General features: G+C 66.6%; 38 protein-coding genes (2 of these 38 only partly in view). 16 read left to right on the top strand and 22 right to left on the bottom strand.

Features of this window, described 5'->3' with window-relative positions; genetic code table 11:
• The 5 genes from GLA29479_RS13345 to GLA29479_RS13330 form a co-directional block, all read right to left on the bottom strand.
• Positions 1-3,124, bottom strand: the beginning of a protein-coding gene (locus tag GLA29479_RS13345) for an autotransporter-associated beta strand repeat-containing protein (protein ID WP_057971884.1). It extends 9,068 nt beyond the left edge of the window; the window shows 3,124 of its 12,192 coding nt (coding positions 1-3,124); the start codon lies at positions 3,122-3,124; the stop codon falls past the left edge of the window.
• Positions 3,125-3,838: 714 nt separating this feature from the next.
• Positions 3,839-4,000, bottom strand: a complete 162-nt coding sequence (locus GLA29479_RS25310) for a hypothetical protein (RefSeq protein WP_169795661.1) — start codon at positions 3,998-4,000, stop codon at positions 3,839-3,841.
• 191 nt (positions 4,001-4,191) lie between these two features.
• Positions 4,192-4,671 (bottom strand): hypothetical protein, encoded by a 480-nt coding sequence (locus GLA29479_RS13340; protein ID WP_144436514.1) that lies wholly within the window; start codon positions 4,669-4,671, stop codon positions 4,192-4,194.
• Between the two features lie 153 nt (positions 4,672-4,824).
• A complete protein-coding gene (locus GLA29479_RS13335) occupies positions 4,825-5,469 on the bottom strand; it encodes a response regulator (protein ID WP_057917981.1) in 645 nt (214 codons plus the stop codon).
• The gene (locus GLA29479_RS13330) at positions 5,466-5,828 is read right to left on the bottom strand and encodes an Hpt domain-containing protein (RefSeq protein ID WP_057917982.1); all 363 of its coding nucleotides are present in this window, start codon (positions 5,826-5,828) and stop codon (positions 5,466-5,468) included. Before GLA29479_RS13330 ends, GLA29479_RS13335 begins: the two co-directional genes overlap by 4 nt.
• 135 nt (positions 5,829-5,963) lie before the next feature.
• On the opposite strand from GLA29479_RS13330, the gene GLA29479_RS13325 reads away from it, so the two are divergent.
• Positions 5,964-7,181, top strand: coding sequence for an EAL domain-containing response regulator (locus GLA29479_RS13325; protein ID WP_057917983.1), 1,218 nt, complete (start codon positions 5,964-5,966; stop codon positions 7,179-7,181).
• Between the two features lie 402 nt (positions 7,182-7,583).
• On the opposite strand, the gene GLA29479_RS13320 is transcribed toward GLA29479_RS13325, so the two are convergent.
• Positions 7,584-8,543, bottom strand: a complete 960-nt coding sequence (locus tag GLA29479_RS13320; RefSeq protein ID WP_057917984.1) for a LysR family transcriptional regulator — start codon at positions 8,541-8,543, stop codon at positions 7,584-7,586.
• A 551-nt stretch (positions 8,544-9,094) separates the two neighbouring features.
• On the opposite strand from GLA29479_RS13320, the gene GLA29479_RS13315 reads away from it, so the two are divergent.
• Positions 9,095-10,942: a S8 family peptidase gene (locus tag GLA29479_RS13315; RefSeq protein WP_057971881.1), complete on the top strand. Its 1,848-nt coding sequence runs from the start codon at positions 9,095-9,097 to the stop codon at positions 10,940-10,942.
• A 123-nt stretch (positions 10,943-11,065) separates the two neighbouring features.
• Here the strand turns inward: GLA29479_RS13315 and GLA29479_RS13310 are convergent, their stop codons facing one another.
• Positions 11,066-14,851 (bottom strand): response regulator, encoded by a 3,786-nt coding sequence (locus tag GLA29479_RS13310; protein ID WP_082638645.1) that lies wholly within the window; start codon positions 14,849-14,851, stop codon positions 11,066-11,068.
• Positions 14,852-15,186: 335 nt separating this feature from the next.
• On the opposite strand from GLA29479_RS13310, the gene GLA29479_RS13305 reads away from it, so the two are divergent.
• The 3 genes from GLA29479_RS13305 (at position 15,187) to GLA29479_RS13295 (ending at position 18,315) form a co-directional block, all read left to right on the top strand.
• Positions 15,187-15,867, top strand: coding sequence for a response regulator (locus tag GLA29479_RS13305; protein ID WP_057917987.1), 681 nt, complete (start codon positions 15,187-15,189; stop codon positions 15,865-15,867).
• A complete protein-coding gene (locus tag GLA29479_RS13300) occupies positions 15,848-17,080 on the top strand; it encodes a sensor histidine kinase (RefSeq protein WP_057917988.1) in 1,233 nt (410 codons plus the stop codon). Before GLA29479_RS13305 ends, GLA29479_RS13300 begins: the two co-directional genes overlap by 20 nt.
• Before the next feature lie 143 nt (positions 17,081-17,223).
• Positions 17,224-18,315, top strand: a complete 1,092-nt coding sequence (locus tag GLA29479_RS13295) for an agmatine deiminase family protein (RefSeq protein ID WP_211264985.1) — start codon at positions 17,224-17,226, stop codon at positions 18,313-18,315.
• Between the two features lie 358 nt (positions 18,316-18,673).
• Here the strand turns inward: GLA29479_RS13295 and GLA29479_RS13290 are convergent, their stop codons facing one another.
• From GLA29479_RS13290 to GLA29479_RS13250, 9 genes are all read right to left on the bottom strand, one after another.
• Entirely contained in the window at positions 18,674-19,759 is a 1,086-nt protein-coding gene (locus tag GLA29479_RS13290; protein ID WP_082638210.1) for an IS30 family transposase, read from the bottom strand.
• Positions 19,760-20,043: 284 nt separating this feature from the next.
• Positions 20,044-20,967: an alpha/beta fold hydrolase gene (locus GLA29479_RS13285; protein ID WP_057971879.1), complete on the bottom strand. Its 924-nt coding sequence runs from the start codon at positions 20,965-20,967 to the stop codon at positions 20,044-20,046.
• A 226-nt stretch (positions 20,968-21,193) separates the two neighbouring features.
• A complete protein-coding gene (locus GLA29479_RS13280) occupies positions 21,194-23,572 on the bottom strand; it encodes a penicillin acylase family protein (RefSeq protein ID WP_248842733.1) in 2,379 nt (792 codons plus the stop codon).
• 138 nt (positions 23,573-23,710) lie between these two features.
• Entirely contained in the window at positions 23,711-24,562 is an 852-nt protein-coding gene (locus tag GLA29479_RS13275) for a helix-turn-helix domain-containing protein (RefSeq protein WP_057971877.1), read from the bottom strand.
• A 212-nt stretch (positions 24,563-24,774) separates the two neighbouring features.
• Entirely contained in the window at positions 24,775-24,987 is a 213-nt protein-coding gene (locus tag GLA29479_RS13270) for a DUF6289 family protein (RefSeq protein ID WP_057971876.1), read from the bottom strand.
• A 272-nt stretch (positions 24,988-25,259) separates the two neighbouring features.
• Entirely contained in the window at positions 25,260-25,562 is a 303-nt protein-coding gene (locus GLA29479_RS13265) for a DUF6958 family protein (protein ID WP_057917993.1), read from the bottom strand.
• Complete coding sequence (locus GLA29479_RS13260; protein WP_057971875.1) at positions 25,555-26,115, bottom strand: GFA family protein; 561 nt, start codon at positions 26,113-26,115, stop codon at positions 25,555-25,557. The genes GLA29479_RS13265 and GLA29479_RS13260 overlap by 8 nt, the downstream gene beginning before the upstream one ends.
• Complete coding sequence (locus GLA29479_RS13255; protein ID WP_211264984.1) at positions 26,112-26,816, bottom strand: TetR/AcrR family transcriptional regulator; 705 nt, start codon at positions 26,814-26,816, stop codon at positions 26,112-26,114. The genes GLA29479_RS13260 and GLA29479_RS13255 overlap by 4 nt, the downstream gene beginning before the upstream one ends.
• A 27-nt stretch (positions 26,817-26,843) precedes the next feature.
• Positions 26,844-27,860 carry a sugar kinase gene (locus GLA29479_RS13250; protein ID WP_057971873.1) on the bottom strand — a complete coding sequence of 339 codons (1,017 nt, stop codon included), beginning with the start codon at positions 27,858-27,860 and terminating at the stop codon, positions 26,844-26,846.
• A gap of 202 nt (positions 27,861-28,062) precedes the next feature.
• On the opposite strand from GLA29479_RS13250, the gene GLA29479_RS13245 reads away from it, so the two are divergent.
• Together GLA29479_RS13245 and GLA29479_RS13240 are read left to right on the top strand one after the other, a co-directional pair.
• Positions 28,063-30,888: a TonB-dependent receptor gene (locus tag GLA29479_RS13245; protein ID WP_057971872.1), complete on the top strand. Its 2,826-nt coding sequence runs from the start codon at positions 28,063-28,065 to the stop codon at positions 30,886-30,888.
• 116 nt (positions 30,889-31,004) lie between these two features.
• A complete protein-coding gene (locus GLA29479_RS13240; RefSeq protein ID WP_211264983.1) occupies positions 31,005-31,829 on the top strand; it encodes a rhamnogalacturonan acetylesterase in 825 nt (274 codons plus the stop codon).
• Here the strand turns inward: GLA29479_RS13240 and GLA29479_RS13235 are convergent.
• Complete coding sequence (locus tag GLA29479_RS13235; protein WP_057971871.1) at positions 31,826-33,451, bottom strand: carboxylesterase/lipase family protein; 1,626 nt, start codon at positions 33,449-33,451, stop codon at positions 31,826-31,828. The two genes, GLA29479_RS13240 and GLA29479_RS13235, sit on opposite strands and share 4 nt — an antisense overlap.
• Positions 33,452-33,458: 7 nt before the next feature.
• The gene (locus tag GLA29479_RS13230; RefSeq protein WP_057973194.1) at positions 33,459-34,793 is read right to left on the bottom strand and encodes a pectate lyase family protein; all 1,335 of its coding nucleotides are present in this window, start codon (positions 34,791-34,793) and stop codon (positions 33,459-33,461) included.
• Positions 34,794-34,976: 183 nt separating this feature from the next.
• Here GLA29479_RS13230 and GLA29479_RS13225 point away from each other — a divergent pair, with 183 nt between their 5' ends.
• From GLA29479_RS13225 to GLA29479_RS13190, 8 genes are all read left to right on the top strand, one after another.
• Complete coding sequence (locus tag GLA29479_RS13225) at positions 34,977-35,813, top strand: 2-keto-4-pentenoate hydratase (protein WP_057917999.1); 837 nt, start codon at positions 34,977-34,979, stop codon at positions 35,811-35,813.
• The gene (locus GLA29479_RS13220) at positions 35,810-36,802 is read left to right on the top strand and encodes a TRAP transporter substrate-binding protein (protein ID WP_057971870.1); all 993 of its coding nucleotides are present in this window, start codon (positions 35,810-35,812) and stop codon (positions 36,800-36,802) included. The genes GLA29479_RS13225 and GLA29479_RS13220 overlap by 4 nt, the downstream gene beginning before the upstream one ends.
• 64 nt (positions 36,803-36,866) lie before the next feature.
• Positions 36,867-37,343, top strand: a complete 477-nt coding sequence (locus tag GLA29479_RS13215) for a TRAP transporter small permease (RefSeq protein ID WP_057971869.1) — start codon at positions 36,867-36,869, stop codon at positions 37,341-37,343.
• The gene (locus GLA29479_RS13210; protein ID WP_057918002.1) at positions 37,343-38,626 is read left to right on the top strand and encodes a TRAP transporter large permease; all 1,284 of its coding nucleotides are present in this window, start codon (positions 37,343-37,345) and stop codon (positions 38,624-38,626) included. The genes GLA29479_RS13215 and GLA29479_RS13210 overlap by 1 nt, the downstream gene beginning before the upstream one ends.
• A gap of 98 nt (positions 38,627-38,724) precedes the next feature.
• Positions 38,725-39,801 carry a LacI family DNA-binding transcriptional regulator gene (locus GLA29479_RS13205; RefSeq protein ID WP_057918003.1) on the top strand — a complete coding sequence of 359 codons (1,077 nt, stop codon included), beginning with the start codon at positions 38,725-38,727 and terminating at the stop codon, positions 39,799-39,801.
• Between the two features lie 938 nt (positions 39,802-40,739).
• On the top strand, positions 40,740-41,585 hold the full coding sequence (gene kduI, locus GLA29479_RS13200) for a 5-dehydro-4-deoxy-D-glucuronate isomerase (RefSeq protein WP_057918004.1): 846 nt from the start codon (positions 40,740-40,742) through the stop codon (positions 41,583-41,585).
• 10 nt (positions 41,586-41,595) lie between these two features.
• Positions 41,596-42,369: a 2-dehydro-3-deoxy-D-gluconate 5-dehydrogenase KduD gene (kduD, locus tag GLA29479_RS13195; protein ID WP_057971868.1), complete on the top strand. Its 774-nt coding sequence runs from the start codon at positions 41,596-41,598 to the stop codon at positions 42,367-42,369.
• A 24-nt stretch (positions 42,370-42,393) separates the two neighbouring features.
• Positions 42,394-42,846, top strand: coding sequence for a cupin domain-containing protein (locus GLA29479_RS13190; RefSeq protein WP_057971867.1), 453 nt, complete (start codon positions 42,394-42,396; stop codon positions 42,844-42,846).
• A gap of 12 nt (positions 42,847-42,858) precedes the next feature.
• Here the strand turns inward: GLA29479_RS13190 and GLA29479_RS13185 are convergent, their stop codons facing one another.
• The 3 genes from GLA29479_RS13185 to GLA29479_RS13175 all read right to left on the bottom strand — a co-directional run bounded on the left by GLA29479_RS13185 (position 42,859) and on the right by GLA29479_RS13175 (position 55,624).
• Positions 42,859-44,631, bottom strand: coding sequence for a ShlB/FhaC/HecB family hemolysin secretion/activation protein (locus GLA29479_RS13185; protein ID WP_211264982.1), 1,773 nt, complete (start codon positions 44,629-44,631; stop codon positions 42,859-42,861).
• A 79-nt stretch (positions 44,632-44,710) separates the two neighbouring features.
• Positions 44,711-45,181, bottom strand: coding sequence for a hypothetical protein (locus GLA29479_RS13180; RefSeq protein WP_057971866.1), 471 nt, complete (start codon positions 45,179-45,181; stop codon positions 44,711-44,713).
• Between the two features lie 3 nt (positions 45,182-45,184).
• A complete protein-coding gene (locus GLA29479_RS13175; protein ID WP_057971865.1) occupies positions 45,185-55,624 on the bottom strand; it encodes a hemagglutinin repeat-containing protein in 10,440 nt (3,479 codons plus the stop codon).
• Between the two features lie 365 nt (positions 55,625-55,989).
• On the opposite strand from GLA29479_RS13175, the gene GLA29479_RS13170 reads away from it, so the two are divergent.
• Positions 55,990-56,922, top strand: a complete 933-nt coding sequence (locus GLA29479_RS13170; RefSeq protein WP_057971864.1) for a sulfite exporter TauE/SafE family protein — start codon at positions 55,990-55,992, stop codon at positions 56,920-56,922.
• A 21-nt stretch (positions 56,923-56,943) separates the two neighbouring features.
• Here GLA29479_RS13170 and GLA29479_RS13165 read toward each other — a convergent pair whose 3' ends face one another.
• On the bottom strand, positions 56,944-57,671 hold the 3' portion of the coding sequence (locus GLA29479_RS13165) for a LysR family transcriptional regulator (RefSeq protein ID WP_057971863.1). Its footprint extends 193 nt past the window's final position; the window shows 728 of its 921 coding nt (coding positions 194-921); its start codon lies beyond the right edge, outside the window; it ends in the stop codon at positions 56,944-56,946.

The raw sequence follows: 57,671 nt of genomic DNA, 5'->3' as shown, positions 1-57,671 counted from the left end.
CGCCGTTGGCCAAGGTGGTAACCGACAAGGTGCCGCCGTCGACGCGGGTAATGCCGGTGTAATCGTTGCCGGCGTTGGTCAGCGTCAGCGTACCGGGCCCGGTCTTGGTCAGGTTGGCGCCGTCGGTACTGGTGACCAGGCCGCTGAAGCTCAAATTGGCGGCAGCGTTGGTGACGTCGATGCTGCTGCCCAGGATCGCGCCGGATTTGGCGATGGTGAAGCCGCGATCGCTGCTGGTGGTAGCGCCGGTGTAGCGCAACGTGCTGCCTTCCAACACCAGGTTGGACGAAGCGGCGGACGAAGCGCCGATACTGCTCGCCGCGCCGCCGTTGGCGATGCTGGCGACCGACAATATTCCCTGAGAGACGTTGGTGCCGCCGGTATAGCTATTGGCGGCGTTGCTCAGCGTGACCAAGCCGGTACCGGCCTTGGTGAAGCCGATGCTGCCGCCGTTGTCGACGATCTGCGAGGCGATGGTGAAGTTGCCGGTGCCGTTCTGCTGGATACCGAGCGTACCGCCGCCTACCATGCCGGTGAGCGAGCCGCCGGTGATCGTCTGGTTGTTGGCGCCGACCGACGGCGCGACGATGATGGTCCCATCGATGCCCAGCGTCTGGCCGCCGGCGACGGTGACGGTGGTGGTCGCGTCCGGCGTAGTGAACTGCAGGCCGCCGAGCTGGGTATTGCTGCCGACCGTACCGAAAAAGCTGTCGGCATCGGCATCGCTGTCGGAGATGAATTCGCCGGTCAACCAAGTCGACGCGTCGTCCTTGTCGGTGTAGTCGGCGTCGGTGAAGGCGAGGATGTTGCCGCCGACCACCTTGGCGTAGTCGGTGCCGTTGACCGTGGCCCAGCCGCCCAGGAGGGTGTTGGTCGTGGTGATGTTGCCGCTGCCCGGCAGATTGAAGTTGATCAGTCCGCCGGTGCGGGTGATGGCGCCGAGGTTGACGGTCATGCTGCCGCCGGCACCCGAGGTCGCACCGATCGTGTTGTTGCCGGCGACGACGTTCAAGCCGTTGAAGGTCTGGGTATTGGCCTCGCCGGCGGCGCCGACCGCATTGAGGGTGCCGCCGCCCATGGTCAGGGTCGAGGCGCTGGAGATGATGTCGCTGGCGGGCCCGCCTGCGCCGGCGAAATCCAGCCGCAGCGTGCCGCCGTTGACCGTAGTCGCTCCGGTGTAGGTGTTGCTGCCGGTGAGGACCTGGGTGCTGGCCCCGTTCTTGGTCAGGCCGCCGGTGCCGGTGATATTGCCCGCATAGCTGGTGTTGACGGCTGCGAGCGCATCCAGGGTCAGCGTGCCCGATCCAAGGTCGACGATGCCGCCGCTACCGGCCAACGAGGGCAACGTGATGGCCAGATCGTTGAGGTCCAGGGTTCCGCCATTGACCACCGCGCCGCTGCTCGCTCCGAATGCCGTCGTGGTGCCTGCGCGTAAGGTCCCGCTATTGACGGTGGTGGCGCCGGTGTAGGTATTGATGCCATTGACCACCCAGGTGGACGCCCCGCTCTTGGCCAAGCCGCCCGTACCGGAAATGACGCCGGAGAAGACGTTGTCGGCGCCGACGAAGCTGCCGCCGAGCGTACCGGTGTTGCTAAGGCCCAAGGTGCCGCTGAGCGCCAGCGCCCCGGTGCCGTCGCTGTTGATCGTACCGTTGTTGAGCCCCCAGGCGCGGTTGCTGGCGGCACCGGCGCCGGTGTAGTTCAGCACGGCATTGGTGATGCCGATGGCGCCACTTGTACCCAGCGAACTGGCGATACCGGTGTTGGCAAGCGTGCTCGCCATCACCGTCACGTTGCTGATGCTGGTGGTGTTGCTGGTGGTGTAGGTATTGGCTCCGCCGAGCGTGATCGTGCGATTCGTGCCGCCGCCCGTCAACGTGAAAAGGGGTTGGTTGCCGCTGATGATGCCCGATAACACCAAGTCCGCGCTCTGCGCGCTGAAGAAAGTGCCGCGCTGGGCGAAGGCGCCATTCGCGTAATTGCCCACGATGTTGCCGGTCAACGTCAGAGTGCCGGTGCCCGCATTGGTGATACCGGAATTGCCGAAGAAGCGCGAGGTAATGCTCCAGTTGCGGTCGGAGGTGGAGCCGCCGCCGGTGTAGATCGCGGTGGTTCCCGAGTCCCCGGGATTCAACGTTATCGTGCCAGCGGCCACCGTGGTCGGCGCGCCGAGTGCGCTGGGCCCGCCGTTGACATTGGCGATGGAGCTGAAGGAAAAAGAACCGTTGGCGGTCAGCGCCGTTGGCCCGGTGTAGTCATTGGCATTGTTGGTCAGCGCAATGCCGTTGCCCACGTTGAGGCCGCCGGCTCCGGTGAAGCGCGCCGAACCGGCGCCCCCGCCGATGAACCCGGTACCGCTGGTCAGCGTGACTACGCGGCTGGCATTCAACGCGCCGGTGCTCGACAAGCCAGTGCCATTGGCCAGCGTGATGCCGTTGCCTGCCGCACCGAGCGCGGCGTCGCCGTTGACGAACAACCAATTGCTGCCGATAACGTTGACGTTACCGCTGAAGGTATTGACGCCGTTGAGGGTCAAGTTCCCGGAACCGGCCCTGGTCAGACCCGCAGTTCCGGCAATGACCGAATTGATGGTGGCGTTGACGCCGCCATTGACCGTGATGGTGGGCGTGACTCCCCCCAAGGTCAGAGTGCTGCCGTTGAGCGTGTAACCGGTGGTCTCGAAGGTGAGGTTGTGCGCGGTGATCGGCACGCCTAAGGTCACGGTGCCGGCGGTGCCGCCGAAGAACGCATCGTCCAGCGCGGCGTTGTTCCAGGCGCTGTAGGGGCCGCTCACGCCATCGCCGTTCGGGCTCCAGAACGCGCTGCTCGTGTTCCAGGTGCCGGTGCCGCCTCGGCCGATGGCCGTGCCGTTGACGTCCCAGAACCGGTTCGCGGCCTGTACCGGCGCGAACAGAGACAACAAGGCCGCGAACACGCCCAACTGCAAGGGCCAGTTGCGCGCAGGCGGCGAGCCTTCGACTTGATCGCGATCGAGCACCAACTCGTATGCCCGGCCGCGCTTGTCGGCCCCTCCCCTGCTCTTGCCGCGGCTGGTGGCGAGCTCGGAAACGACCACCCACGCGTTCAGCGCCTGCGACCAGAGGATGCGGAAAATGCGGTTCATAGATTTCTCCGTGGGACTCGCGTGCGCAGGACGGACGAGGGGCCGTCGACTACGGCGACTACATCGATAACAGTCGTCAGATACGAACTGGGTCGAAGTGCTGGATGGATCGGCAGGGTTTCGTACAAGAAGGCAGCGAAGTACGGCCAAGTTCGGCGATACGCTGAGCGGAAACCTTCGCGAAACGAACAACGCGGGCGGCTTGGAATCGGAACCAGCGGCGAGCGGCGACACAATGCGGAGCACTGCGATGACGCCGACCTCCCCTGTTCGGACAAGCGCTATCGGCTGATGTCGAAGAGACTTCTACACCCGAAAATAGCGACCCCGCAAGCGGATTCGGGGCATCGCGCTGCACTTAGCCAACAAGGAGCGGAGAAGCGCCGCTGCTCGTCACGCGCCTTCCACGCGAAGCCGTCGTCGCAGTGAGAAAAGGTTAGTTTGAGTGAGCATCGGATAGTGAAGCGGCCGACGCCGCAAGCTGATGGCGCTGACAGTTCTTTTCATGCAGCCCCTTTCATCCGTCTCCATGCCCGATGGAGACGCGATCTTGTTTCAATGCTCGAAATCTTCGCTGTGGCTCAACATCTCGGCGATGACCGGCCGATGCCGGGCATAGGCGGCAGCGAAGCGTTCGCCCGCGACTTGGCGCAACTCCGCCGCAACGCTGGCGCCATCGTGTTCGGACAACTGCAGACAGACGCTGTGGATGCGCTACGACAACTCGCTGACGAGCTGCCATTCGTTAGCCGCAGCGGCGCCCTCCAGCCGCTGCAGATCCGCGGCGACGCCGCGGTAGAACACCCGCGCCACGTGCCGGACCTTGTCCGGGTCGTGTTCGAGCAGTTCGCAGAACTCGGCCATCTGTGCGGACATCGCCACCTCCTACACGATAAAATTCGTGTCATTGGTCACATTTTAGGCAGGCTGTCGGCGCCGTCGGAATAGGGAAAAGTCTTAGAGCCGGGGCCTAGGAGGTGTCGGCAAAACACTGGCGCGCATCGTCGATGAAAACCCGCTGCATTGGGCTTGCTCCACATCGCCGTGGACGGCACCGGCGGACGCGATCAGTGCCTGACGCTGCCGACGCCGACCGAATCGGGCGGCGACTTCCGCTCGGCGATGCCGCGTCCGACGAATTCCTCTGCGCGATCCAGGGTCTGCACGATCCGCGGTCGCCACTGGCGAAAGGCATCGGCGAAGCACTCGCCCGCAGCGCGGCTCAGACCGGCCGCCGCTTCCGCCGCCTCGTGCTCGCCTACCTGCAGGCAGCTGACCTGAATCCGCCATGCCAGTGCGCGAACGGTGGGCCACTCGTTCGCGGCGGCAGCCTGCTCCAGGCGATGCAGATCCTTGATCGCCGAACGATAGAACTCCCAGACCACCCGCCGCACTTTGTGCTGGTCGTTCTTCAGCAATCGGGCGAGCTCGGGAAAATGGACAGTCATCGCCTGCTCCTGAGGGACATGAGTGGGCCTGCGTTCGCTGCCGTAGAGCCTGGTGGCCCAGACGAGTCCGTCGTCCGGCCGGCCAGGCGCGCGAAGCATGATGAATGCAGGGCCCGGTGGCGGGAATTAGGAAAAATCTTAGTGCTCGGCCAAGCCGGCAGGAAGCGCGCGGTCTTCAGCGCCCCAGCTTGGCCACGCGGCTACGACGCCATCGGCGCGGCGTGCACGCATTCGGGCCCACCGCGGCGAGCTCTATAACAGGTAGTCGAGCCCGTGCTGCTCAAGATAGTGGCCGAGCTCGTCCTTCGATCTCAAACCCAGTTTGCGCAACGCGTTGTATTTATGCGTCGTCACGGTTTTGTAGCTGCGATTGCTGTCGATGGCGATGGCCTGCAGGTTCTCGCCCCGCGCCAGGGCGATCATCACCGTCCGCTCGCCCGAGGTGAGCTGGTGCCACGGATGCTTTCGCGCGGCATCGAGATCGACCAGCGGGTCGACGTAACTGTTCCCAGCCACGACCGCGCCGATGGCGTCGATCGCCACTTGCGGGCCGCTGGCCTTGGAAACGAAGGCGCGGGCACCCAGATCCAGCAACGCCTGGGCCAGACAGGGATGCTCTTCTCCGGTGTAGATCACCACTTGCAGCGAGGGTTGCGCGGCCAGGATCGCCTGCAGCAGCGGAGCGCTGTTCAATCGACCGGGCATGCGCAGGTCCAGGATCAGATACTCCCAGGATTCGGCCCGTAAGCGGGAAAGCAGGCTGTCGCTGTCGGTAACCGAATCGACCAGAACGCGGCTTTGGCCGAGCGCGGTTTTCAGCATTTCCGCAAGCGCGACGATGATGATCGGGTGATCGTCCGCAATCAGTATTCTTGCCGGCAACGCATTCGCATTCATGCTTCACCCGCCTCATCCGGATACGCCAGGTAGGCGATGACGCGCATCATCACCCCATCCAGTTCGTCTCGCGTGGTTGCGAATATTCGCCCGAGGGTATCGTCCGCAGAACCGGCGGACACCTCCCGTTCGATGGACGCCAACCCCTCCGCCGCCGACGTCTCCCCGATCTGCAGGCAGCCGGACTTCATCTTGTGCGTCAGCGCGCCGATCGTCGCCCAGTCGCGGCTCGCCCAGGCCCGGTCCAGTTGCTGCAGGTCCTCGCCGGTGCAGCGGGCGAAGACCTCCAGCACCCTGCGCACCCGGGCGGCATCGCCTCGCAAAAGACGGCTCAAGGGCTCGAAACCGGGGGTCTTCATCGCAGTCCGAATCCGCCTCCCGCCCGGGTTGAGAACGGTGCATGATATAGGCAAGCCGTCCGTTCTTTGATCGCTGCGCGCATATGCTGGCGTTCTAAGACAACTCGTCGCGATTGTCCATGACGGAGACCACGTTTGCCCAACTCGCCGTACCCGGTCGGATTGAGGGCTCTGGTCGTCGACGACGATCCGGTGATGCTCGAGATCATCTCCGCGCTGCTCAGCGACGCCGGGCTGCGCCTTCTCGAAACCGCGGACAAAGGCGAGTTGGCCCTCGAACGGCTGGCGGCCCACCCCTTCGACCTGCTGATATGCGACCTCAACATGCCGGGCATGGACGGGATCCGTTTGCTGAGCCATGTCGCCGCGCTGTCCCGCCGCCCCGCCGTCGTCCTGCTCAGCGGCGAGGATTCCCGCGTACTGGATGTCAGCCGGCAGTTCGCCGAAGCCAAGGGCTTGACGATACTCGGGGTGCTGGAAAAACCAGTCGATCTGCAATCCCTGACCACGGTGTTGGGGCGATATCGCCCGGCGGAAGGCCGGTCGTTGCAGGACGCGCCCGATGTGGCGATCGACGGCGACGGTATCCGCGGCGGCATCGACGGCGGCGCGCTGCATCTGGCTTATCAACCCAAGCTGGAACTGGGCAAGCGCTCGTTCGTCGGCGCCGAAGCGCTGTTGCGCTGGCAGGACCCGAAATTCGGCGCGGTCCCGCCGTCGGATGTGGTGCGGGCCGCCGAAAACGCCGGCCTGGTCGATCTGCTCACTCTGGCCGTCCTCACCCAGGCGGTGGCCGATCGCGCCACATTGATGCGCAGCGGCATCGACATCAACCTCGCCTTCAACGTATCGATGCATAACCTGCACAACCTGTCGATCATCGACCGGATGTCGGAGATCGTCGCCGCGGCCGACGATCGACCGGATCGTTACACCCTGGAAGTGACCGAGACGCACCTCATGAAGGAGCCGGTGCACGTGATCGAGGCCTTGATCCGTTCTCGCCTGCGCGGCTTCAAGGTCGCCATCGACGACTACGGCACCGGCGCGGCGACGATGCAGTTCCTGATGCAGTTGCCGAGCACCGAGCTGAAGATCGACCGTAGCTTCGTCGCCGCCGGGCCGCGCAGCGAGCAAGGGCGCGTCCTGCTGCAGTCGGCCATCGAACTGGGCCTCAGCCTCGGTCAAACCGTTACCGTCGAAGGCGTGGAGACCGATCGGGAGGATCGGTTGGCCCGCGAGCTCGGCGGCCATCTGGGCCAAGGCTACTTGTACGGGCGCCCGATGGAATTGGGCGAGCTGATCGCATGGGCGTGCACGCATCCGGTCGGCGCTCCTGCGAACTCAGACTAGGTCTCTGCGCTACCCGCAGCGGGATCGATCGAGCGTACTGCGCAAACTTGAGCAAGACGGAACGGGGCGCCTATGCGGACATCACCCGCCCGTCTGCTCACCGGCCGTCATCACGACGGGCGCTGACCGTGCACGACATCCTTGTAGCGCGGCCAGTGCACTCGATGCCTGCCGAGGAGTCCGAATCAGGAGCAGCCGTCGCCGGGGGCATGGCTAAGGACCGCTCATCGAGTGCGGGGGCAGTCTAGGTGCCGATCGCACCCGCAGATAGCCCCGCATCGACAACATCGGGTTGACGATTCGCGAACGCTCGCTGCGTGCGATGTTGGTCGCTTCGAACGACACACCGGCTTCGGTCGCCTTCGGCCTTGCGAACGATTGCGATGTTTCGCGATCTTTGCGCTATGCGAACGCGATCGGCTCGCGAACGAGGCTGTCGTGGGCGAGCCGCTCGCTGAGGAACTCGATCAGCGCTTGTACCTTGCGCGAGGATCGCCTGCTGGAGGGATACACCAACGATACGGGGCCGGCGGGCGGCGCGCAGTCGGGCATGACGACCTTCAATCGGCCGGTGGCTACCGCATCGGCAATCACATAGTCGGGCAACAATGCCAAGCCCAGACCGGAGCGCGCGGCTTGCAACAACTGGAAACAACATGCGCTACGGATCCGTTCGCGAACGCGGGCCGTCCTCAACTCGCCATCGACCAGCAACTGCCATCCCGCCGACGTCCCGTTGCCAGAATTGACCAGGCAGTCGTGATAAGCCAATTCGCCCGGAAGTTTCGGGGTACCTCTCGCGGCCAGGTACTCGGGGCTGGCGCACATCCACGAGCGCGTCGCTCCCAAGCGCTTGGCGAGCAGGCTGGAGTTTGCGAGGTGACCGATGCGTATCGATAGATCGTAGTTCGTGTCGTTGCCGCCCGCGTCGCATTCTTCAACGCCGAGGTCGATCCTGAGGCCGGGATACATATTAGCGAATTCGTTGAACAACGGCGCCAACACCTGCGCACCGAAGAAGTGCGGCACCGAAACCCGCAGGGTGCCGTGGATGCCTCCGTTGAAGCCGGCGGCCAGATCGTTGGCGGCCTCCACCGATGCGATGATCGACACGCAACGCTCGTAGTAGGCATTGCCGACGTCGGTAACGCTGATTCTGCTGCCGCTGCGATCGATCAGTTGAGTGCCGAGCTGCAGCTCGATCTCGCTGATGCGGCGACTGATGACGGACTTCGAAGTGCCGAGCTGGCGCGCCGCGCCGGTGAAACTGGTCGCGTTCACGACCGCGACGAACGCGAGCATTTCGGAGAAGCTGATCAGCGCAGGGTTTCTGCGGGGGGCGGTCTCGTAGCTCGCGTTCATTGCGGCATCCATCGAATAGGCGGAAGCCGATGCAGCCCTGCCCGGCGTCTCGCTGCGGCGATGCTTCTTCGTTCTTTACAGAAGCAGCAGGCATAGCCGAACACTCGCGACCGAACGACGAGTCGTCGCGACCGGACTCGATCGCAGTGAGTGCCCCGCATCGCCTTCACCGGCACAGGCGAGCGTCGGCTTCGTTCCGACCCGCCTCACCGAATTCTTAACTCGATCGGATACTAATGCGATGAGGGTCACGATTTGAATTGGGAAAGTTCTTAGGCGCTTCCTGCCGCCCGCGCATAGGCCCATGTCCGTGCGTATGCGTTTGGTCGCGTCGCGGTTGTCAATTCGACAACCGGCCGTTCCCGACTATTGGCTATGCAGCTGCCGATCGTTGTTGCAGCTTTGACCCCGGCTCGGGGCAAGCCCGCTTTAAGCCATCCGACTCTTCCGCAGTCGCATCGGCGCCCCGGCCCGCATCGTTCCGGCCCCGTCCGGACAGCCCGATTCATGCAGTCCCATCGATGTATCCACGCAGCTTGAGGATTACTCGCATGCCCATCGTGAACCGCCGGCGCCCACGCGCCCATCTCCTGGCCGTCGCTACCGCGATGGCATTGTCCGCCATGGCAGCCCCGGCATTCGCGGGCAAGGTGAATATCGCAGGCCTGACGGCGCCGGAAGGCTACGACGGCTTTATCGTCAAGTACCGCGAAGGCTCCGCTGAGCGTCGCGATGCCCTCAACGTCAAGGGTTCGCTCAATCGCGTGGCCAAGGCCGGAATCGCCGGCAAGGCCCGCGCTCTCGGCCATGTCCGTCGCCTCGCGGTCGGCTCGGACCTGGTCAGCGCAGGCAAGCTGGACCGCGTCGAAGCGGAAACGATCATGCGCGAGCTCGCTGCCGATCCGAACGTGGAGTACGTCGAGGTCAATCGTCGGATGATGCCGACCCTGACCCCAAACGACACTCGCTACAACGAGCAATGGCACTACTTCGGGGCCAATGGCCTGCGCGCAAACACCGCCTGGGATCGATCGACCGGCGCCGGCACCGTGGTGGCCGTGCTCGATACCGGCATCACTCCGCACACCGAACTCAATGCCAACGTGCTGCCCGGCTACGACTTCATCAGCAATGCCGCCAGTGCGCGCGACAACGATGGGCGCGACAACAATCCCAACGACCAGGGCGATTGGTACCTCGCGGGCGAATGCGGGCAAGTGCGGGCCTCCAACTCCAGCTGGCACGGCAGCCACGTCGCCGGCACCGTCGCAGCGGTGACCAACAACGCCGCTGGCGTAGCGGGCGTGGCCTATGGCTCGCGTATCGTTCCGGTGCGAGTCCTCGGAAAATGCGGCGGCACGACGGCCGACATCGCCGATGCGATCGTATGGGCGTCCGGTGGCGCGGTCGCCGGCGTTCCCGCCAATGCGAACCCGGCCGAAGTGATCAACATGAGTCTGGGCGGCGACGGCGCATGTTCGGCGACCTACCAGAATGCGATCAACGCCGCGGTCAATCGCGGCACTACGGTGGTGATCGCGGCCGGTAACGACAACGACGATGTGGCGAATCATACGCCGGGCAACTGCAACAACGTGATCTCGGTCGCGGCCTCGGACGACAATGGCGACCGTGCCTTCTACTCCAACTACGGCGCAAGGATCGACGTGGCCGCCCCGGGCGGCGAAACCTGTTCGCCGAACCTCCGCTTTCTGGCTCTGGGCGAAGAACCCTATTGCGACGTCAACCATGCCGCACGGGGTATCCTTTCGACGGTGAACACCGGCGCTCAGGCGCAGGTCGCACAGGGCTACAAATTCAGCCAGGGCACCTCGATGGCGACGCCGCACGTGGCCGGCGTGGTGGCGCTGATGCAATCGGCGGTCGCAGCTCCGTTGACGCCGGCGCAGGTGGAGCAAGCGCTTAAAGACTCCGCGCGCGCCTTCGCTGCCGGTGCCTGTCCGGGCGGTTGCGGCAGCGGCATGGTCGACGCCAACGCCGCGGTAGCCGAGGCGATCCGCGTTGCCGGCGGTGGCGGCGGTGTCGACAATGCGGTGAAGGCCTACAGCAACACCACCGACGTTGCGATCAACGACCTGTACTACAGCTATAGCTCGATCGCGGTCGCCGGACGCACCGGCAACGCACCGAGCAACGCATCGGTCTCCGTCGACATCGTCCATTCCTACCGCGGCGATTTGTCGGTCGCGTTGATCGCACCGGACGGCTCGGTGTATACGCTGAAGAACTACAACGGCCAGGACGGCGCGGCCAACGTCAAGACCAGCTACACCGTCGACCTGTCGGGCGAGGCCCTCAACGGCACCTGGAAACTGCGCGTCGGCGATCACTACGAGGGCGATACCGGCTACATCAACAGTTGGAGCGTCACCTTCTGACCGTGGCGTTCCGCGAACAAGGCGCGCACGACGAGCGCTGATGCAACCCCGGCTTCGGCCGGGGTTGTTGCGTGCGGATGCCGGCGGCGCATCGTCGCCGGTCCGAGCCTGCCGCCTGCGTAGTCAGGCGCGCGGCTGGTGTCTGCCGATCCACTCGGCCAGCAAGTCCAGCAATTCGTCGGGATCGATCGGTTTGGCGACGAAATCGTCCATGCCCGCATCGGCGCAGCGTTTGCGGTCTTCCTGCATCACGTTGGCCGTCATCGCCAGAATCGGGACTCTGGGCTCCGGCAGCAGCCGGCGTATTTCCCGGGTCGCGGTCAGCCCATCCATCACCGGCATCTGCATATCCATCAGGATGATGTCGTAAGCCTGGGCCTGGGCCATGCCGACCGCGATGGCGCCGTCGTCGGCCACGTCGACCTGCAATCCGGCATCGCTCAGGACCGCCCTCGCCACTTCCTGGTTGAAATCGTTGTCTTCCACCAACAGCACGCGCCTGCCGATCAGCGCGCCGTGCCCGCCCTCCTCCTGGGTCGGACCCGCGGGAGCCTCTTCCGAAGCTCCGATCATGCCGACCACCGAATCGATCATCCGCGAAGGTTCGATCGGTTTGATCAGCCGCACACCGCCCACGTCCCCGGTCTGCATTACCGACTCCATGCGTTTGGCGCTAGCGACCGCGATGAGACGGATCGCCCGCGACGGTGCGTAGGCTCGGATGCGCTCCACCACCGACGGCCCGTCGAGGCGCGGGATATCCAGGTCCAGGACCACGACATCGAACGGTCTTTCGGATTCCAGCGACGACTTGAAGGCGGCCAGCACGCTCCTGCCGTCGCAGACGGTCGCGACCGTGAACCCCATGCCGGTCAGCATCCGCGACAGTTCGCCGTGGCATTCGGCGACCAGGATGCGCCTGCCTCGTACCGTCGCAGGCAGTTCCTCGGCGTCGAGTTGCAATTCGCCGCGACCTAATCGTGCGGTAAACCAGAAGGTGCTGCCGCGGCCGAGCTCGCTGTCGACCCCCACCTCGCCCCCCATCAGCTCCACCAGGTTCTTGCAGATCGCCAGGCCCAGCCCGGCGCCCTCGTACTTGCGCGTGGTGGAGCTATCGCCCTGCTGAAAGGCTTCGAAGATCAAGCCGACCTGGTCGAGATCCAGGCCGATGCCCGTATCACGCACAGTGAAACGCAGCAGCATGTCGCGCTCGTCGCGTTGGTCGACTCCGACCGATATGCGGATCCCGCCGCGGTCGGTGAACTTGACCGCGTTGGTGGCGTAGTTGATCAGCACCTGGCCCAGACGCAAGCGGTCGCCCATGAGCGCCGCGGGCACGTCCGACGCGACATCGAATTGGATCTGCAGGCCCTTTTCCTCGACTTTGTCCCCGACTACGCTCGCGACGTCGCCCAATAGCTGCGATAGCGTGAAGTACGATTGCTCGATGGTCAGCTTGCCGGCCTCGACCTTGGAGATATCCAGGATGTCGCTGATGATGCTGAGCAGGTGCTGGCCTGCGCGCTGGATCTTGTCGAGGTAGGCGCGCTGCGCCGGGTCGGCGCTGTCCTTCAGCGCGAGATGGGACATGCCGAGAATGGCGTTCATCGGCGTGCGGATCTCGTGGCTCATGTTGGCGAGGAACTGGCTCTTAGCCGCATTGGCCGCATCGGCCGCGGCCTTGGCCTGACTCAGGTCCTCCTTCGCCTGCATCAATGCGGTGACATCCTGGGTAGTACCGCTGACATGCAGGGGGCCGCCATCGGCATCAAAATAGATGCGCCCGCGCGTTGCCAGCCAGCGCGTCTCGCCCGTCGGCAAAAACACCCGATACTCGGCCGAGATCCGACCTGTACGCTTGGCTTCCTGGATCGCGGCTTCCAAGTGCGCCCGGTCTTTACGGTGAACCAGTTCGTAGAATCCCTCGATCGAAATAGGCGCATCGCCGGGAATGCCGAACATCGCGAAGTTACGATCCGAACCGGTTAACTTCGCGGTCTTCATATCGTACTGCCAGGTCGCCAGATCGCCGCCTTCGATGGCCAGGCTCAGGCGCTCCTCGCTCTCGCGCAGCGCGGCTTCGGAGCGTCGGCTCTCAGTGACGTCGTCGAGCGTGAATTGCAGTATCTGCTTTCCGCGATGGCTGAAGGCCATCAAGTGAACCATGGCATCCCAGGTTTCGCCGTTCGGCCGCCGATGCCGCCACTCGAAGGTCTCCATGCCCTTGGTCAGCGCGGCTCGATCGTAACGCTCGATGGCCGTCGCCGAGTCGGTCCCATCGTACTGAGTCGGGTCCGACACATCGAGCGGCGTCTTGCCCAGGACTTCTTCGCGACGGGCATAGCCGTACACCTTCACCGCGGCTTCGTTGCAGTCGATGAAGCCCGCGCCGCCCGGGTCGTAGACCACCATGGCCCGATGCGAACCCTGGAACAGCAGTTTGTTGAAGGCCTCGCTCTCTTTCAGCGAATCTTCGGCGAGTTTTCGCCGGGTCACATCGCGCACGATCGCCAACACGCCGTCCTGATTGCGCAATTGTATTCCGTGCATCACGATTTCGGCGAAGAACGGCGTCTTTCCGCCGCGCAAATGCTGCCATTGCACGTGCACCACATCGCCTTCGATGTGTGCGGTCAGGCCCTCCGGCAGCGGTGGGTCGCCCCCGCTGACCAGCCGCCCCAGTACGAAAGCGCGCGTCCTGGCGCCCAGCTCGATGCTGTCCTGTCCGCCCGGCTGAGTCGCCGGGCTGATCAGCGGATCCGACAGGCGACGACCGATCAGATCCGTCTTCGACGACACGCCGTACAACTTCACCGCCGCTTCGTTCACATCGACGATGCCTTCGTGAGTAATGAACAGATAGCAGTCGGGCGACCGGTCCCACAGCGCACGCAATTGCTCGGTGGCTTTATCGGCGCACTTTTCGGCTTCACGGCGATCGGTGATGTCGACGGCGATGCCGCAGATCGAATGAGGGACTCCGGCATCGTCGGTCAACGGAAACTTGGTGCTCTGGAAGATGCGCGGCCCGTCGGCCCCGAGCACTTCTTCCTCGACTTCCTTGATCCCGCCGGTCGACAGCACTTCGGCATCGTTGGCGCGCACCCGCAGGGCGGCGTCGTGCGGAATGATGTCGAAATCGGTCTTTCCGAGCGCCGCGCCGCGCGGAAGGGCGAAGAATCGCTCATAGGCGCGGTTGGTGAGAATCAGGCGCCCGAGCATGTCCTTGACGAAGACGATGGCCGGATACTCGTCGATCACCTCCTGGATCAGGCGCTGCGAAAGCCGCTGCTTGCGCAAGGCCCGCATCAGCAGCCACGACAGCATCATGCCGACCAACAGACAGGCGAGGATCGAGATCGTAATGACCGCGACGACCACGGCGAAGTCCTGTTGCGCCGCCCGCTGCTGTTGCTTGGCGACTCGCGGTTGCAGTTCGATCAAACTGTGCAGATCGGCGATCAGCGCATCCAGGGATGCGCCGAACCTGGCCGTCTCGGAGCCCGGCGCGTCTCGGCGCTGGCCGGCAAGGGCGACTGCGTCGGCGTCGCGCGCCAGCAAGCCGACTTGCTTATCGGCCTGGATGGCCAGCCCCCGCTCCTCCGCGGTCATGCGGGTCGCCATATAGGCGCGCCAACGTTCGCTGCGCAAACCAATGGAGGCGCCGGCCTTCGACGAGGAAGACTCGGGCGCCGGCAGCTCGCCGTGGAGATGAACCCTCAGGGCCTGGGCGCTTTCCAGAACCGCGGACAGGTGCCCAAGAGCCAGCGTCCGGTCTTCGTAGACGGTGTCCAGCCGCTGCATCACGCTGCGCAGCCCGAGGATGCCCGCGGCGCCCGCGATCATGACGAACAGACACGAGACCGCGACCAGCAACCTGAGCCTTGTGTCGATCTTCAGCTGATTCAAGCAACCCCCTTGGCCGGGATCTCGTCGCCCCCGCTGGCGATAGCGGGCAGCATCGGCACCCTGCTTGGTTCAGATAGCGCTAGCGCAGCACCTACGGTCCTCTCTTATGGCAAACCATCGCAATTGTCCAGGCTCGATCATTCAGGCTGGGCGGCCCGACCGCGGCCCCCACCGCCCGCGGCGGCGATGGCCCGGCACCGCAGCGCCGCGAATCAGCCGCGCCTTGCCTGGGTTCGTATCGACACGGCCGAATGGGCGAGGTCGTCGACCGGCCCATGGCGCGAGGCCGGTGCTGCCCGACGATCCGCGCCAGCGCCCTGTAGTAGCCTAACGCCATGCGCCTGCTCGTCCTCGAAGATCAAGCCGATTTGCGCCGGGCCGTTGCCGGGCGCCTGCGCTCGCATGGGCATGCGGTCGACGAGGCGGCCGATCGCGGCACGGCGGAATCGTTCGTGCGTTCGTATGCCTACGATGCCTTCGTGCTCGACCGCCTGCTGCCGGATGGCGATGGCCTGTCGCTGTTGCGGCAATGGCGCGAACGCGGCGTGTCGACGCCGGCCTTGTTTCTCACCGCCTGCGACCGAGTTGAAGACCGTATCGACGGTTTCGCCAACGGCGCCGACGACTATCTGGTGAAACCCTTTTCGATGGACGAGCTGATGGCCCGCATATCGGCCATCGCCCGCCGCAGTGGGGACATCCGCCCCAGCATCGTGCGGGTGTCGGATCTGGAGGTCGACCTCGGCCGTCGCGAGGTCCGGCGCCGCGGGGTGCTGCTGCCGCTGCGCCCGAAGGAGTTCGCCTTGCTGCAGTTGCTGGCCGAGCGTGCCGGCCGCGTGGTCTCGCGCGGCGACATCATCGCCGGTTGCTGGGGCGAAAGCCACGAACCTGCCTCGAACGCCGAAGAAGTGATCGTCGCGGCGCTGCGCCGCAAGCTCGGCGCTCCTGCGCTGCTGCGCACGATCCGCGGCGCCGGCTATCTGCTGGAAGCGCCGGATGCCGCGACGAAGCCGTGAGCAGGCGCTGCGCAGCCTCCACCTGCGTTTGACCGCAGGCTGGACCCTGGCCTGGCTGCTGTGCGTCGCGACGCTATGCATCGTGGCCATCGGCGTGCATGCGCGTCTGAGCCAACTCGATTTCGAATCGCGGATGCAGCTTCGCGCCACGGCGATCTACGGACTCACCTGGTTCGACGAGCGCGGCGTCTTCCACGATGAAGTCTTGCGCAAAGAGCCCGGCGTACTGGATGCCGGCAGCGACGTCTGGGTCATCGCCCCCGGACCGCCGAACCGGGTACTGCTGCAGCCCGCACAGCCTCATTTCGATTTGGCCTCCCCCGCCGCTCTGGCCGCTTCGGTCTTGCGCGATGGCGATTTCGCCGACGACGGGCGGGATCGTCGCGGCAGGCCTTATCGATTGCAGGCCAAGCTCACCTACGACCATGCCGATCGGCCCATCGCCGCGATCCTGGTGGTGGCCGACCCGGGCGCACGCGATGCCGCGCAGGCCGCCTTCGTCCGCTGGACCTTGCTGGTCGTCGCCGTGCTCGCCGCGATCGGCGTGCTGGTCGGCAACGCCCTCGCCCGTCGTTCGCTGCGGCCGGTCGTGCAATCGTTCGAAATGCAGGAGCGCTTCATCGCCGCGGCGGCGCATGAGTTGCGCACGCCGGTGGCCGGCCTGCTGGCGCTTTGCGAATCGGCCGACGCCGGCGAAGCGCCGCCGACGCAGACGCTCGGCCGCGTCAATCGGATCGCCGCGCAGACCGCGGGCCTGGTCGACAAACTGCTGTTGCTGGCGCGGCTCGATTCGGCGAACGCCCAGGTCGCGGCCGAACAGGTTCGTCTGGATCTGCTGGTCGAAGCGGTCCTGCCCGAGGACGGTTCGGTGTCGCTGGATGCCAGCGAATCGGTGATCCAGGCCGACCCGCGGCTGGTGCAGATCGCGGTACGCAATCTGGTCGAAAACGCCTTGGCGCATGGAACTGCCGACCGCGCGCACGAGCCGGTCGCGGTGACCGTGCGCGACCGGACCGTCGTCGTCGAAGACCGCGGCAGCGGTTTCCCCGCCGAGCTCATGCAACAGCTCACCGAGCCGTTCGTGGCCCGTGCCGCCAGCCCGGGCTCCGGGCTGGGCCTGTCCATCGTGCAGCACATCGCGCAATTGCATGGCGGCCGGCTGCGCCTGGAGAACCGCACCGGCGGAGGCGCCCGGGCGATTCTCCGGCTCTAACCCGGTATCAGCTGAATGTCAGGTTCGCCCCGTAGATTGCCTCTCCGCACGCCCCGCCCGGGGGCCTGGAGACCATCGCAATGCAAGCCGATTCGCGCTTTTCGAACGCATCCGCCCTGCCCGTCCCGGGCTGGCACAAGCTCATGACCGGCGCCCTGCTGGCGGTCGCCCTGGCGGCGGCCGGCGGCGCCCACGCCCGCACGGCATCGGGCTACATGCCGGACGAGACCGCGCGCCATGAAGGCACCTGGCTGCAATGGCCGCATGCCTATACCTATGGCCGGACCTATCGCGACCGGATCGAGCCGACCTGGATCGCCATGACCCAGGCGTTGGTGCGCAGCGAAAACGTGCACATCATCGTCTACGACGCCAACGAACAAACGCGCGTCCGCAACAAGTTGGCCGCCGCCGGGGTGTCCCTGGCGAAGGTGAGCTTCCTGATCCGCCAGACCGACGACGTCTGGGTGCGCGACAACGGCCCGATCTTCGTCTACGACGCGAACGACCGACTCAAGATCGCCGACTGGGGCTTCAACGGTTGGGGCTTCGATGCGCCTTACCGCAAGGACGATGGCGTTCCGGTCGCCGTGGCCGGGCAATTGGGCATGGCGCGGATCGATCTCAACGACGTCGTTCTGGAAGGCGGTTCGATCGAGACCGACGGGCGCGGCGTGCTGATGGCGACCCGCAGTTCGATCCTGGAACCGAACCGCAACCCGGACATCACCGAGGCGGAGCTGGAAGCCGTGCTCGCCGAGCAACTTGGCGTCGACAAGTTCATCTGGCTCGACGGCGCGCCCGGCGGCAAGGACGACATCACCGACATGCACATCGACGGCTTCGCCCGTTTCGGCACGCCGAAGGTCATCGTCACCATGAGCCGCAGCGACTTGAAGGATTGGGGCCTGCCGGCGGGCGACATCGACCGCCTCTACCGGGCCACCGATATCGACGGCGCGCCCTATGGTTTCGTGCAACTGCCGCTGACCGCGCGCGATGTCGTCACCAGCTATGGCTACGACCTGGGATACCAGGGCTCGTACGTGAACTACTACGTTGGTAATACCGTGGTGCTCGTTCCGGAGTACAAGGACCCGAACGACGCCGTGGCGAAGTCGATCCTGCAACGGCTCTATCCGGGCCGGACCGTCGTCGGGATCGACGTGCGCAACCTGTACCGCAATGGCGGTATGGTGCATTGCGTGACTCAGCAGCAACCCGCAGCGTTGTGATGCATCGAGCCCGGCTCTTGTCGTCGCGTCGGCTCATGGCCGGCGCGACGGCGAGGGACTGCTGCTCTTAAGGAGCTGCCGATCTTTCCATTGTGGGAGCGGCGTCTTATTGGATTTCCTTCGGTCACAAGCCGCGACCGCGCTATGGCGGGTTTGCGGCGCATTGCGCAAGCAAGGTCAGGATCTGCTGAGGCTGCGACGGCTCAAAGGGTAGGAGCGGCGCGAGCCGCGACCGCGTTATGACGGGTTTGCAGTGCATCGCTCAAGCAGGGTCAGGATCAAACGCTAAGGGCTTCCGCCACTAAAGCGGCGGGTTACTTTCTTTTGTCATAAGCAACAAAAGAAAGGTAATGCACTGTCAACGTCTAAGTGCAGCAAACGAGTCGAAAACACTCTGACGAACCTTCGCGGCTAACTCAGGCATGCCCAGCTCACGCAAGAACACCACCGCCGGGAATTGATAGCCCAACGACGCCCGTGGCCGCGTGTTGAACTCATGAGCGATTCGATCCAATTGCCGTTGCGTGTAGCCCGACAGATCGGTGCCCTTCGGAAAATATTGCCGGAGCAGACCGTTGGTGTTCTCGCAGATGCCGCGCTGCCAAGGACTGCTTGGGTCAGCGAAGTAGACCGATACGTTGGTGCGCTGGGTCAATACCCGATGCAGCGCCATCTCCTTGCCCTGGTCGTAGGTCAGCGTCTGCCTCGCCGATAGCGGCAAACGACGCAGCACCCGGCTGAATCCCTCCAGCGCGTCAGCGGCCGTGCAACCACGCATCCGCGCCAGCACCGTGAACAGGGTCTTGCGGTCCACCAGCACGCCGATCGCCGAAGCGTTGCGTGCGCCGACCAGGAAATCGCCTTCCCAGTGGCCGGGCACCAGGCGTTCGGTGGCGGCGGGCGGACGCAGGTGAATACTCTGCACATCCAGCATCCGACCGCGCCGCTCCGGGCCCCGTGCGGACGAATGGCGGGCAGCGCGCTGCTGCTTCAGTAAACGAGTCAGCTCCCGCCGAATGGGGCCACGGGGCATGGCATAAATCGCCGTATAGATGGTCTCGTGCGACACCCGCCACTCCGGTCGGTCAGGATATTCTTCGCGCAGTCCCTGGCTGATCTGACGTGGCGACCAATAACGTGCCAGTCGCCGCTGCACCTCCAGCCACAAGGCACTGTCGGCGCTCAGCTTGCGCTCGCGTCGCGCTCGACGGCGCAAGCGCCGCGCCCGTTCGCCAGCACGAACCGCATCATAGCCTCGCCGGGGTCGACCCAGCGCCGGGGTGGGCCCCGGCGTACGCACCCCATTGCGGGCCAATTCGCGCGACACGCTGCTATCGGCACGCCCCAACATTCGGGCGATAGCGCGGCCGCTATGGCCATGCTGCTTCATGGCCATGAGCACACCGCGTTCTTCGGCGCTGAAGTGGCTGTACTGGGTTCCCATGCGCTGACCTCAAGGGTGGGTGATGCGCTTGAGGTTAGACAGTGCATAACCAAAGAAAAATGCTTCTTTTTGAATCACAGGCCCGCACGAGCGTTGCCAACGCAGGGCTTTTTCATACGGGACATCCCTGTCCCGATGAAAAACGGCGCGCATCCCTGCGCGCCGCCCTTCGGGTCTTCGATTGCCTTCGCTAGTGCGAAGCTACGCACAGCAACAGCAACAGCAACGGCAACGCTGCAACGGTCTCGCGGCGTATTGCCCTGCAAGACCGATATCAACCGTCCTCAGAAGAAGCCCGCCGGCATCGGCGGCGTCGCATCGTCGAGGAAAGGCAAGGTCGCGGCCACGACGGTCTCGGCTTCAGCCATGATGCCGATGTGGGAGGTGCCGGGCAGGACCAACAGGCGGGCCGGCGGTGGGGCCGACAGGAAGCCTTGCGCCGCAAGCGCAGGCGCGCCGCCGCCGCGCATCCGGAACATCTCGACGCCGTGTTCCGGGCCCATGATGTCGTAGTCGCCCATGATGATCATGGTCTTGTGCTTCAGCGCCTTCATGCCGGTGCCCCAGTCGAAGGGCGTGGCATCGAGCACTTTCAGCTTCTCGACGAGCACGGGAAAATCCTCTCGCCTGGGTGCGAGCCGGTCGTACTCCTTTCGGATCGGCGTGTTGTCGAACACCGCAGGCGTGATCTGTCCGATGCCTGCCAACACTTCCTTGTAGGCCGCATCCAAGCGGGTGCCCGCCGAGGCGGTGACCAGTTTCGCGACCTTGGCCGGATGACGGATGGCGAGCTGGATGGCGGCGCCGCCCCCCATCGAATAACCGAAAACGTCGGCCTGCTTCACGCCCGCTGCGTCGAGTACGGCAGCGGCGTCGTCGGCCAAGGCTTCGTAAGTGATCGGGCCCGGGCCATCGCCGGTGCGGCCGTGTCCGCGTTGGTCCAGAACGATCACCGGACGCGTGCGGGCGAAACGATCGACGATGGCGGCCATGGTATCGGCCGACATATAGGCGCCGTGCAAGACCAGCAGCGGGGCCTGGGCCGATTTCAGGTCGCCGACGATGTCGTAGTGAATAACCAAGTCGTCGCGTTTGACGAGGGCGGCCCGTTTGGCGGGCGCTGCTGCCTGCGACGGTTCGGCCGCCAACGCGGTGGCGGCCGGCGCGGCGAACAGCGCCAAGCCGGTCAACACGGCCGCGGCCAGCAATCGACAACCGGAATGAGACAGAGACATGGGGCTCCTTTATAGGTTCGGTGAAAGTATCGGGTGGGTGTATGGGTTCATCGGGGATTGGATCGTCGGCCCCGTCGTCGGCAATCCGGAACGACCGATCTATGGATTAGACGAACGGGGAATCGGCAATTCGACATGCCCTCGATATTCCGAGTCGTCGGCCAGCCGATGCCCAGGCCGTTACGGCGGCGCCAGACCGTCAAGGCCTGCGTTCGGGCGTCAGTACCAGCGAGTAGATTGCAGGACCCGGCAGGAACGGCGAGCGCCGCCCCTGCACCCAGTCGTCGTGCCCGCGCCCCCAGAACGGCGAGAACAGGTGGCCGCTCTGCCCTCCCGGCATGTGGGCGATGCCCAAGTCTTCGTGCCCGGGCGATACCACCATGCGTTCGGTGGCGCCGAAGGCCGGGCCCTGCACGCGCGGCATGCCGCTGTCGCCAGGCAACGGATCGCGCGGCATGCACAGCAGGCGCTTGCCCAGCAGCGGTACGGCCGAGGCCAAGGGGTGGCATATCGCCGCGGTATTCCGCTCGCCCCAGGTGCGCTGCGCAAGCGCTCCCTGGCCGGACAGTTCCTGCTGTACTTCCTGCGCCGCATCCTCGAACAGCGCCTCCCAGGACGGATAGCGCCGCGACAACAGATGCTTCGGCTGGGCCGTCGCCAAGGGCCAGGCCACGCCTTCGAACTGCGGCAACTGCGGCATGACGAAACGGTGCTGCATCGCCGCCTGGGCCGGTGCCGTCAGGCCATCGAGGATGCGCGCATGCACGGCCAGGCGCCAAGCGCGTACCAACCGATAACTCACCGAGTCCGTGCTCGCGCGTCCCTCCCAGCGAACGGCCGCCTGGGCGAGCGCGGCCAACGCGGAATCGCTGCGGCCGCGACGCGCCTGGGCCTGCATCAACTCCCACCATGGCGTCAGCATCAATGCCCGGTCGTCGAGCTGCACAGCCAGGAGATCGGCTTCATCGAAACCCGGCCGCTGCTGCAAGGCATCGCGTATCTGTGTTGCGCGTGCGCCGTGCGAATAGCCGCCATCGCCTATCCGGTTCAACGATGCGGCGTCCAGGGTGCGGTTGTTGGCGGTCCACAAGCGATGGTTCGGCGGGTCGAGGATGAAGGGCGCAGTGGACTCGGCCGAAGCGCTCGCACAGCTTCTGTGCATCGAACTCTCCGGACCGGCCTGCGCCGTCGCTGGTTCGATCGACGCTCGCTCGGTTCCGGGCCATCGGCAATCGCTTGAGTCGTGCGCGGCAATGGTGGGGCCGATCAGGGTCCAGGCGATCCGGCCGTGGCGATCGGCCAGCATCAGATTGGCCGTGGGCAGGCCCACCGAGCGGGCCAGGGACAACGCCTCGCGCACGTCGCGGGCGCGGTGGAGCGTCGCCAGATCGAGGTTGAGGCCTTCCGGGCGATAGGCGGTCCAGTGCAGTTGCATCGGTGGCTGGCCGATCGCATCGACGATCAGGGGGCCGCGTTGGTCGTCGAGCACCCGGAGCACGACCGGGTCGCGCCCCTTGACCCGAATGATTTCCACTGCGGGTTTGCGCTGCAGCAACGCCGTGCAGCCGCTCGCGTCCTTGCCCCCGCAATGCGGATCCCAATCGAGCGTGTCCGCATAGCCGTTGGTGAACCCCCAGGCGACCTTGCCGTTGCTGCCTGCGATGACCACGGGCAAGCCCGGCAGGGTGAACCCGGAAACGTCCACCCGCGCGGTTTCGTGCGCGTAACGCAGCCGCGCCCGGAACCACACGTTCGGAACGCTCAGCCTGGAGTGCATGTCGTCGGCCAGGATCGCGCGCCCATCGCGGGTCAGCGCCCCCGCGACTGCGAAGTTGTTGCTGCCCGGTGTGCCGCTGGTATCCAGCGCGGCCGGACGCTGGCGAACCGGGCCCGGCAGTTTGCGCAGATCCACGGCGTCCGCATCCGGCAGCACGGCGTCGCCGCGGGCCTGTCCTTGCAGCGGTGCGTCCCAGCGGGTTCCGTCGCGCAGCAGCAGATCGAACACGGCCGCAGGCAGGTGCGGCCGCATGGAGCGCAACGCGGCCTCGCGCCCGTTGGAGGCATCCTGCAGATTGACGTACATCGCATACCCCGCCAGCGCCGAGTCCTCCGCTCGCCATGGCTGGGGCGCCTGGCCCAGCAGCAGATAAGGCCAAGGCCGCACCTTCAAATGCGCCAGCCCGGCGTTCACGCCCTCGGTGTAGGCACGCAAGGCATCCGCGTGCGTGCCGGCGAAGGCATCGGACTGGAGCCGCGCGCGATGACGGAAACGATGGATCCGGCGCTTGCGGTCGCCATCGAGCATGGAGGGGCCCAACAGTTCGGCCAATTCGCCGGCGGCGGTGCGGCGCATCAGATCCATTTCGAAGTAACGCTCTTGGGCATGGACATAGCCCAAGGCACGCGCGGCGTCGCGCTCGTTGGCGGCGTCGATGGTGACGACGCCATTGCGGTCCCTCGCCACTTCGACTGCGCCGGAAAGTCCGGCCAGCTCCAGCCGCCCGTCCAAGGTCGGCAGGCTGCCGCGTAGCAACCACCAGGCCGCTAACGCCAGCAAGGCGAGCAGCGATGCCAGCATCCATAGGATCGACCGCAACCGCTTCGCCATTTCGCCCCGCCGATGAAGATGTCGATCCGCCGCTGTGGCGGAGAGGAATTATTCTGCCCCTGCGCTGCAGCGCCGGGCCATACCCGGGTTATCGCCGCCCTGCCCCGCTCAAGGATGGTTGCGCCGGCCCTGCTCTGGCTCCGGTTCCCAGCTGGCTTGCGGCCATCGCCTGGAAAGCATCGCCTTTTGCAGCGACTGCGCTGTCGCCTGGTCGGCCGATAGGAAGGTCTCGATGATCAGTTCGCATAGCGTCACGTCGACGGGGTTCTTGAACATCGTCGTGGCGCTGACGAAGGACAGCACGCCGCAAGGCGTGCGCAGTTGCATGGGGATGGCGAAGCCCTGCACGGACGATGCGAGCGCATTCGGCGCCGGGCCGGGGTAGCCGCTCAGCTCTTCATGCAAGGCGTGAAGCACGGGGTCGGCGGTGGCGCCGACTTGCCTGCGCAGGCGATGAAGCAGATGCGCACGCCATTGCCCGAGGTTGACGATCCGCGGCGCCAAGCCCTGCGGGTGCAGGCTCAGACGCAGCACATTGAGCGGCGGCCGCAGCAGGAACGGGGCGATGTTTCCGTCGTGCAAAGGGCCCAGTGCGCGATTACGCGCCAGCAAGTTCCAGTGCCGGTCGACAGCGATCGCCGGATACGGTTCGTGGCCGCGCAGTACCAGCTCCACGGTGTCGCGAGCCGGTGCGAGAGCCGGGTCGTCCTGGATGCGGTGTTCGGGATAGATCGCCGACCACCCGCCCGCCCTCATCAGCACGTTGCGTTCGCGCGGCGGCACCTCGAGGCGATCGGCCAAGCGCATCAGCATCGTCCGGCTCGGCTGCGAACGGCCGGTCTCGATGAAGCTCATGTGGCGCGCAGAGGTATCCGCGAGCTCGGCCAGATTCAACTGGCTGAGACCGCGGCGCTGGCGCCAATCGCGGATGAGTTCGCCTACGGGTCGGATCGCGTTCATGCGGCAACGATAGCCAGGGCGCAGGCGTTGGCCATTACCTGCGGGGTAAGCGACATGGCCGCCCCACTGGTCGCATCGGTGTGCGCTGCGTCGCGCTGCGTCGCGCGGTGTCGAGCGCATGCGATCGCGCTTGCGCCCAGGCGCAAAGAAGTCGCCCGGACGCCCCGGGCGACTCCTGTTCTTACAGGCGCTGCCGGCCTACCTGCGAGCGTTTACATCACGCAGCCGGCATACACCTTCGACTTGTTGGTGACCACGCCCCAGCCCGGATCGCCGCAGGCGGCGGGCTGGCGTATGCCGACGACCGTGCCGGCAGCGTCGTAGTACACGACCGAACAGAAACAACCGGCGGAACTGCTGGCTGCGCCGGCGCCGGCGGACATGGCCAACAGGGGCCCCAATACGATCAACTTGAAGCGATGCATCGCACTCCTCCCTTGGCATTCTTGCGACAGGGTGCCGCGCTGGGAAGATACAACGAGCCAGGCGCGCGGCGACTGCCGATGCAGCCAAGGCCCGATTACGCGATTGCCGACGCAGTCGAGTTGTGAGCGCGATCATGAAGCCGGCGATGCGGTGCAACAACGGCGTCGACGTTCCCGCCTCGTCGTCAGGGCAACGCGCACAAGGCCAGGCCCGAGGTTTCGTGCCTGACCGTCGAGGCCGTCCGCCCCGCCCCCGCCCTGTTGCAGACCGGTCAGCGCTTGCTCGGCAGGTATAACTGGACGGGCTTGTCCGGCGCCCGCTGGATGATGCCTTTGGCTTCGAGGTCGAGTTGCACGGCTTTCAGCCACCAACCCGCGGTCTCGCCTTGCGGGAACAGATCGTCGGGCAGTCGCGGCAGCAAGGCCTGTTTCGCATCCGCGACCTTCAGCCCGGGCGGCTTGCCCGGCAAGACGGCCAGGAGCGCCTTGCGCATCGCCAGGTATTTCGCGCGATCGACCCGGGTGGTACGGCCGGGACTGTTGACGTTCTCGATTTCGATCTTGTCGTCAGGCATCGAGCTTCTCCTTCACTTCGATCTTCGGATTGCGCAATCCCATGGCGATCCAGGCGCCGAGCAGCTTGGCGTAGAACGACAGCGATTGGCTTTTCAAATTCGGGATGTCGTTCGGCAACTGCGAGGTATCGGCCAGATCGCCCGTCATCGTTCGCATCTGCGCTTTCGGCCGGGTTGCCTGCGGCCACAGATGCAGGTACACGCTGAGCCAGTGCGCGCCCTTGAGTTCGAGAAACACCGGCGTATTGCAGCAGGTGGCGACGACGCGGCGCGTACCCGCATCGGCCGACAAACGGAACTCGGCGAGGCGCTCGGCACCGGAGACGACGCGGATGCGGTCCTTTCGGTATTCGGCGCAAGGCGTGGCGCCATACGAGGTGCGGATGTCGCGGGCGCCGGGCAGCGCGGCGAGACGCGCGGCAGCCGCGTTGCAACTGTCGCATAAGCATTCCGATACCAGGATCGGTGCCCCGCTCGCTTCCAGGCGGGTACGTCCGCAGGCGCATCCGATCACCGTGGTCGCTGCGTTGGCGCCTGGCTCGGTTCCGCTCATGTGGGCTGTTCCTGTGCGAGATGAAACAGGTGCCGGATGTACCGGTCGAGATGGTCGAGGCTTTCGCGTGCGAGCTCGGCATCGTTGCCCGCCTTGGCGAGGACGAACCCGCCCTGGATCACGGTCTGGGTGTGGCGCGCGAGGCTGGCCGCGGTCCAGTCCTCGCCGATGCCGTGATCGCGCCGCGCCGTTTCGATGTCGGCCTCGAGCGTGGCGGCGTGGCCGAAAATGCTGCGGCCGCAGGCATCGCGGATGTCGGCGGAACTGGCGTAGACCTCCTGTGCCATGGTCCCCACCAGGCAACTGAACTCGGCTATCTCACCGACGATGATCGCCTTGCGGAACGCGACATAGGCCAGGACGCGTTGCAGTGCGTCGGCCGGTCGGTGGTACGGCGCGGCGGCGAAGAAATCGCGGGTGGTCTCGGCCCAGAACTCGGCCGCGGCGACGCCCAAGGCGTCTTTGCTGCCGAAATGATGGAAGAACGCGCCCTTGGTGACGTCGGCCGCCCTGCAGATATCGTCCACGGTGGTGGCGGCGAAACCCTTGGCGCGGATGACGTCCCGCGCGGCTTCCAGGAGCCGGGTGCGGGCGTTGCCGCGTTCGGGCGATTGCTTGGTCGGTCGGGCCATGATGCGAACATACCATATGGTCGGTATGTGTAAACCGGGCGGTTCGGCAAGCCCGCAAGGCGCCCGCACTCCCTCTCGCAAGGCGCTCAGGCCGCCCTAGCGACGGACGTGGAACCCGCCGCCGGCGATCAAGTCGTTGACGTCCTGGGCGCTGACGAGGTTGAAGTCGCCGGGCACGGAATGCTTCAGGCTCGCGGCGGCCAAGGCGAAGCTCAGGCTGTCTTGGTCGCTCATCCCGTCCAACAAGCCATGCAGGAAGCCGGCCGCGAAGGCGTCGCCGGCACCGATCCGATCGACGATGCCGTGCAGTTCCCGCGAGGCGGTATGCAGGACGCCGCCGTCGCGATGGAACAGCGACGCCGACAGCAAGTGACGGTCGACATCGCGTTGCTCGCGCCGCGTGCAGGCCAGCCGTTGCAGGTTCGGAAACGCCTCGAACGCGAGCCGCGCCGCCACGGCCGTGTCGTCGCTGGACACTCCGCTGGCCTTGGCCCCGAGCACGACCGCGATGTCGCGGTGATCGGCGAACGCGAGGTCGGCCAGGCTCATCAGGGTGTGCAGGATCGGCGCCGGGTTGCACTTCGACTCTTGCCATAGCGAAGCGCGGAAATTGCCGTCGAAGCAGACACGGACGCCGGCATCGCGGGCGGCACGCGCGGCGACGATGGCGGCTTCCGCGCCGGGTTCGCCGAGCGCAGGCGTGACCCCGGACAAATGCAGCCAGGAGGCGCCGGCGAGCAAGGCCGGCCAATCGTAGGGCAGCGTCCCTGCGAGCGCGAACGCCGAGCCGGCGCGGTCGTAGAGCACCCGGCTGGGGCGTTGTATCGCCCCGGTTTCCAGGAAGTACAGCCCCATCCGGCCGGCTCCGGTCAGTACCGCCCGGGTGTCGACGCCGTGGCGCCGCAGTTCGCCGCGTGCGGCGTCGCCGAGCGGGCTGTCCGGCACCACGCTGACCATGGCCGCCTCGTGTCCGAACCGGGCCAGGGACACGGCCACATTGGCCTCGGCGCCGCCGACATGCACCTCGAATTGCGGCGACTGCAACAGCCGCTGGCGTCCGGGCGCGCCGAGCCTGAGCAACAGCTCGCCGAAACATACGACTCGTCCGCTCATACCACCCCCGTCAGAATGATCCGCCGGCCGATCGTGACCGGCCTCCCACAAGCGTTTGCGCACCGCAGCATGCTGTTCGGTCAAGCTTTTGTTAGGGTTTTGACCAGCGGTGTCATTTTTGTTCAGGGGACACCATATCAGGCGCAGCAAGCCCGTCAAGGCCGGTTCCTAAGCGGTCTGGCACCTTCGGAAGGGGAGAGGAATGCAAGTGCAACTAGAGACCAGAAAGACACCGGTTACCGTGCTCGCCGCCGCCATCGCGCTGGGGCTGTCGATGTCGCCATCGACAGGGTACGCGCAACAATCGGCGCAACCGGCCCAGGCCGGTGCCGAGTCGGCTCCAGCAGAATCGGCTCCAGCAGAATCGGCGCCGCTCGAAGACGCCAAGAATCTCGATGCCGTAGTCGTCACCGGCTTCCGCGCCAGCCTGCAGCAGGCGCTGGACATCAAGCGCGAGGAAGTCGGCGTGGTCGACGCCATCGTCGCCGAGGACATCGCCGACTTCCCCGATCTCAACCTGGCCGAGTCGTTGCAGCGCATTCCCGGTGTGTCGATCGCGCGCGACGCCGGCGAAGGCCGGCAGATCTCGGTGCGCGGCCTCGGGCCCGACTTCACTCGCGTGCGCATCAACGGCATGGAGGCGCTGACCACCGCCGGCGGCACCGACAGTTCCGGCGGCGCCAATCGCGGCCGCGGTTTCGATTTCAACGTCTTCGCCTCGGAGTTGTTCAACAGCCTGAAGGTGCGCAAGACTGCCTCGGCCGACGTCGAGGAAGGCTCGCTGGGCGCTACCGTGGACCTGCAGACCGCCCGCCCCTTCGACTACGACGGCCTGACCTTCGTCGCCGGCGGCCAACTGGGCTTCAACGATCTCTCCAAGGACATCGATCCGCGCGCCACTGCGCTGATCAGCAACACCTGGGCCGATGGCCGCTTCGGCGCCCTGCTCTCGGTGGCCTACACCGACCGGCGCCTGGTCGAGGAAGGCCACAGCACCGTGCGCTGGGACAACGGCCCGAGCAGCGGCGGTTTCGCTGCGAGCTCGCCGTTCGCCGCGGCCCGGCTACCTGGCACGTTTCATCCGCGCATCCCGCGTTACGGCGTGATGGAGCACGACCAACAGCGCCTCGGCATCACCAGCGCCCTGCAGTTCAAGCTCAGCGACAAGACCGAGTTCGGCCTGGACCTGCTCTACGCCAAGTTCGACGCGACTCGCACCGAGAACTTCCTCAACGGCATTTCCTTCAGCCGTACCGGCACCGGCAAGCCACAGACCGTGGTCCTCGACGGCGAAGTCGACGCACGCGGCAACCTGGTCTACGGCCGCTTCAACAACGTCGACGTGCGCTCGGAAGCGCGCTACGACGAGCTCAGCACCAAGTTCAGCCAGGCCAATTTCTACGGCGAGCACAAGTTCAGCGACGACTTCGCGGTGAGCGGACAGATCGGCCGGGCCAAGTCGGAGTTCGACAACCCGATCCAGACCACGATCACCCTCGATCGCAGCAACGCGCAGGGCTATGTCTACGATTACCGCGACAGCAGTCGCCTGCCTATCATCGACAACGGTTTCGACGTCAACGACCCCGCTGCCTGGAGCTTCGCCAACGGCGTTTCCGAGATCCGTCTGCGCCCGCAGGCCTCGGAAAACACCTTCGATAACCGTCAACTGGATTTCCGCTGGACGATCGCGCCGGGGTTCAAGCTCAAGGGCGGCATCCAGTCGAAGAAATACCAGTTCGACAGCAGCGAAATGCGCCGTGTCTCCGAGCTGGCCGTGCCGTCGTTACCGGCCGGCACCCGCCTGGCCGACCTGACCCGCTCGGTCGCCCTGCAGGGCACCAGCGTCGGTGGCGCCAACGATTCGCGCTGGCTGATCCCGGACATCGGCGCCTTCGACCGGCTGTTCGACATCTACAGCAACTCCGGCACCTTCGCGCTTTCGCCGGACGTGGCCAGCGCCCGCGGCAACAATCGCAGCGTCGAGGAGAAGGACCTGGGCTATTACCTGCAGACCGATTTCTCGACGAACCTGGGCGAGATCCCGATCAGCGGCAACTTCGGCGTGCGCCACGTCAAGACCAAGCAGTCTTCGACCGGCTTCGCCCTGGCCGGCACCACCCCGGTATTGACCACGGTCGAGCGCGAATACAACGACACCCTGCCCTCGTTGAACCTGGTCGCCGATATCACTCCGGACTTCCTGATCCGCTTCGGCGCGGCCAAGGTGATGTCGCGGCCGGGCCTGGCCAACCTGACGCCCGGCGTGACGGTGAGCGTGAGCGGCGGCAACCGCGTCGTGGCCGGCGGCAATCCCCTGCTCGACCCGTTCCGCGCCAAGACCTACGACCTGGGCCTGGAGTGGTATTTCGCCGAAGAGGCCCTGCTCGGCGTCGGATTTTTCTACAAGAACATCGACAGCTTCGTGCAGACCTCGCGCGAGATCCGCCCTTACAACAGCTCCGGTCTGCCCAACGAGCTGTTGGCGGGTACCGGCGCGCTGCCGACCGACGAGTTCCAGTTCAATATTCCGGTCAACACGCCGGGCGGCAAGCTGCGCGGCGTCGAGTTCAGCTATCAACAACCCTTCAGCTTCCTGCCTGGCTTCTGGAACGATTTCGGCGTGCAGTTCAACTACACCTACGTCGATTCGAAAATCCAATACGTCACCGCCGCCGGCGCCTCGGCGCTCAAGACCGACCTGGTCGGGCTGTCCAAGAACGCCTACAACGCGACCCTGTACTACGAAGGCGAGCGTTTCAGCGCCCGCGTCTCGGCCGCCTACCGCGACGATTACCTGACCACGGTGCCGGGCCGCAACAACGCCGACGTCGAGGGCACCAAGGGCACCACCACCATCGACATGTCGGCGTCGTGGAAGATCAACGACAAGCTGGAGCTGACCCTGGAAGGCCTCAACCTGACCGACGAATACAACGACCAGTGGGTGGATTCGCTCGCCGATCGCGTCTCGGTCTATCACCACACCGGCCGCCAGTACTTTCTCGGACTGCGTTTCAAGTTGTAAGGCGCCGCCTCGCGACGCGAACCGGTGCGGCTCGCTGGAACGAGTCGCACCGGCTGCGACGGCCGCGCAGAGCTTTCGCGCTCGACCGAGCCCTTCCCCTTCTCATCGGTGCTTCGATGCATAGCTTGTCGTTGCGTGGCCTGCTGTTGTTCGCTTGTCTGACCTGGTGGCCTATGACGGCCTGCGCCGATCCGGTGCCGACCGTGTTCCTGGCCGGCGACTCGACCATGGCGATCAAGCGCGCCGAGAAGCGCCCCGAGACCGGCTGGGGCGAGGCGTTCGAGGCGCAGTTCCAGGCGGGCCGGATCAGGCTCGACAATCGCGCCATGAACGGTCGCAGCACGCGCAGCTTCATCGAGGAAGGACGCTGGCAGGATTTGCTCGACGAGGTCGGCGCGGGCGATTACGTACTCATCCAGTTCGGCCACAACGACCAATCCAGCAACAAGCCCGATCGCTACACCCCGCCGGCCGACTACCGGCGCAACCTCGAACGTTTCGTCGATCAGGTCCGCGAGCGCGGCGCCACCGCGATCCTGCTGACGCCGGTGGCGCGGCGCCGTTTCGACCGGGCCGGCGCAGTCGTCGACAGCCATGGCGAGTACCCCGGCCTGGTCCGGCAGGTCGCGGGCGAACGCGCGGTGGCGTTGATCGACATGGAGCGGCGCAGCCAGGCCGTGCTCGGCGCATGGGGCGATGCGGGCTCCAAGGCCTTGTTCCTGTGGCTGCAACCCGGCGAGCACGGCAACTACCCCGAAGGCTTGCGCGACGACACCCATTTCTCGCCCGTGGGCGCGCGATGCATGGCCGCGGAAGTCGCCGATGGCCTGAGTCTGCTCGGCCTGCCCTTGAGCGCAGCGCTGAGGCCACCGGCACGGTGCCTGCGGCCGGTTCCAGCCGGGGCCGCAACGCCTCGGCCGGGCACGGCTTTGCGAGGCTAGAACGTCCCGCGCTGCACGAACGGCACGCGCTCATAAAGCCTGCGCTCGCCGGCGCGCGGATCCTCGACCAGACGCGGCCGCACATCGAACAACAGGGTTTCGCGCCGCTGCAGCGAGTACGGCGCCCAGGCCGGCAAGCCGTCGTGATTCGGGTCGCCGTGCCGCGCCAAGGCGATCAAGGCATCGCTCATGCGCGCCGCGAGCGCCCGTGCCTGTGCGTCGTCGCCGGTGCGCGAGCCGGCTTGTCCGGTGTTGTCGAACATCAGGGCGATGTCGAGCGTATGCATGGCACCCCATCGCCCGCCGTCGAGCGGCGAACCCCAGTCCAGTTGATAGACCCAGGTCGGTGCGCCCTGGCGCGCCCGGGTCTCGGCCTCGATGATCGCTGCGCGCCACGAGCGGCCGGCGGTGGTCGCGGCGAAGAAGATCTGCGACGGCGTGTAGTCGGGATACAGGCGGCGGTATTCGGCGACCACCGTGTCCGGGTCCAGGTCGACGTACTGGTGCTCGCGCAGTTTGCCGGGCAGTTCGTCCCAGCCCAGGGCGAGGCTGGCCGCATCGCCGGCGAGGAAGGCACGGGTTTCGTCGCGGGTGTTGCCGATCACCATCGGGATCGCGGCCGATTGTGCGGGCGCGTCGGGATAGAAAGGATGCCGGTGCAGCGATTTCGCATCCAGCACCGGCCCGAAATACAGCGCGGTGTCCTCGATCCGCGAAAGATCGCGCAGCGACGTCGCCTCGACCAGGGTCTGCAGCGGCAGAGCCCGCAGCCGCGAGAGCTCTTCCGGCGCGATCTTCAGCGCATCGAGCAGGTGTTGCGCACGCTGCGTCGCGGCGCGCGGCCCGGCCGCGGTGACCTGTTGCCCGCTCGTGGTCAGGGCACGGTGAAACAATCCTTGCGCCGCAGGCATCGCCATCAAAGTGGCGATCTTGGCGCCGCCGCCGGACTGGCCGAACAGGGTCACGTTGCCGGCGTCGCCGCCGAACTCGGCCGCGTGTTCGCGCACCCAGTGCAGGGCCTGGATCAGATCGAGTTGGCCGACATTGCCGGACCAGGCGTAGTCGTCGCCGCCGAGCTGTGCCAGATACAGATAGCCGAAAGCGTTCAAACGATGATTGAGGGTAATCACCACGACGTCGCCGCGGCGGCACAGACGCACGCCATCGTAGAGCGGGCTGCTGCCCGAGCCGCTGTCGTAGCCGCCGCCGTGGAGATACACCAGCACCGGCCGCGCGAGGCCGTCGCGCAGCGCCGGAGTGAACACGTTCGCGTACAGGCAATCTTCGCTGATGCGGGCATCCGGTTTGCGTTGCGGCGCCGAAGCCGCGTGCACGAGCGCATCGCGAACGCCGTGCCAGGGCCGCTCGCGCAGCGCCGGCATGAAGCGGCGCGCGGAGGTGTCGGCGCCGTAGGGAATGCCCTTGAAGACGAGCACGCCGCGATCGCGATAGCCGCGCACGCGGCCGCTGCGGGTCGCGGCGACCGGGGTCTCCGTGCTCGGATGCGCAAAGGCCGCCGATGACGGGGCTGTAGCGGCCGCCACGGCCGCGGACGGCAGGCAGGCGCCGGCCAGCGCGCCTGCGAGCGCCTTCAAGCTGTCGCGGCGTCCGGGATCCGGCATCGCGGCCTCAGCGCAAGGGCGCGCGGCGCGGCAGCGGTTTCAACGGCTCCATCGTCGCCAGGTCCCAGTCCGCGGCGACGAAGGCTTGCCGGACCGGCTCGACCTTCGGATAGCCGCCGACCTCGTTCTCGCTATCGATGATCTTGCCGCGTCCTTCTACGGTGTCGGCCAGGATGCGGCGATCGATGTCGTCGCGGTCCCAGGGCCGCGCACCGGCATTCGCGACCACCGCGTCCTGCACCTGCGATGCCGGCAGCAGACGCATGCCGAACGGCAGCGCCGGCGCCTGTTTCATTTCGGTCACCGCGAGCGGCGTCGTGGTATAGCGGCCGACTTGCGGCAGGGGCCGGCCGAGCCGGTCGACCGCGATGTTGTCGTCCGCGTAATAGGCCAGGTCGCCCGAGCCGCCGACCATGAGCAAGGCGACGTCCTCGGTCGATGGGCCGGCACGCATCACATTGCCGCGCAGCACCATCTCGCCGCTGGAATAAGCGTGGCCCAGCCATTCCTCGGCGATCAGGTTGTAGTGCAACGCCCGCTGCCCCGGATCGTAGATCAGGTTGTTGAGGACCTGGCCGCGCGCCCCGCCCTTGAACAGCGGATTGCGCTCGTAGTTGTGCGCATACAGGTTGCCCACGATCAGGACATCGTTGACGTGGTCGTGGATCAAACTGCCCTTGGAATGCTCGCCCTTGCCGTGGGTGGCGTTGGCCAGGCCTTCGGCGATCAGGTTGTTGCTGAAGGTGATGCGCCTGGAGGCGGCCTGCATCCACTCGGCCTCGCTTTCGCCGGCGAAACGCGTGCTCGAGGCCGACAGGTTTTCGTCGGTGGCCCAGGTCAGCGAGCAATGATCGACGATCACGTCGTGGGCGCCGCGCACGGTATTGATGGCGTCGAAATCCACGCCCGCGCGTTTTTCCAGCCCGGCTTCTCCGGGCCGTATCCGGATATGGCGCACGACCACATCGTGAGTGGCGATGGTCAGGCCGCCACGAATGAAGGTCACGCCCGGTTGCGGCGCGGTCTGCCCGGCGATAGTCAGGTAAGGCTCGCTGATGCGCAGTTCCTTACGGGCCAGATCGATCACGCCGGCGACCTCGAACACGACGATGCGCGGGCCGGGCGTCGCCACCGCTTCGGCGAACGAACCGGGGCCCTCGCTGGCCAGGGTCGTGACCCTCAGGATCTTGCCGCCGCGCCCTGCCGGCGTATGCGCCGCCCAACCCATGGCGCCGGGGAAGGCCAAAGCCCGCGCGGCGCCATCGGCGGCGGAGCTCGTCGAGGGCTGCGCCGTTGCGATGCCGGCGATCGCGGCGAATATCGCCAGCAGAACACTGCGCACCGCCCTGCTGCCGTGCCTGCGTCCATCGTTTTCCGCCGCCTTGCCGCCGATGCCTTGCCCCACCTCGCCACTCCCCATCGCGCCCTCCCAGGTCTGATCCGAGCATACGCCGGATTGTCAATGACACCGGTTTCCTATACAACACCCGGACGCACAATCGAGCCCCGGGGGGACCGTTCAGGCATGCCAACACACCCGTTCGATGACCAGCGCGACGAGCTGGCGATCGCGATCCGTCTGGTGCGAGCCCGCTGGGAGGCGAAGGCGCTTGCGGCCTATCCAGGCCTGCAACCGCAGACTCTGGACGCCGGCTACCGGGTCCAGGACCAGGCCATCGCGCTATGGCGGCAAGCCGTCGCGGGCTGGAAAGTCGGGCGCATTCCGGACGCCTGGCAAGCCACGCTCGGCGAAGACCGCCTGGTCGGTCCGATCTTCGCCGGCGCGGTACAGAATGTCCCGGGGGGACAAACGGGGCGCTTCGCGGTGATCGAGCATGGCTTCGCCGCGATCGAGGCCGAATACGTATTCACCCTCGGCAGCGATGCTCCCGCCGGCAAAACCGAGTACAGCGCAGACGAAGCCGCGGAACTGGTCGCTTCCCTGTCGATCGGCATCGAACTGGCCGGCAGCCCCTTGGCGTCGATCAATCTGCTCGGCCCGGCGGTGGTGGTATCGGATTTCGGCAACAACGCCGGCCTGATCGTCGGCCCGGCGATCGCCGACTGGCGCCGGCTCGACGATCGCGAACTGACCTGCGAAAGCTTCATCGACCAGCGACCGGTCGGAACCGGCGGCGCCGCTTGCATACCCGGCGGGCCGCTGGCGGCCTTGGCCTTTGCCCTGGGGCGTTGCGCGCGGCGCGGCTATCCGCTGAGCGCCGGCATGCACGTCACCACTGGCGCGGCCACCGGCATTCACGACATCCTCGCCGGTCAGTCCGCCTGCGTGGACTTCGGTCGTTGGGGCCGCCTGGCCTGCGAGACCACCACCGCCACCGCGACGATGGAGAGCCGGTCATGACCACGCGACGCAAATTCCTGCTCGGCCTCGGCGCGGCCGGTCTGTCGGCGGGCGCGGCTTCCACCTCATGGGGCGGCGACGGCGCGCGCGTGCTCACCGCCACCGACGTCCACGTCAAGGACTATCCCACCGTCGCCGCGGTCGACTGGATCGGCCGCCAACTCGAGGACGCGACCGGCGGACGTCTGCGCCTGCGCATGTACCACTCCGGCCAGCTCGGCCGCGAGTCCGAGGCGATCGATATGGCGCGTTTCGGCGCCATCGACATCACCCGCGTCTACAGCGGCGCCCTCAATAACGCCTTTCCGCTGACCCAGGTTTTGTCGCTGCCCTATGTGTTCGACTCGGTCGCGCACCTGCGCCGGGTGCTCGACGGCGCGGTCGGCGCGCAGGTCCTGCGCGGCTTCGCTGCGCGCGAACTGGTCGGCCTGGCGATGTACGACTGCGGAGCGCGCTGCTTCTACAACGTGCGCCAGCCGATCCGCACGCCGGCCGACATGCGCGGACTCAAGTTCCGCGTACCGTCGTCGGACATCTTCATGCGCATGATCCGCCTGCTCGGCGGCAACCCCACGCCCCTGGCCTACGGCGAAGTGTTCTCGGCCCTGCAGACCCATTTGATCGACGGCGCCGAGAACAATCTGCGCAGCTTTCATTCGAGCCGGCAGTTCGAGGCCGCCCGGCATTGGTCGCAGAGCGAGCATTCCTATGCGCCGGACGTGCTGCTGATGTCGAAACGCAGTCACGACGCATTGGCGCCGCGCGATCGCGGCTTGCTGCTGGAGATCGCCCGCGCCTCGGTGGCGGTAATGCGGCGCCTGTGGGACGAATCCGAGGCGGTCGCGCGGCGCTCGCTGTTCGAGGCGGGCGTGCGCATGAACGACTGCGACCTGCCCGCCTTCCGCAAGGCGGTGGCGCCGCTGTTGGACGACTACCACCGCGTGCCAGCGCTCGAAGCGCTGTACCGCGACGTACGCTCACTGGCTTGAGGCCCTACCCGTGAATGAAGCACGCGATGTCGATCCGCAGGTCCTGTCCCCCACGTCCAGCGGCATGCTGGACCGTATCGCCGCTCTTGCCGTCGCCGTCGCCGGCGCCGCCCTGGTCGGCATGGTGGCGGTGCAGGCGGTGCAGGTGTTCGCCCGTTATGTACTCAACGATTCGCCGGGTTGGACCGAGCCGGTCGCGCTGATCCTGCTCAACACGGCGATGAGTTTCGGCGCCGCGGCCGGCGTGCATCGCGGCTCGCACTTCGGCTTCTTCATCCTGCTGCATGTCGTGCCGCCACCGCTGCGGCGGTTCCTGACCGCCCTGTCGCAAACGGTGATCGCGGTCATCGGCGCCGCACTGGCGTTCTGGGGCGGCGAACTGCTGCTCGACGGGCTGGACATACCGATGGCCGGCGCGCCCTTGCCGCAAAGCGCCGCGTTCGCGCCGATGGCGATCGGCGGCGCATTGATGAGCGTGTTCGCGCTGCAACGCATCGCGCAGGTGTATGCGCCGTCGTCCCGTATCGAAGGGAGCCCCTGATGGAAGTCACGATCCTGTTCGGCGTGTTCGCCGTGCTGTTGCTGATCGGCGTGCCGGTCGCCTATTCGCTGTCGTCGGCGGCGCTGGCGACGCTGATGTACATCGGCCTGCCGCCGATCGTGGTGGTCCAGCAGACCGCCGCGGGCGCCGGTTCGGCTTCGCTGATCGCGATCCCGCTCTTCATCTTCGCCGGCGAGATCATGCTGCGCGGCGGCATCTCCGAGCGTCTGATCGGCCTGGCCTCGGCCCTGGTCGGGCATTTGCGCGGCGGCCTGGGCCAGGTCAGCGTGCTGTCGTCGCTGTTCTTCGGCGGCGTCTCGGGTTCGGCCATCGCCGACGTATCGGCGATCGGCGGGGCGATGATCCCGCAGATGGTCAAGCGCGGCTTCGACCGCGATTTCGCCGTCAACGTCACCATGACCGCGGCGATGGTGGCCCTGCTGGTGCCGCCCTCGCACAACCTGATCCTGTACTCGGCCTCGGCCGGCGGCAGCATCTCGATCGCCGACCTGTTCGCCGCCGGCATCGTGCCGGCGCTGCTGATGACCGTAACCCTGATGGTGACCTGCTGGATCATCGCGCGGCGCCGCGGCTATGCCATCGAGCCGTTCCCGGGCTTCGGCATCGTGCTGCGCCGTTTCGTCTCGGCCCTGCCCGGGCTGCTGCTGGTGGCCTTGATCTTCGTCGGCATCCGCGCCGGCATCTTCACCGCGGTGGAAAGCGCGGCGATCGCGGTGGTCTATGCATTGCTGGTCACCACCCTGGTGTACCGCAAGCTGCGCTGGAAGGATTTCCTGGAGACGGTCGCCGGCGCCGCCCGTACCACCGGCATGATCCTGTTCGTGATCGCCTCGGCGGCGTCGTTCGGCTGGCTGCTGGCCTATCTGCAGGTGCCCAGCGCCGCGGTCGAGGCCCTGACCGGGCTGACCACCGACAAGAACCTGCTGCTGTTGCTGATGATCCTGATCCTGCTGGTGCTCGGCACCTTCATGGACCTGGCGCCGATGATCATCATCTGCACGCCGATCTTCCTGCCCCTGGCCAAGGCCATCGGCGTCGACCCGGTGCACTTCGGCATCATCCTGATCCTCAAGGGCGGCATCAGCCTGATTTCGCCGCCGCTGGGTTCGGTACTGTTCGTCGGCACCGCCATCGGCCAGATCAGCATCGGCGAGACCTTGCGCACGATCTGGCCGTTCTGGCTGTCCGCGCTCGGCGTCTTGCTGGTGGTGACCTTCGTGCCGGAACTGTCGCTGTGGCTGCCGGCCTTGCTGAAGCATTGAGCACGGGTGCGGACCGTCGCCGCAGGCGGACGCGGGCGCGCTCGGCCTGCGATGCGGGCTAGAATCCCCCTATCCCTTCGGTCCCCCTCGCCTTGTCCATGCCGCCGCGCAAGAAAACTGAACGCATCGCACCGCCGGCCAAGAGCGCGAGCGCGGTGCCCGGCAAGGCGCAGACGATCAACGACATCGCGCGCCTGGCCGAAGTGTCGAAGAAGACCGTCTCGCGGGTGATCAACCAATCGCCGCTGGTGCACAAGGAAACCCGCGACCGGGTCGAAGCGGTGATGCGGGAGTTCAACTACACCCCGGACCCGTTCGCCCGCGGCCTGGCCTTCCGTCGCTCGTTCCTGATCGGCATGGTTTACGACAACCCGACCGCGCAGTACATCGTCAACATGCAATACGGCGCGCTCGATGCGATCCGCGATTCGGGCTTCGAGCTGGTGGTGCACCCCTGCGACAGCCGCAGCCCGGGCTACATCGACGGCGTGCGTCGTTTCGTGCAACAGCAGAAACTGCACGGGGTGATGCTGGTGCCGCGCGTATCCGAAGACCAGGCCCTGGCCGACATGCTGGCCGAGATCGACTGCCGCTATTCGCGTATCGCTTCGGTCTCGCTGGACCAGGCCTCGCGCATGGTCATCACCCACGACCGCGACGGTGCCGCCGAGGCCGCCGATTACCTGCAATCGCTCGGCCACCGCGACATCGCCCTGATCACCGGCCCGAGCAGCTATCGCTCCGCGCACGAGCGGACCGCCGGCTTCGTCGAGGCGCTGGCCAAGCGCGGCATCGAACTGCCGCGCGAGCGCGTGGTCGAAGCCGGCTACACCTTCGAGTCCGGCGTCGCCTCGGCCGAGCGCCTGTTGGCCGGCAATCAGCGGCCGACCGCGATCTTCGCCGGCAACGACGAGATGGCCGCGGGCGTCTACAAAGTGGCCTTGCGCGCCGGCATCAGCATTCCGCAAGAGCTGTCGGTGATCGGTTTCGACGACAGCCCGCTGGCCTCGCGCCTGTGGCCCGCGCTGAGCTCGGTGCGTTTGCCGATCCGCGACATGGGCCGTATCGCCGCCTCGATGCTGCTGGCCGAACCGGCCGCCGCTTCGGCACTGGCAGCGGCCAGCGTCCGCCCCCACCTGATCGTCCGCGACTCCTGCCAACCGCCTGCGCGTTGAGTCGCCGGGCGGCCGTTCCGCCGACCTCCAAGTCGAATTTCAACGACTCCCCGCCTGCGGCCGCCAGCAGGCTTCGCGCCGTTGCCGTTGCCGTTGCCGTTGCCGTAAAGATTCTGAAACTGCAGTTGCAGTTGCGGTTGCTGTGCGTCCTCGCGCACTAGCGAAGGCAATCGAAGACCCGAAGGGCGGCGCGCAGGGATGCGCGCCGTTTTTCATCGGGACAGGGATGTCCCGTATGAAAAATCCCTGCGGAAGCATCGCTCGTGCGGGCTGGTGATTCAAAGAAAAGCATTTTTCTTTGGTTACCTTTGACCGAAGGGAATCCAGACGGACTTTTGTTGCTTATGACAAAAGAAAGTAACCCGCCGCTTTAGTGGCGGAAGCTCTTGGCGTTTGATCTAGATCTTGATCTTGATCTTGATCTGGCTTGAGAGAAACGCCGCAAACCCGTTACGGCGCGGTCGCGGCTTGCGCCGCTCCTACCCGCGAAGGCACGCTCCTTCGATGAGCGATATCGGCTTTGTCGCCTCTGCGCGTCCGTTGGTCGCGGCTTGTGACCGAAGGAAATCCAGTGGGACGCCGCTCCTACCCTTTGCGAAAGCACGCCGCTTCGATGAGCGATATCGGCGTTGTTGTTTCTGCACGTCCCGTGGTCGCGGCTTACGCCGCTCCTACAGGGGGGGCCTCCAAACTGTCCGGCTTCGCCGTCGCAGCGCCGTCGGCGCATTTAATTCAACGCTTCATATACCGGCATTAATCGATTGATATAAAACGGTATTTAGGGAAAGCGGCCACACCTCGCGGCCCCCTCAAAGCGCAAACATCAGCCCCAAGCCCATCGTCCTCGCAACGAATGACACCGGTTAACCTTCCGGTCTAGAATCGTCCCTACCCCGGCCCCGCCGCCGGCCCGGGGCCCCGACCCGACGGAGCTTTCGATGTTCCAAAAGACCTACCACGCCACCCATCCCGACATGATGGCCGGCGCCAGCAACGAGCAACTGCGCGATCGCTACCTCATCGGCGATCTGTTCGCCGACGGCGAGGTTCGTCTCAACTACTCCCACAACGAACGCTTCGTCATCGGCGGCGCTGCACCGACCCACGCGCCGATCGCGCTGCCGCAGCACAGCGAGCCGGCCTCGGCCGCGGGCAAGTCGTTCCTGGAACGCAGGGAACTCGGCATCGTCAACGTCGGCCAGGGGGCGGGCAGCGTGCGCGTCGACGGCCAGACCTATGCGCTCAAGCCGAAGGACGGCCTTTACGTGCCGATGGGCACGCAGAACGTCGTGTTCGCTTCCGACGATGCCGCCGAACCGGCCAAGTTCTATCTGGCCTCGACACCCGCGCATGCGCGCCACGAGACCGTGCATATCTCCATCGACCAGGCCGTGCCGCTGCAACGCGGCGCGCTGGAGACCTCGAACGAGCGGGTGATCTATCAGTACATCGTGCCGGCCACTTGCCGCTCCTGCCAGTTGCTGCTGGGCCTGACCGTACTCAAGCCGGGCAGCGTCTGGAACACCATGCCGCCGCATCTGCACGACCGCCGCTCCGAGGTCTATTTCTACTTCGAACTCGGCGACCAGCGGGTCATGCACTTCATGGGCGAGCCGGCCGAGATGCGCCATATCGTGATCCGCAACGACGAGGCCGTCGTGTCGCCGCCGTGGTCGATCCACATGGGCTCGGGCACGCAGAACTATTGCTTCATCTGGGCGATGGGCGGCGAGAACCTCGACTACACCGACATGCACCAGCTCGACATCTGCCAACTCAAGTGAGGGCGCGCGCATGAACACCGATCCGCATCCGCGCGACCCATTCGGCCTCGACGGCACGGTCGCCCTGGTGACCGGCGCCAATCGCGGGCTCGGCCAGGCCATCGCTCTGGCGCTGGCCCAGGCCGGCGCCGACATCGCCGCGGTGGCCAGCGGCACGATGGACGAGACCGCCGCACTCGTGCGCGGCCTGGGCCGCCGGCTGCTGCCCCTGCAAGCCGATCTGTCCAGCCTGGAACCGATCGACCGCATCGTCGCCGAAACGGTCGAAACCCTGGGGGCCGTCGACATCCTGGTCAACAACGCCGGCCTGATCCGTCGCGCCGACGCGCTCGATTTCAGCGAGGCCGACTGGGACGCGGTCATGAACGTCAATCTCAAGAGCGCGTTCTTTCTTGCCCAGGCGGTGGGGCGCGGCATGGTCGCCCGCGGACGCGGCAAGATCATCAACGTCGCCTCGATGCTGTCGTTCCAGGGCGGCATCCGCGTGCCCTCCTACACCGCCAGCAAGTCCGGCCTGGCCGGCATCACCCGCCTGCTCGCCAACGAATGGGCCGGCAAGGGGCTCAACGTCAACGCGATCGCGCCCGGCTACATGACCACCGACAACACCGCGCAACTGCGCTCCGACGAAACACGCAACCGCGACATCCTGGCGCGGATTCCGGCCGGCCGCTGGGGACAGCCGTCGGACATCGGCGGCGCGGCGGTATTTCTCGCAAGTCGCGCATCGGATTACGTCAACGGTGCGGTCTTACCTGTCGACGGAGGCTGGCTGGCGCGCTGAGCGCCGCCATCCATGGAGTCCAGCATGAACCTGCCATCGATTCGCCGATGCTCGGCCGTTGCCGTTGCCTTCGCCGCGACAGCGATCGCGCCGGCCCATGCCGCGGCCCCGTCTTCGAAGCCGCGCTCGGATTCGTATGTCGAGCAGGCTCGCGACATCGCGCAAGCGCAACCGGGCCCGCACGAAGGCGAAGGCCGCACCACGGCCTATCCGTTCTTCGCCCAGGCCGAAGGCTTCGACCTCGTGTTCCGTCAGCGCAGCCTGCATCCGGGCGCGAGCATCGGCGAGCACACCAACGACAAAGACGAGATCTATTACGTCCTGTCCGGGCGCGGCGAACTGATGCTCGATGGTCACCGCCGCCAGGTCGGTCCGGGCGACGCGATCCTCACCCGCCGCGGCAGTCGCCACGGCCTGCGCCAATTCGGCGATGCAGACCTGACCATCATCGTGGTTTACCGCAAGCCTGCGCCCTGACCCGCCCGTGCGCTAGAAGCTCGCGCTGAGATTGAAGCCGAAGCTGATGTCGGCGGTGGGATAGCCGCGCGGTTTGGAGATCGGTGCGCCGGCGAACAGGTCGTAACTCAAGCGCTTCCAGCCGCCGCGTGCGCCGACCACGCCGCCGGCGAGGTCGCGGCCGATCAGCTCGGCGACCGAGCGGCCGCCGACGCGTCCGTAGTCGATACCGACATAGAGTTCGGTACCGCTTTGGCCAGGGACCCAACCGAGATCGTTGCGGATCAGCCAGCCGCGATCGCTGACCAGGCTGGTTTCGCCGTCGAAGCCGCGCACCGAATAGCGCCCGCCGATCGCGAAGCGGTCCTGCGGGGTCAGGGGCGTGCGGTTCCATTGCGCACGTACCAAGCCGACGTAGCGCAGTCGGCGCTCGCCACCGGCGATATCGAGCTTGAACGGTGCGGTGAGGCTGAACTCGGCGGTATACAGCTTCATGCGCGAGGTGCCTTCGCCGAAGCTCTCTTCGGGAGAGACGATGGAGCCGAAGGCGCCGGTGCCGCGCTTGTGGGCGACGGTGGCTTCCAGGGTCGCGCTGCCGACGAACTCCTTGTGATTGAGGCTCAGCTCCCAGCCGCCGACCACGCGGTGCTGCACCTCGATCTCGGTGTCGTCGACGAAGTTGCGCGAGGAGCGACGGAAGGCCTTGAGCGCCATCGCGGTCTTGCGGTGCTGGTCGCGGTACAGCAGACGCGAGACCTTGATCTCGCCGTTACCGCTCTCGCCCGAATAGACATAGGCCTGGTTGAGGCCGGCGACGCGCTGGTGATACTCGCTCTGCGATGCCGTCAGGGCCAGCGCCCAATAACCGTAGGGCAAGGAGTAATGCGCGGTCTGGCTCTCGTTGCCCTTGGCGGCGCCGTGGAACAGCGGGCTGGCGACGCCGTGGTTGGCGCTGACGTAGAACAGGTCGTTGAGGCCGAACGGATTATCCAGCGACAAGGTCGCGCCACCCTGGTTACGGCCGGTCGAATCGGTGCCGCTGTCGTCGAGGTTCAGGCTCACCCGCCAGTGGCGCGGCTGCACGTACTTGACCACCAAGTCGCTGTCGCCGGGCTTGGCGTCCTTGGCGCTGGACGGCTCGATCTTGATGTCGGCGTCGGCGGTCGGCGCACGCTTGAGGTTTTCCAGGCCTTGTTCGATATCGCGCAGGTTCAGCAGGTCGCCGACGCGAGCCGGAATCGCGCTGAGCAACAGGGCCGAACTGCCGAGCAACGGCGATGCGGAATCGGCGCCGAGCCGGATCGCGGCGATGCGCCCGGGCAGCAGGGTCAGGGTCAACGTGCCCTGGGACAGGTCTTGCGGTGCGGCGAGTACGCGCGTGGTCACCCAGCCCTTGGCGATCACCGCCGCCTGGACGCGTTCCATGACCACGTTGACGCCGTCGGTGCCGAGGCAACGGCCCAGCGCCGGGTCGTCGCCGTCGGGGCCGTCGAGGCGATCGAGCGCCCACTGGAACGACTCGGCATGGTCGCCGACCAGCAGCACCCGGTCGATGCGGAAACACGGCGACTCGGATGCGGGAATACGCTGGGTCGGCGCCGCCAACCCAGTCGGCAGACGCTCGTCGATGCTGCGCTCGTTCTGCTCGCGCAAAGCCCGCTCGCGTTCCTGCTGGCGCTGCTGCTCGATGATCGGCTGCGGGGTGGTGGCGACCTGGGCCGAGGCGAGCGCCGGCACCGACACAGCACAGGCCATGAGCGTCGCGCGGGTGGTGGCTCGCATCGAGCCGCGAATGAATCCGTTCAAGAACTTCTCCTGACCTGCCATGCCCGCGAGCGATGCGGCCGGGGGTGCGATGAATGAGTTGGCTTGCGGCGACCGCGGCTTAGGCCTTCGCTACATCCAGGGCGCGCCTGAGCGCCGAGCCCAGTTCGAGGTCGGAGGCATCGGGCGCGACCTGCAACGGCGGCGGGTCCTCGATCCACGGTGCCGTCGGCCCGGTGTTGTCGGCGGAGCGGAACTCGATACGATCGGCATAGACGCTGACCGACACGATCCGGGTGCCCTTGAAGAAGGCCTTGTCCGACTCGACTCCGCGGTCCTTGCGGTACTCGGCCATGACCGCCTGGAAGGCCTCCTTCTCCCGATGCATATGCGGGTGATGGAAGCCCGGCTTCCTGTCTTCGAGGCGGGCCCGCAGCGCGACGCCGAGCGCCTCGTCGGCTTCGTCGATCTGCAGCTTGGCGAATTTGCCATGTCCACCGAGCAAGCCGTTCGAAGCGCGGGATTGCGCCAGTACCAGCAATTGCCCGTTGCGCCGCAGATACACCGCGGCGCCTTGTTCACATCGTTCCATGGTTCATTTTGCCCTGAAGACGCGTATCACCACACCATTGTCGCGCCCGAACTGCAAGGCCCGGTTGATAGCGGCCATCTGCTGCGGTGTACCCCCCTCGGCCGGCAGGACCAACTCGAAGGCTTTGCGTTTGATGTCGTGGGGCTCGATATTGAAGGCCCTGTTTCCAATCAATCCCTTGCCGTCGGTGCCTTCGTAGTTAATCAGCTCCTGAATCTGCCTTTTGATCGTCGACTCGGCGGCGTTCGGATTATTGATGCGAGACGTGGTGTTCCAATCGTAGCTTTTGATGCTCACCGCATCGCCCAGGATCTCGTCGAAGACGTCGATCCCCCCCTCGTTGTTGTGCAAGCCGATGCCGCGCATGTCCCGGTCCAATACCTCTTCGGCGAACTTACCGCGCTCTTTGTTCGCTGGCACCCAGATCGGTCCGTTTATGTGGGTAAGAATAGGCGCATCGCGAATCGCATCGCCAGTTCGCTCGGTCGGCAGGTTCCACCGCAGATCCTTCGACGAGGGAATGTGCCCGGTGGCGATTTCGTTGCCGGCGGCATCCTTGTAAGTCGCAGCGGTGTAGGTCTTGATGGATCCACTGTAGTTCGGCAAATCGTTCAAGGTTTCCTTGACCGTCTTGATCTCGCCCGCGCCTGGCAATGCTTCGACGATCTCCTGGACCTTCTTGGCGCTGCCGGCACCCGCACCGGCCCCCAACAACGGTCCCACGCTGGCGACGTCGCCCAGGCTGGTGCCCACCGGGTTGCGCGGCGGCTGACCGGTGCCCCAGGCATTGGCGATGTCGCTGCCGGACCTGACGCTGTCGTACTGCTTGAAGATCGCCCAATACAGGTTGTTGCTGTCGCCGCGCGACAGCTGGTAAGCCCAATCGGCGACCGGCGCGGCGATATCGCGGACTTCGAGATTGCTCTTGTCGATGTAGTCCTTGTAGTCCTTGCCGGTGATCAAGCCGTTGACATACGCATTGCGCATGGCCGACTGCTGTTCCTGGATCTGCTCGTAGGCCGCGGTGGCCTCGCCGATCTTGGAGCGGCATTGCGGTGAATCGGGCGAGACGCAGGCGACGTTCAGCTCGGCCTGACGGCCCGCGTCGAGCTTGTTGAGATCGTCGCGTGCCCTGCATGCGGCAGCATCGCCGGTCTTGCAGGCGTTGTTGCTCTTGATCCATTGCTGGATCTCGGGGTGCTTGAGGTAGTTGTTGGAAGTGGCGGCATTGGCCACGTTCGCGCCCAGGGCGGTGTCGCCGCCGGAGGCACCGATGGCGGCGCCGAGCATGGTCGAGCCGGCCAACAGCAGGTCGTCGTACTCGGCCTTGATGCGCTTCTTGTCGGCCTCGCTGAGCCCGGCGGCGTTGTAGTCGTAGCCGTTCTCCTTGAGGAACTTGGCCATTACCGGCAACAGCGCTTCATTGACCGCACCGGCTGCGGCGCCGATCGCCGCGTTACCGTCGCCGAGCTTGGCGCGCACCAAGCCGGCCAGACCGTGCAGCACGATCTTCTGCGGGCTGCCCTCCTTCCATTCGTACTTGCTGGCGACGTCGCCGATCACGCTGGTGATCACGCCGCCGACCATCTCGGCGATGCGCTGCCGATCCTTGACCTCCTGCTGCCGCTTCGGAATCTCCTCGGCCTGTTGCAGGGTCAGGGTGTTGACCAGGGCGCCGTTGGCGGTTTCCGGGTCGCGGACGGTCAAGGTGGCCACGTTCTCGCGGCTCTTGTCGTCGATCTCGGCATTGCCGGTGCCGGTAATCTTGATGGTGCCGGGGCTGATGACGCTGAGGGTCTGGCTGGTGTCGTCGTTCTTGGCCGGCAGGCCGGCGCCGCCGTTGATGTTCGCCAACGCCGTGCTCATGACGCTGGAGCGGACGTTACTGGCCAGGCTGGTGCCCTGCGAGTACGCATTCGCGCCCGAGCTGAAGCTCATGTTCAGGCTGGAACTGGACGAGTTGGTCTGCTGCTGGTTGACCAGGTCGCTGGTGGTCAGGCTGGCGGTGGTCAGGCTGTTCTTGTCCGGTGCCGCGGTGCTGGCGATGGCGCCGCCCTTGAGGTCGGTGTTGCCGCGCACGACGATGTCGTAGCCGCCCTTGCCGGCGCTGATGCCGCTCTGCCCGGTGGCGCTCTGGTAGAGGTGGTTGACGCGATCGCGCGAGGCGTTGACCGAACCCGACACGTATTCGCCGTAGCAGATCGGCGGAATGCACAGGCTGAGGCTGAAGCCGCTGCTGCTTTCGCGGCTGACGTAGCTGGTGACGTCCTGCAGGGTCTCGATGTTGAGATTGCGGCCGACGTTCATCTCGACGCTGTCGCCGGCCAACTGCGCGCCGCGCAGATTGGTGTCGCGGCCGCTCTTGACCTTGAGCGAGTCGGTCGCGGTGACCAGGGTGTTGTCGTGACTGACCTCGAAACCGGTCTGGCGCCCCGACTTGGCGCCCGCCTCGACCTGGATGCTGAAACCGTTCTGCGAGCCGAAACCGAAGGTGACGCCGCCGCCGAGGTTGCTGCCCGAACTGGTGCCCAGGGTCGCGGCGGTGTTGCCCGCGGCGTACAGGTTGATGTCGCGCTTGGCGTCCAGGACGATGTCGCGCGCCTGCAGCTTACCGCCTTCGATATTGATGTCGGATTCGCGGGCGGTGATGTCGATGCTGCCGGCCTGGATATTGGTGCCGCGCTGGCTGGTGCTGACTTTGGCCGTGTCGGAACGCTCGCGGGTGCGGCTTTCGCTGACCGCGATGCCGAACGCGGCTCCCGAGGGATTGTTGGCCAGGGCCGCCTCGCTGCTGCCGGCGGCGACCGCGGACGCGACCTTGGTCGGATCCTGGCCCTGGCCGAAGCTGTTGACGCCGTTGGCGATCTTGTCGCCGCTGGCCAGCTTGTAGGCGTCGTAGCCGGACTTCAGCACCAGCGCGCCGCGCAGGCGGTCGTCGCTGGTGGTGCGCGCCGATTCGACCCGCTTGTACAGGCTGGTGATGGCGCCGCCGACATAGCCGGTGAGTTCGGCGCCGATGGTGTGGCCGCTGCTCTCCTTGTGCTTCTTGCTGACCTCGCTCGAAGTCGCGGCCATCAGGTTGACCGCGTTGCCGGAAATGCTGACCCGGTTCTTGGCCAGCAGGTTGGCGCCTTCGGTGGTGACGTTGCCCTGCCCGGTGCCCTGGTACTTGGGGTCGGCGCCGGCATACAGGCTGAGGTTGCCGTTGTTGGCGCTGATCAGGCTGGTGACCGCGGTGCTGGACTGGCCGGTGCCGTCCTCGCCCTTGCGGGTGCGGCTGTACAACGTCTGCTTGGGCGCATAACCGACCCGCAGGTTGAGGGTCCGATCGTTCTTGTCGCTGGCCGAGATCGTGTTGCTGGTGTCCTGCGCGGCGAGGATGTCGATGTTGCGGCCGGCGGTGATGCCGACGTTGCGATCGGCGATGACGTTGCTGGCGATGATCTGGGCATCGCGACCGGCCTCGATGCTGACGTTGCCGCCGCTGACGCTGCTGCCGACCTGTTCGGTGCGGCTGCCGATCTCGAACTCGCTGCGCGAGCTCTTGTTGTAGGTCAGGCCGTCGGTCAGGTTGCGCTTGAAGCCGCTGCTCTTGCTGGAGGCGAAACTCGCCGACTGCGAATGCTCCTGCGCGCTTTCGATGCGCACGTCGCGACCGGCGCTGAGCACTGCCTGGTTGTTGGCGGCGATCTCGCTGCCGCGCACGACCAGATCGTTGCCGGCCGACATCACCACATTGTCGCCGCTGAAGCTGCTGCCGATGACCCGGGTTTCGCTTTCGCCGTCCATCTTGTCGCTGCTGCTGCGCGAAAGCAGTTTCTTGCTCGAGCTGTGGCTGACCGCGAGCATCGCGCTGGCGGACTGGCCCGCGTCGATGCGGATGTCGTTCTCGGCGCTGACCGCGAGGGTGCCGCCGGCGGCTACCTGGGCCGCGCGTGCCTGCACGTCGTGGCCGGCGCTGATCGCGACGCTGCCGCCGCCGACGATCTGCGAGCCGACCTCGCGGCTGTGCGCGGCGATGCCGCTGGCGGTGGTGTCGCCGCTGCTGCCGCTGACATGGGCCGAGGTGGAGAGCGTGACCGTACCCAGATTGACGTCGCGGCCGGCGTTGGCCAAGGTGCGGCTGCCCTGGCCGACGTTGGCCAGGATCGCGCCGGTCAGGTTGAGATCGCGTTCGGCCGAGGCCAGCAGCACGCCGCCCGGATCGGTGACGTAGACGCCGGCGACGCGGTCGATGTTGTTGCCGGTCAGCAGGCCGGTCGAGTTCTGGGTGGTGGTGCGGATGTTGATGTCGCGGCCGGCGGTCAGCACCGCCGAGTCGCGTGCGGTGATGCTGCCGCCGATGTTGTTGAGGTCGTTGCGCGCGTCGATCGCCACGTTGGCGCCGGCGATGCGGCCGCCGAGGTTGTTGACGTTTTCGGCGGTGATCGACACCAGCGCGCGGCCGGCGATGGTGCCGGTGTTGACCACGTCGCCGGCGCTGCCGATGCGCACCGCGTTGCCGGCGAGCAAGGCGCCGGAACCGTCGATGTCGCCGGGGCGCACGCGCACGTACACCTGCGGCACCAGCACGCGCTGGGTGCCTCCGTCGGGCAGGCTCACGGTCTGTTCGACCAGCCAGACGATGTCGCTGGTCAGCTGTGCCATCTGCGCCGCGGTCAGGGCCACGCCCGGTCGCAGGCCGTATTGCTGGGCGAAGGTCGCGCCGGCGTTCATCAGCGCGGTGTACTGGGTTTCGTCGCTGCCGAAGCCGTCCAGGTAGCGATAGCCGGTGAGCTGTGCGACCTGTTCGCGGATCAGTTTCTGCTCGTAGAAGCCGTCGCCGAGGCGCTTGAGCAGATGCTCGGGCTGGAAGCCCATGCGGCTCAGCAGATAGTCGCTGCTCAACCACTGGCGATGGTTGGCGAAGCGCGGATCGGTCTCGATCAGATAACGACTGCCCGCATCCGGACGCAGGCCGAACAGGCTGGCGCGCGGCACCGCCGCATTGGGCAGGCTGGTGCGCACGACCATCGGGATGGTCTCGTTGCTGCCGGTGCCGCCGGCGCCATTCGCACCGCCGGCCGTGCCAGCGCTGGCGCCCGAGGCGCGGATCACCGCGCCGACCTGGGCCGGCACTTCGACCACCGCACCCGGGCCTGCGCCGCCGTTCACCCCGCCTGCGCCACCGCCGTGCGCGTCGACGTCGGCCGTGCCGGCCGTACCGGGGTTGTAACCCTCCACCGCGTTGACGTTCTGCAGCGGGGTGTATTTCTCCAGGTCGATGGTTTCGTTGATGTCGGGATGGCTGACGCTGCCCTGGAGCTCGCCCTTGTGGTTCATCACGATGGTCGAGCTGACGATGCGGCGGTTGCCGGTCAAACCTTCGTTGGTGACGTCGCTGGCAGTCAGCGTGCCGCCGGCGATGATCTTGCTGCTCTTGTTGTGCACGGCGCCCGACAGCGCCATGTCGCCGCCGGCGACGATGCGCGAGGGGTCGACGTCGGTCGCTGTGTCTTCGGTGACCGCATACGAGGTCGTCCACAGGCCGAAGCCCTCGACAGTGAGCAACTGGCCCGGGGTGCCGTCGGGGTTGCGCAGATACACGATCGGCGAGCCCATGACGAAGATCACTTGGTCGAGGGTGTAGAAACCGCTGCCGCCGATCGGCGCCAGCAATACGGTCGGTGCCTTCGGCGGCATCGCCTGTGGGCCCTTGCGGATGTGCACGTCCCAGTTGTTGATGCGGCCCATCGCGATCGACATATCGCCGAGCGACTCGATGTCGGCGCTGAAGTTGTTGAGCGTGCCGCCCTGCCCGGTCGCCTCGCGTTCGCCGTTGAGCGCGCCGCCGATGAACAGGTCGCCGCCACTGAAGATCAGCGCGTGCTCGCGGTTGTTGATGGTGCCCGCGCCGATGTCCAGGCGGCTGCGCGCAGCGATGGTGCCGGCCTTGATCGTGCCGCCAACGTTCTCGGCGTCGTTGTTCACGGTGCCGGCGCCGATGGAAACCGCGTCGCCGTAGATGCGGCCGGTACCGATGTTGTTGAGGGTGCCGGCGTCGAGACGGGTGTCGTGGCCGTCGATCAGGCCGCGATTGGTCAGCGTGTCGGCGGCGCGGACGATGGTGGTGCCGGCGCTGATTTCGGCGCCGGCGCTGTTGTCGACGTTGCGCCCGGCGACGGTCAGGGTCTGGCCGGCGGCGAGCTTGCCGTGATTGGTGAAGTTGCCGGTCGTGGTGTAGCTGACGTTGCCGTTGGCGCCGACCTCGCCGTTGTTCACCACGTCCTGGGTCAGGGCGATGCTGAGGTCCTTGCCCGACACCGCGCGGCCGTCGCCGCTGAAGCGCGCGGCATCGATCTTGAGCAGCTTGTCGGCGACCAGGGTGCCGTTGCCGTTGATCAGGTCGAGCGTCTTCGCCGCCGGGTTGGCGGCGTTGGGGTCGACGATCGCGACGGTATCGCCGGCCGAGATCAGGCCGCCGCGGTTGTCGACGGTGCCGCCCGTGGTGATGGTCGTGATCGCATCGGCGCGGATCGCGCCGGAGCGGTTGTCGAGGCCGCCGGTGTTGATCGCGACGCTGCCGCCCTCGATGCCCTGGTTCGCGCCCGAGGTGCCGGCGTTGACGACGTGGCCGGCATTGAGCGTGGTCGTGCCGAGCGCGCGGATCAGCGCGCCGCTGTTGTCGACCGTACCGGCGCTGATCGCGAGATCGCCCTTGGCCTGGGTACGGCCGCCGCGGTTGTCGTAGGTCGCGCCATGGGTGTCGATGCTTATGCCGCTTTCGCCCAGCACCGTGCCGCCGCTGTTGCTGACCGCGCCGGTGTTGGCGACCAGCGCCTGCTTGGCGCCGATGAAGCCGGCGTTGTTGTTCACCGTGCCGGCGTTGAGGGTGAGGGTGTCCGCGCTGCTGATGCCGCCCTGGCCGTTGCTGGCGCCGGCGGCGTTGGTGTTGATCAAGGCCTGGCCACCGGTATCGATGCTCATCGCCTTGCCGGACTGGATCACGCCGCTGTCGTTGTTCAACAGGCCCGACTTCAGAGCGACGGTGTTGGTCGCCGCCAACGCGCCCTTGCCGCTGTTGTCGAGGGCATGGCCGCGGGTATCGACCGATAAGCTGTCGCCGAACACCTTGCCGCCGCGGTTGCTCAAGCCGCCGTTGGCGAGCGTGGTGCTGGCGCCGGCCTGCAGGCTGCCGCCGTCGTTGCGGGTCATGCCGGCGGTGGCGACGTCGAGGTTGCCGCGCACCGCGGCGACGGTGCCGCCGCTGTTGTCGAGGCTGGCCGCCTGGATACGGGTATTGCCGTTGCCGGCGATGGTGCCGCCGATATTGCTCGCGGCGCCGCCCTGGGTGTCGACGGCGACATCGCCGACCGAGGTGATGCGGCCGCTGTCGTTGTTCAAGCCCCCCGCCCGCAGGTCGAGGTTGCCGCCGGCGCCGATCTCGCCCTTGAGGCTGTTGTCGAGCAAGCCGTCGACGCTGAGGCTGAGCGCCGAGCCCTCGGCCGCACGCAGGGTGCCGGCGCGGTTGCTGAGGCTGCCGGCGGCGACGCGGGTCTGGCCGTTGCTGGCGAGGATGCCGCCGCTGTTGTCGAGCGCGCCGCGCACGCCGATGCGGGTCGCGCCGGTACCGGTCTGTACGATCTGTCCGCTGCGATTGCTCAACGCGCCGGCGTCGATGGCGACCTGTTTGGCGCTGGTCTTGCCGCCGTCCTGGTTGAAGGCGCCGGCCAGCTCGACGAGCAAGCCGCCGTTGCCGGTGATCTGGCCGTTGTCGCCGTCGAAACGGCCGCCGGCGATCTTCAAGGCGCCGCTGCCGGCGTGTTCGATCTTGCCGCCGCGGTTGCTGATCGCCGCGCCCTGCAGCCCCAGGTCCTGGCCGTTGCTGGCGATGCGGCCGCCGTCGTTGTCGAGCCTGCCGCTGACTGCGAGGGTGCTGGCCCCGGTGCCGGTCTGGACGATCTCGCCGCCCTGGGTGTTGGCGATATTGGCGGCGCGGAGATCGAGTTCGCCGGCGTTGAGCTTGCCGGCTTGGTTGATCAGCGTCTGTGCGCCGTTCGTGTTGGCGGCGACGCTCAAGCGGCCGGCCGTGGCCACGGTCGCGCGGCTGGTGTCGACGTTGCCTTGAGTGGCGGTCAGCGCGATTTCGGCAGCGCTGGTCTGGCCCGCGGAAATATCCACGCTCGCGCCCTGCAGGCTCGCCTTGCCGGCGGCGAGCTGAGTGCCGTGGGCGACTAGGGCGCCACTCGTGGTGACCTGCAATTCGCCCGCGCCGGCGAGTTTGCCGTCGGCCTGGATGCCGGCGCCGAGCACGCCGGTGTTGCCGCCTTGCAGGCTGCCGGCGGCGATCAGTGCGTTGCGACCGGCGGTGATGCTGCCGTCGTTGCTCAACACACCGCCGGTCGCGATCGTCGCGTCGTTGGCGCCGCGCAAGCTGCCGCTGTTGGCGAGGCTGCCGGCCTGCAGGTGCAGATCCCCGGCCGCGCCGATCTGGCCCTGCGCGTTGCTCACGGCGCCGACCACATTCAAGCGCGTGCCGGCCTGCGCCGACTGGATGCTGCCCTTGGCGTTGTCGAGCGTAGCCGCGGTCAGGCCGACATCGCGGTTGGCGATCAGGGTGCCGGCGTTGTTGAGCGCCGCGCCGCTCACCGTGGCGGTGAGGGCGCCCGTGGCGGCGATGGTGCCGCCGCTGTTGTCGAGTTTTCCGCCGACCGAAAGCTGGGCGTCGCTGGCGCTGGTCAGCGTGCCGTCGCGATTGAGCAGGTCGCCGCTCGCGCTGATGTTCAAGCGGCCGGCGTTGAGCTTGCCGCCGCTGTTGTCGAACTGTTCGACCCGGGCGTTGAAGACGTTGCCGATGTTGAGCGTGCCGCCGCGATTGTCGAAACGGGGCTGGCTGACCGTCATGTCGGCGACGCTGAGGCTTCCGCCCTGGTTTTCCAGGTTCGCGCTCTGCAGCGAGATCGCACCGCCGGCATAGATGCGCCCGCCGTCGTTGCGGACCGCGCCGGCCGCGGCGATCAGGCCCGGCGACGGCGGCTGGTAAGGCGGCGGCACGACGCCACCGCCTTCGCCGCTGCCCGGAGTTCCGCTTCCGTTGCCGGGTGTGCCGCCGCCAGGCGTGGTCGGTGGCGTGCCGCCGCCATTGCCCGGCCCGGTGCCCGGTGTCGGCGTCTGCGCGATCGGCTCCAGGCCGATGCTGCCGCCGCGGTTGCTCAGGCTCGGCGCGTTCACGGCCAGCGCCGCGCCGCTGGTCTGGCGCAAGGTGCCGCCGCGGTTGTCGAGGTCGCCGGCGCTGTTCAACTCAAGACGCGAGCCTTCGAGCGTGCCGCCCTGCTCGCCGATGCGGTTGTTGAGGGCGCCCTGGGTCGCGATCTTGAGGTTCGCGCCGCTGGATACGCGGCCGCTGTTGTCGAGCGTCGACGCGCTCAGGTGAGCATCGGTCGTGGCCTGCAGGGTGCCGATGTTCTCCAGGCGTCCGGCGCTGGTGACCACGAGTTGGCCGGCGCCGGCGAGTTGCGTCGCCGAAGTCGACGCCGCCTGCACGGTGCCGGCGTTGCGCACGCCGAGTCCGGCTTCGGTGCCGACCAGGACGATCTTGCCGGCGTACATGCCGCCGAGTGCGGCCACGTCCAAGGCATAGGTCGGCGCGTTGCCGGAGGCGCTCGCCGCGGCGACCTGGGCGTGATCGGCGGAGATCCGATTCGCGCCGGTAACGACCTTGAGCTCGCTGGCCCAGATGCCGGCGTTGGCCTGCACCGCGCGGGCCAGGATCGCGGCGTAGTCGGTCTTGCTGGCGTCCAGGCCCTTGCCGTCGATGGTGATGGTGCCGCCGCGGACCAGGAAGCTGTCGAGGCCGCCGAAGGAGTTGAACTGCGGCGTGCCGGTGGTCAGGGTGGCGCGGCTGGCGTTGATGAAACCGCCGCCGTCGACGGCGATACCGGCCGGGTTGGCGATGATCACTTCGGCGCGTTGGCCGCCGACTTCGAGGTAACCGCGCAAGCGGCTGGCATCGCCGCCGTTGACTTCGTTGAGGATGATCCGCGCCGGCCCGGTGGCCAGATTCGGATTGCCCTGCACCCACCCGCCGAGTTGGGTCTGGACGTTGCCGCGGCTGTTGTTGAGGATCGCGCCTTCGGGGCCGACGTTGAACTGCTGGTAGACGTTGCGGCTCACACCCGCGGCCGACGGCGTCTGGATGTTGACCAGGGGCACGCCGTTGGGTGCGGTCAGGATGACAGGGCGCTGGCCGCCGGGCAGCTCCGGTGCGGCGACCATTTGTCCGTGACTCGGCGAGGCCGAGAGTGCGGCGACCAACACGACCGTCGCGGTCAGCGGCGCGGTTGCGCGGTTCGCGCACGCGCCCTCGCCGTCCTTGGCGAGTGCCGGCTTCGTCCCGGAAGCCGACGCGTTCGGTTGCGTGCCGTGAGCACGCGCACGGGCGATGCGAGGCGGAAGGCGGGTCATGGTCTGTCGTCCTTGAAAGAATGGCGCGTCGTCGCCGTCGGCACCGCACCCCGCAGGGCATGAGCTGGCGTTCGCTTATCCAGACGAGGCAGGAGCGGCGATCCCTACCCCGGCCCTCGAAACCGACCCGATCCAGTGATGCAAGTCACACTCTCGTCGCGGGCTCGGGCGTAGCGACACCGGCCCGGCGCCGGGCGTTCCGCCACGACGCGCCCGGCGACTATGCATTTATCCGCACGCAGAGCGCATAACCGATACAAGCCGCGTCGGCGCGCGGGTCCGACCATGGCCCGGGTCCTGTCCGGAGGCGCCATGTCCGTCGTCGAATTCGTCAGCCGCTTGCCCCCGCCGCTCGGGGCACTGTCATGAATCGTCCGAGCCTCGAGGTCGCCCTGCTTTGGTCGGCCCTGGCCTTGCTGGCACTGGCCTATGCCTGGCGTTGGTACGCGCTGGAGCGCGCCCGCCGCAAACAGGATCGCGATGCGGACGCGGGCGTGTCGCGGTGGCCCCGTCCCGGCGACGGGCTGACCGGCTTCGTCGCCAATTTCTTCGATACCCTCGGCATCGGCTCTTTCGCCACTACCACCGCGATCTTCAAGTTGCGCGGCCGGGTCGCCGACGATCGCATTCCCGGCACCTTGAATGTCGGTCATGCGCTGCCGACCATCGTCCAGGCGTTGATCTTCATCGCCGTGGTCAGCGTCGACTTCGTCACCCTGGCCGGGATGATCGCCGCTGCGGTCGCCGGCGCCTGGGCCGGCGTGCGGGTGGTGGCGCGGTTGCCGAAACGCGCGATTCAGATCGGCATGGGCATCGCCCTGTTGGTCTCGGCGCTGCTGTTCCTCGCCACCAATCTGCAATGGTTGCCCGGCGGCGGCGACGCCTTGGGTCTGCACGGCGCGACGCTCGCCTTCGCCATCGCCGCCAGCTTCGTGCTCGGTGCCTTGATGATGCTCGGCATCGGCCTGTACGCGCCGTGCCTGATCCTGGTCAGCCTGCTCGGCATGAATCCGCTCGCGGCGTTCCCGATCATGATGGGCGCCTGCGCTTTCCTGATGCCGGTCGGCGGCGCGGCCTTCGTGCGCAGCGGCCGCTACGACCTGCGCGCGGCCTTCGGCCTGACCTTGGGCGGTATTCCCGGCGTGTTGATCGCGGCCTTCCTGGTCAAGTCCCTGCCGTTGGAATGGCTGCGTTGGCTGGTGTTGGCGGTGACCTTGTACGCCGCGGTGCAGATGCTGCTGTCGGCGCGGCGGGCGCGGACGGAGGCTGCCGGCTCGCTGAAAGCCGACCGTGCTTGAGTAGCGCGGGTAGGAATCGCCTCATTCGCCCGGGTCGGCCCACGGCGCCTTCTCGAACTTGCGCACGAGGTAGTCGATCAACACCTGCACACGCGCCGGACGGATCCGGCCCGGCGGCGTGACCACGTGCAAAGCGATCGGCGGCGGCGCCCACTCCGGCATCACCACTTCGAGCTTGCCGTTGCGTAGTTCGCGCCAGACCAGGAACTCCGGTTGCAGCGCCAGGCCCTGCCCTGCGAGCAGCGCGGGATTCAAGGCCTCGGCATTATTGACCCGCAGCGGTGTCGACACGCTGATCGAGAAATCGCCGTGGCGTTTATGGCTGAAACGCCAGGCGTTGCCGAAACGCGAATAGGTGTAGAACAGCGCGTCGTGGTCGGCCAGTTGCCGCGGGTGCTTCGGCCGCCCGCGCCGTTCCAGATAGGACGGCGCCGCGACCAGCAGGATGCGCACGCCGCACAAACGCCGCGCCAGCAGGCTCGAATCGGCCAGGGTCGAAATCCGCAGGGCCAGGTCGTAGCCGCCGCCGATCAGGTCGGTCACGCCGTCGTCGAACACGATCTCCAGGGCGATGTCGGGATAGCGCGCCATGAACTCGGGCAGCAGCGGCGACAGGTGGGCGATGCCGAACGACATCGGCGCGGCGATGCGCACCAGCCCGCGCGGACTGGAGGCCTGGGCGGTGATCTCGGCTTCGACCGCTTCGCCCTCGGCGAGGATGCGGCTGGCGCGTTCGAGCGCGCCGCGGC

The organism is Lysobacter antibioticus (assembly GCF_001442535.1).
Lineage (GTDB): Bacteria > Pseudomonadota > Gammaproteobacteria > Xanthomonadales > Xanthomonadaceae > Lysobacter > Lysobacter antibioticus.
The sequence above is the reverse complement of the archived record's forward strand: the minus strand, read 5'-3'. Positions and strand labels throughout refer to the sequence as shown.

Coding starts and splice junctions, on each gene's coding strand:
- GLA29479_RS13265 (WP_057917993.1), bottom strand. CDS start 25,562: ATGCCTGACGACAAGATCGAAATCGAGAACGTCAACAGTCCCGGCCGT.
- GLA29479_RS13315 (WP_057971881.1), top strand. CDS start 9,095: ATGCCCATCGTGAACCGCCGGCGCCCACGCGCCCATCTCCTGGCCGTC.
- GLA29479_RS13240 (WP_211264983.1), top strand. CDS start 31,005: ATGCATAGCTTGTCGTTGCGTGGCCTGCTGTTGTTCGCTTGTCTGACC.
- GLA29479_RS13340 (WP_144436514.1), bottom strand. CDS start 4,671: ATGCTTCGCGCGCCTGGCCGGCCGGACGACGGACTCGTCTGGGCCACC.
- GLA29479_RS13280 (WP_248842733.1), bottom strand. CDS start 23,572: ATGCTGGCATCGCTGCTCGCCTTGCTGGCGTTAGCGGCCTGGTGGTTG.
- GLA29479_RS13300 (WP_057917988.1), top strand. CDS start 15,848: ATGCCGCGACGAAGCCGTGAGCAGGCGCTGCGCAGCCTCCACCTGCGT.
- kduI (WP_057918004.1), top strand. CDS start 40,740: ATGTTCCAAAAGACCTACCACGCCACCCATCCCGACATGATGGCCGGC.
- GLA29479_RS13330 (WP_057917982.1), bottom strand. CDS start 5,828: ATGAAGACCCCCGGTTTCGAGCCCTTGAGCCGTCTTTTGCGAGGCGAT.
- GLA29479_RS13275 (WP_057971877.1), bottom strand. CDS start 24,562: ATGAACGCGATCCGACCCGTAGGCGAACTCATCCGCGATTGGCGCCAG.
- kduD (WP_057971868.1), top strand. CDS start 41,596: ATGAACACCGATCCGCATCCGCGCGACCCATTCGGCCTCGACGGCACG.
- GLA29479_RS13335 (WP_057917981.1), bottom strand. CDS start 5,469: ATGAATGCGAATGCGTTGCCGGCAAGAATACTGATTGCGGACGATCAC.
- GLA29479_RS13210 (WP_057918002.1), top strand. CDS start 37,343: ATGGAAGTCACGATCCTGTTCGGCGTGTTCGCCGTGCTGTTGCTGATC.
- GLA29479_RS13295 (WP_211264985.1), top strand. CDS start 17,224: ATGACCGGCGCCCTGCTGGCGGTCGCCCTGGCGGCGGCCGGCGGCGCC.
- GLA29479_RS13215 (WP_057971869.1), top strand. CDS start 36,867: ATGCTGGACCGTATCGCCGCTCTTGCCGTCGCCGTCGCCGGCGCCGCC.
- GLA29479_RS13190 (WP_057971867.1), top strand. CDS start 42,394: ATGAACCTGCCATCGATTCGCCGATGCTCGGCCGTTGCCGTTGCCTTC.
- GLA29479_RS13305 (WP_057917987.1), top strand. CDS start 15,187: ATGCGCCTGCTCGTCCTCGAAGATCAAGCCGATTTGCGCCGGGCCGTT.
- GLA29479_RS13180 (WP_057971866.1), bottom strand. CDS start 45,181: ATGGAACGATGTGAACAAGGCGCCGCGGTGTATCTGCGGCGCAACGGG.
- GLA29479_RS13225 (WP_057917999.1), top strand. CDS start 34,977: ATGCCAACACACCCGTTCGATGACCAGCGCGACGAGCTGGCGATCGCG.
- GLA29479_RS13320 (WP_057917984.1), bottom strand. CDS start 8,543: ATGAACGCGAGCTACGAGACCGCCCCCCGCAGAAACCCTGCGCTGATC.
- GLA29479_RS25310 (WP_169795661.1), bottom strand. CDS start 4,000: ATGTCCGCACAGATGGCCGAGTTCTGCGAACTGCTCGAACACGACCCG.
- GLA29479_RS13175 (WP_057971865.1), bottom strand. CDS start 55,624: ATGACCCGCCTTCCGCCTCGCATCGCCCGTGCGCGTGCTCACGGCACG.
- GLA29479_RS13245 (WP_057971872.1), top strand. CDS start 28,063: ATGCAAGTGCAACTAGAGACCAGAAAGACACCGGTTACCGTGCTCGCC.
- GLA29479_RS13170 (WP_057971864.1), top strand. CDS start 55,990: ATGAATCGTCCGAGCCTCGAGGTCGCCCTGCTTTGGTCGGCCCTGGCC.
- GLA29479_RS13270 (WP_057971876.1), bottom strand. CDS start 24,987: ATGCATCGCTTCAAGTTGATCGTATTGGGGCCCCTGTTGGCCATGTCC.
- GLA29479_RS13220 (WP_057971870.1), top strand. CDS start 35,810: ATGACCACGCGACGCAAATTCCTGCTCGGCCTCGGCGCGGCCGGTCTG.
- GLA29479_RS13290 (WP_082638210.1), bottom strand. CDS start 19,759: ATGGGAACCCAGTACAGCCACTTCAGCGCCGAAGAACGCGGTGTGCTC.
- GLA29479_RS13205 (WP_057918003.1), top strand. CDS start 38,725: ATGCCGCCGCGCAAGAAAACTGAACGCATCGCACCGCCGGCCAAGAGC.
- GLA29479_RS13260 (WP_057971875.1), bottom strand. CDS start 26,115: ATGAGCGGAACCGAGCCAGGCGCCAACGCAGCGACCACGGTGATCGGA.
- GLA29479_RS13235 (WP_057971871.1), bottom strand. CDS start 33,451: ATGCCGGATCCCGGACGCCGCGACAGCTTGAAGGCGCTCGCAGGCGCG.
- GLA29479_RS13250 (WP_057971873.1), bottom strand. CDS start 27,860: ATGAGCGGACGAGTCGTATGTTTCGGCGAGCTGTTGCTCAGGCTCGGC.